This is a genomic window from Neolewinella lacunae, assembly GCF_014349155.1.
GTDB classification, from domain to species: Bacteria; Bacteroidota; Bacteroidia; order Chitinophagales; family Saprospiraceae; genus Neolewinella; species Neolewinella lacunae.
This window is the reverse complement of sequence record NZ_JACSIT010000098.1, coordinates 1-57671: the sequence shown is the minus strand read 5'-3', so window position 1 is coordinate 57671 and position 57671 is coordinate 1. Positions and strand designations below refer to the sequence as shown.

Here is a 57671-nt window from a genome sequence, read left to right as displayed (position 1 = left end):
CCGGGTCAATGTCCACATTATGAATACGACGGACACCCTCTACCCCTACTCCGGGGAAGCAGGGGCCAAGTACGCCCGCGACGTGATTGAACAATGCAATACCATGCTCCGCCGCCGCCCGCCCATCTGGCTTTCGCCCGATAGCACTGAGCTGCCCGCCCTGCCCCGGCAGCTACAATTCCACCTGACCAAAAAGCCCGGCACGGAAGAACACGCCATTTACGAGCATTACGACGACGACTTATACTGGTACCTGCACACCGGAAAAAATGCCAACCGGTCAAGTACGGAAGTCATCAAAACCTACGGCATCAATCTGGATAGTGAGCTCAATTTCTTTGCCATGGGGCCACCGCGGGATAGTTTTCTGAGCAAAAGCTTCCGCATCAGTGGTACGGCGGGCATTTACCTCGGCGACGCCATCAAAGTCTCCGGCTGGCTGGCCCGCCAGCGCCCCCCCTGGGAAATATCCCCCTTGCTCAACCACGAAGTCGGCCACGCCCTCGGGCTCCAGCACGCCTGGCTGCGCAGTGACGGCTGCGACGATACGCCCCCCCACGCCAACAAGGCCTGGTCTTTGCCCGATAGCGAACGCGGTCCCGGGAAATCCAGCAATAACCTGATGGACTACAGCAACCGCCAGGAGTCCCTCACCCCTTGCCAAATCGGGCGCATGCACGCCCGCTTGAGCGACATCCACAGCCGGGCCCGCAAGTGGCTCTTCCCCACCTGGTGCACCTACCGGGCCGACCGCCCCCTGGAACTTAAAACCGACCTCAACCTGGAAGGAGCCCGGGACCTCGACGCCGACATCTTCATCCGCCGCGGCGCCACCCTGCGCATCAACAACCGCCTGCACCTGCCCCAGGGGGCCGCCATCCACGTAGACCCCGGTGGCCGCCTCCTTCTGGGCCCCGGTGCCATTATCCACAACGCCTGCGAGGAAACCTGGGGCGGCATCCGCGTCGGTGTCAGCGCCACCGGAGCCCGCGGAGAAATTGTCGCAGATCCCGCCGCCGTACTGCTCAACGAAGCTCCATGAAGCCCCACATCCTCATCACCGGGGTAAGCAGAGGCATCGGCCGCGCCTGCGCTGAACACTTCGCCGCAGCGGGCTGGGACGTAAGCGGCGTGGCCCGCAACGCCACCGCCTTGGCCAGCATGCAAGCCCAGTGGCAACGGGACTATCCTGACTCCCACTTCTGCCCCATCGCCGCCGACCTGGCTACCCCCGCTGGCCGCGCGGCCGTTCCCCCGTTGCCCTACGACGTCATCCTCCTCAACGCGGCCACCTACACTCCGGGGAAATTGCTGGATACCACCACCGATCACTTTGCGGAACTGCTCGAACTCAACGTCCTGGCCAACCACCACCTGGCCCGCCTTCTCCTGCCCCCGCTCATCGACCGGGGCACGGGGCACCTGGTGGTCATTGGCTCACTGGGGACGGACACCTGGCCCGGCAACATGACCGCCTACCTGGCCACCAAGTACGCCCTGCGCGGGCTCTTCCTCGGCTGGCAAAAGGACCTGGCCCAGAGCGGCATCCTGGCCACCCTGGTTGCCCCCGGTGCCACCCTGACTTCCAGCTGGGAGGGCGAAACGCCCCCCGAAAACATCCTCCCCGCCACCGCGGTGGCACAATTGGTATGGGACGTAGTGGCCCGGCGCACAGCGGGAAGAATTGTGATTGCCTAGTGTGCCAGGTGGCCCGGAGAAAATTGAGGTCAGCGGATGAGATTCACCACCCCGGTCCGCAGCCGCTCCGCTCCGTTGGCCGTGCGGTAGCGCAATTGGTATAAGTAGGCACCGCTGGGGAGGGGCTGTCCGCTCCGGTCGCCGGACCACCCGGCAGTGGGATCCTGGCTCTCGAACAATAGCCCCCCCCAACGATCAAAGACGAGCAACGCATAGCCCTCACTTTCCGGGAGGCTGGAGAAAAAAGGTTGGAAAACGCGGTTGGCGGCCTCACGGGCGGATGGGCTGAAGGCATTGGGCAGGTACACCTCGGTGGGTGGAGCGACGCAAACGACGTTGGAACGAAAGGCCTGCGTGGCGACAGGGACTGCGCTGGCGGGAAGAAAACGGGCAATGATGAGGTAACAGGCCATGCCCTGACCGGGGTCGAGAGCATCGGCGTAGCTCGTCCCCTCAACGTCCATCGCTATCGGTTCGAACACAGCACCTGCGGCCGCGCCCGCATCCGCAACGATGGCCCGGTGAATGTCGTAGGATAAGCTCCCCGGCAAGTTGTTGACGAGGGGCGACCAATTCAGCAAATTATTGCCGGGGGCAAGCGCGCGGCCGGAGAGGAAGACGGGTTGTACGGCGTTGGTGGTCACTTCGCGGCCACAGGCATCGGCCAGGCGCAGGCGCAGTGTTTCGCCCTCCGCCAGGGGTGCAGGAAGGGTGGGCAGGGTCAGTACCCCGCCGCTACCGAAGATCGTTCCGGTGAGGGGAATTTCCGTGGTCCGGTTCCCACTTTGCCCGAGGAGCGCCGAAAACGCGTCCAGGGCCGTGGGGCTGGCGGGCTCGGCGTAGCGCAGGAGTACGCTGCCGTCGGCCTCAAAAGATGCGCCGTATAGCGGAAAATCGCGGATGGGCTGGGTGATGTTAACCGTTTGCCGGAAAACCGTTGAGCGCGCGCGACCCAGGCCGTTGGCCAAAACGGCCTCCACGTAAAAAGCCAGATCTTCGCCATCGTTGGCGTTGCGGTAGTTGATGCTCGTCGCATCCGGTGGGAAGGTGCCCGCCGAGACCGCCGCCGCACCATCTACGGAAACGAAAAGCTCTAAAGCCGTGGCGGGCAGGTAATTGGCGCGCGCGGCCTGGTCGATCTGTAGCGTAATGTCGGATCCGCAGCCCGTTCCGCCCGCCCCCGTCAGGTCCATGGGCCGTACGATCGTGCCCTGGGGGCTGTCGTTGCCGCACGGATCAATCGCCACCAGCCGGAACTGCCGCGTTGCCGGGGCCGGGTCGCTGGCCAGAAAGGGCAGGCGGAATTCGGTGGCACCGCTGACGGTGGCCACAAAATCGATGCTGTTGGGCGTTACCTCCAGCACGTTGTACCCACTCACTTCGGGCGAGCGGGAAGGGAGCCAACTGAGCACTATTTCATTGCCTTCCACCCCGGCGAACTGCACCACGGGCGTCAGGGGAATCAGGTTATCGAGGGTATCGCTGTTGATGACGGCCTGGCCGGGGCAATCGTAGCGGTAGCGCAGAAAATAGAAGCGCATTTGGCCAGCGGGGTTGGGGTCGGCGTATTCGGTAGTGGAGGGGTCCGTCAGGGCCGCCAGGAGGGTGTAAGGCCCGTTGCGGTCGGTAGCCGTCAGGATCTCCGTTGCCTGGAAGGGGCCGCAACCGCTGGCCACGTTGTTCCAGCGCAGCACCTCCGTGCCGGCGTCGGAACGGGTGCAGAGGAAATCCGGGGCAGCCACCTGGGCGGCCAGACTGGTGAAGACCAAAAAGCCAATTAGAAAGAGCAGCGGACGCAAACGAAATGGTTTCAGAAAATGTGCACGGGAAGAAAAACCGGGGCAAATGGCAATACGCCTTGCCAGTTTTCAGAACGCAAGACCTGGCCCTTCGTTGTCCAAAAGGAGCTTTGCCAGCGCTTATTTTTTCCGTTTCGCTTGTCGCAAGTAGCTATTTGGGCGCGGCCGCAGGTGCTCCCCCCCGGCCCCCCAAAGGGGGGAGTCAGGATAAAAGAGCGGGGTTTTGCTGGCCCAAAACCAGCAGGGCCCGGCGGAACTGATCCGTCGGGCCCCGGCTGTTGTGTTAAACTGCTGCCGCGCTTAAGCGTAGACGCTTTCCTTGCCGAGCTTTTTCACCACGAGGTAGTAGAACACGGCGCGGTGCTTGGTGCGCTCGGTGTACATTTCGCAGACGGCTTTCACGGCAGCATCTCCTTCGCCGGCGGCAACCCCAAGCTTCTTGACGCAGAAGTTGGCGCACACCCGCTCCAACTCCGAGGGCTGGCTGCAGGCGACCTTGTTGCCGTCGTTGTTGTAAATAGATGGTCCGAGACCTTTGGTGACTTTACGCAACAGTTCCATGTCGGCCTTAGCGTCAATGGCTTTGAGGGCGGCTTGGTAGGTAGCCAGCTTCTCATCAAACTTACTCATAGGTATGTGGGTTTATGCCCGCCACCACCGGCGGCTAAGGCGTGATTTAGTGAAGATTCCGTAGCAATAATGCGAAAAATTTGCCACTTCGTATGTTAAGCCGACATAAATACCGAAATAAGGTGACGGAAACGCGAAAGGACAGGCCGAAACGACCTTTGGGGTTTATGCCGCTCCGTGACCGCGCGCCGACGCGGCGGGTGGAATTCTTTACGCCAGTACCTACACAGAGCGGCGCGGTGATTATCTTGGCGGCTGATATAATGACCCTGCTAATCCGCTTTTACCGTCCCCTTCGTGCACGCTGGCCGTTTCCGGTTGCTGGCCGCCTGGCCACCGTAGCGCTTCCCCTGGTGATGGCTTTGGCCATTTTCCCGGCTTTGAGCGCCCAGAACAGCCCCAGCCCCGCCTTCCCCACCGATCGTCACCGCGAACTGATGGAAGACATCAGCTTTAAACCCATCGAGGTGGACGAAGCCGCTGAGCCCGCAGAAGACCCTTTCGAGTGGACGGACTTCAACTGGAAAATCGACCTTTCCGACAATGCCACGCTTTTCATCGCCCTCCTTTTGCTCCTGGCCCTGGGTCTGTTGATCTTCCGGATGCTGGGCGACATTGAGCTGCGCAAACGCACCCAGGACGCGGCACCAGATGAGCGCATTGACATCAACAGCATTGAGGAAGAACAGCTCGTGGCCGCTGGCGTATCCCTTTCCCTGCTCGAACGGGCCGAAAACGCCGGGCAGTTTGACCTGGCCGTGCGCCTGCACTACATCCAGTTGCTCAAGGAGCTTCAGGACGGCAAACTGATCAAATACCGCCGCGACTTCAGCAACCGCGACTACCAAAACCAGCTGCGCCGCTCCGATTTCCTGGCCGACTTCCGCGCCGTTACGGCCGATTACGAGCGCTTCTGGTACGGAAAATACCCCATTGATCGCCTCAGCTACCGCCTCGTGCAGCGTAAGTTTTCCGTGCTGAACCAACGTATCCAGACGGCCACCACAAAACCTGCCGACTATGCTTAAGCGCGCACTCTGGTACGGTATCGTGGCCCTGGGCCTCCTGAGCTTCTACGGCTGCCCCTCCGATTGGTCGGAGACTTACCGCATCAAGAAGAAAAACCCCTACGACCTTTACGTGCTGCACCAGCTACTGAGTGCACGCCCCGAAGGCCTGATAACGATCGAGGACAGCCTTTCGATCCTCAACAACGTCAGCGCCCCCAAAAGCAATTATGTCTTTGTGGGCAATTACGCCTACTACAACGAACGGGCCATTACGGAACTCCTCGCCTTCGTAGAAAAAGGCAATACGGCCTTCATCGCCACCCACGAACTGCCGGAGGACCTGGCCGCCCACCTTTTTGGCAACGATTGTTATTACGGGGTGTACGATTACCAGGCCGACCACGACAACTTCCTCTATCTCGATACCGCCCGGCTCCGGGTCAGCGCCGGCACCCAGGAGTACGAACTGATCCAGGTCTGGAACAACCGCCCCAGCCCGCGGGCCACCTATTACATTCAGGAAGAATACCTCTGCGACCCGGAGATCGACAACGAAGCGCTCGGGACCCTCAATGCCGGGTACACCAATTACGTACGCCTGAGTTGGGGAGAAGGCAACTTCTACTTTCTTTCCACCCCCATCTTCCTGACCAACTACTTCCTGGTAGACTCCGCCCGCTACGGGTACGGTGCGGACGCCCTGGCCGTCCTGGGCGATGGCCCGGTCTACTGGGATGAGTTCAGCCGCGTCCCTCCCAGCGTAGCCCGGCAGCGTGATCAGCAAACCCAGCGCAACCGCAACTACAGCGGAGGCCGCAACCTGCTGCAAGGGAACGAAGCCCTGCGCTACATCCAGGAACAAGCCCCCCTGGCCCTGGCCTGGTATACGCTGGTGGCCGCCGCCATCCTCTTTGTGCTCTTCCGGGGCAAACGCCGCCAGCGCATCATCCCCATCATCCGCCGTCGCGAAAATTCCAGCAAGCGCTTCATCGACACCATCAGCCGCCTGGTCTACCAAAAAGGTAACCACAGTGCCCTGGCCCGCCAGGAACTGGCCAGCCTCCGCTTTTACCTCCAAGACCGCTTCGGAGTGCGCTGGAAAGAAGACGAACCGCCGCCCCTGAACCTGAGCGAACTCATCGGCGCGCCACCCGAAGTGGCCAAACTGGCCCTGACCGAGATCCGGATGGCCCAAAAACAAAAATTCCTTGGGGAACACCAGCTGGTAAGGTTCTACCGTGCCATCGAACCATTGTACAAACTCTAAGCCCTACCTTGGGCACCCCGCCAACCCACGCTACCATGCTTGACGAAGAAAAAAACCAGGAAAATAAGGGCCCGGAAAGCCAGCCCGAACGCGACAGCTACGAGACGCCCCTCAGTGCATCCCTCGGCGAACTCATCACCGATGCGCCCAGCCCGGACGACGAAAGCACCAGCACCTTGCCACCCAAAGACCGGATCGACCTGGAGGAACTGCGCGCCGCCGCCGTGGCCGTGCGCACTGAAATCGGCAAACTCATCGTCGGGCAACGGGAATTTATCGACCTCCTCATCGCTTCCCTGCTGGCCGGCGGCCACGTCCTGGTCGAGGGCGTTCCCGGTATCGCCAAAACCCTGACCGCCAAGCTGCTCGCCAAAACGGTTCAGGCCGACTACGCCCGCATCCAGTTTACCCCCGATTTGATGCCCAGCGACGTCACTGGCACCACGGTCTTCAACATGGCCAAGTCAAGCTTTGAATTTACCAAAGGGCCCATCTTCAGCAACATCGTCCTGATCGATGAAATCAACCGCGCCCCCGCCAAAACCCAGGCCGCGCTGTTTGAAGTGATGGCCGAGCAGCAGATCACCGTGGACGGGCACACCTACACAATGGAAGACCCCTTCTTCGTCATCGCCACCCAGAACCCCATCGAACAGGAAGGCACCTACCGCCTCCCCGAAGCCCAACTTGACCGCTTCCTCGTCCGGATCATCATCGACTACCCCAACCACGAAGAAGAAAAGGAAATACTGTACCGTTTCCGCGGAGATTTCCGCCAGGTCCAGCAAGCGGAAGTCCACCCCGTTTTCTCCCGGGAGCAAATCGCCCACTACGGCCGCCTGATTGAAAAGGTAATCATCCGGGATGAATTGCTGGATTACATCGCTTCCATCGTGCACCGCACCCGTACCCATCCCGATCTCTACCTCGGTGCCAGTCCCCGCGCCTCGCTGGCCATCCTCCGCCTGGCCAAGGCAGTAGCCGCCCTCGCTGGCCGCGACTTCGTAACTCCGGACGACATCCAGCAGGTCGCCTACCCTGTCTTAAACCACCGCATCATCCTCACCCCGGAACGGGAAATGGAGGGCTTCGGTGCCAAAGACGTCATCCAGGAAATCCTGCGCGGCATCGAGGTGCCCCGCTAGCCGGTACTGCGCTGACCAACCGTTCCCGCAGCAGTATTTCCCGCACGTTTCATTCGGCAAACAGACTGTACTGTTGCCCGCCCTTCAGCAAGCGGAAGCTTTTGCGGTGGTGTTCCGTCGCACCGTAGGCCAGGATCGCGGCCCGGTGCTTTTCCGTGGGGTAGCCCGCATTGCCGTCCCAACCGTACTGTGGGTAGCGGTCGTTGAGCGCCCGCATGTAAGCATCCCGGTGGGTCTTGGCCAGGATACCCGCCGCCGCAATGCTCTGGAATTTGCCGTCGCCTTTGATCACGCACTGGTGCTCCACCCCCGGGTATGGGATGAAAAATTTGCCATCAATGAGTAAGAAGTCCGGGCGAACCGCCAGCGCATCGAGCGCCCGGTGCATGGCCAGGTAGCTGGATTTAAAAATATTGTGCCGGTCAATTTCCGCTACGCTAAAGCTGGCAACGCTCCAGGCCAGAGCCTCCGTTTCAATGCTTTGCCGCAGTGCGTCCCGCTCCTCGGCGTTGAGTTTCTTGCTGTCGTTGAGTTCGGAATTGCTGTAGCCCGGGGGTAAGATGACGGCGGCGGCAAATACCGGCCCGGCCAGGCAACCCCGGCCGGCTTCATCACAGCCCGCTTCTACGCGGTGGGGTTCCAAAAACGGCAACAACATAATACAAGGAGTAAGGGAGTAAGGGTGGAAAGAAGGAAAGGAGTGATGGCTGCGTCCAGTTTTGGGCGGCCGGGCTATTCCGGTAACGGGAGGCCAGTTGGTTGGCCGTCTACGCTCACCAGGTTTTTTTCTTCCCAGTACGCGGCCAGGGTGCCATCGGCCTCCTTCTTATTGGCCCAGTCGGAGAGCAAACGCCGGTCCTCTTGAAAATCGAAGTAGGGCACGGCCATGCCGCAGCTGGTCTGTACCAGTTCAATTTTCAGGTCAAAGATCTGCCGGGCACCGGGTTGCTGCGGCAGCTGTGCGCTGAGGTCCTCCCAGTCCGCATCCAGGCGGTGTACCGTCCTGGCCGTTCCGTAGGCCCTGAGGATAAGTGGCGGCCCCGCAAAAGCGCACCACATTAGGGTCATTCGCCCGTTTTCCAGAACGTGGGCGGCCGTCTCGTTGCCACTCCCCGTCACGTTGAGCCAGCAGATGCGGTCGGGGGCCAGCACCCGCAAACTGTCCATCCCTTTCGGAGAACAATTGACCCGGCCAGCGGCGGGCGCGGTAGCCACAAAGAAAATTTGCTGGGCCTGGATGAAGTCCGTAAGCCGCTGATCCAACCGGGGAAATTGCTTTGCCATTGGCCGAAGGTAGGCATTTTTCACCTTCCTCCTGCCCCCGCCAAGGGTATGAAAAAAGCCATACCGAAAAGTGGGCGTCCTGGTTCGTTTTAACACTTTCTCCGCAATCTTTATTTGGAGCCGCCCGTTCCCCCTGTGGGTTCTATTTTAAGGCTACGTTTTAACTCACGAAAAAAATTGGGAAGCCATAAAACTTCCTTTTGTCACCGGGTCTGCCATAACCCGAAACCCATATAGAGTAGTTTGAATCTTTTTGCGACAAACCGGACCAGTTCGGGTTTGTCGCTTTTTATTGGGGATTGGTCCAATTGCCCTACCTTAGCGGTATGGACTTAACTCAATTACTACAGCAACAACTCTCTCAGCAACTCACCGGCGGATTCATCGATCAGATTTCCAACCAGCTCGGTGGCGTGGATAAGAGGCAAACCGCAACGGCGACTTCCGCCATTCTCAGTACCCTCATGGGTGCCTTAGCCCGCAATGCTTCCACTCCGGACGGAGCCGCAGCGCTTTCCAATGCCCTGGAAAAAGACCATGACGGCAGCCTGCTGGATAACCTCGGCGGCCTCCTTGGCGGTGCCAGCGGCGGCGGACAAGCCGGCGGCCTGGGTGGTCTGCTGGGCAGCGTCCTCTCCAGCGCAGCCAGCGGCAACCGCGGTGGAGCCGGCGGCGGCCTGGGTGGCATGCTCGGCGGCCTCCTCGGCGGTGCCATGGGCGGCGGGCAGGGCCAGCAACCCGAGATCCCACCCCAGTTCCGGCGCACCCTCAACGGCGGCGGTATCCTCGATCACATTCTCGGCGAGCAGAAAGAACAAACCATGCAGGAGGTCAGCAAGACCAGCGGCCTTAGCTTGGATAAAATCGGTCCGCTCATGACCATCCTGGCACCCATCGTAATGGGTATGCTGGGCAAAACCAAGCGCGAAGCCGGCCTCGACGCCAGCGGGCTCGGTGGTCTGCTCACCGATTTCATGCTCAAGCCTGGCGCTACCAACCCCTCCACCGGGACCAGCAGCGGCGGCGGCTTCCTCGGCAACGTCGCTGGCCAACTCCTCGACCAGAACGGCGACGGCAGTGCGGTTGACGACATCATCGGTATGGGCACCAAAATGCTCGGCGGCTTCTTCAAGCGCTAGACCAACCCTCTCAGCGGGAAACGACAAAGCCCCACGACGCAAGCAGCATCGTGGGGCTTTGCTCGTAAAAGACTTTACCCGGCACCTGCGACCGCGCCCCTACCCACGGCAGAAACACGGGGCGCACAGCGCCGAAGAATTACTTTTCTTCGCGGGTGATGAAGGCCTCCTCGCGCTTGCGCTGGGCTTCCCGCTCGCGGAGTTCGCGGAGTTCGCGGGCGTCACGCTCCCGCTGCTCCTCTTCGCGCATACCGTCCTGCAGCTCCTTTTCAATGGTGCCTTTGGCAGTATTGAACTCCCGGATGCCCTTGCCGATGCCTTTCATGAGCTCGGGAATTTTTTTACCGCCAAACAGCAGCAAAATGGCGAAAAATACCACGAGCATCTCTGGCCCGAGGAAGTTGAATAGCAGCAAACCCTTGATCATGTTGGATATTTTTTGTCGATAGCACCACAAGCGGGCATCGGGATGATTGGTACACGAAACGCTAACAAAAATACGGCGAATCCGTGGAATGGATGGATGGGACGGGGCAGAATATTTACGCGAAGCGGAGGCAACAAAATTGGGGCGCGGCCGCAGGTGCCAGGGCCTGCTCGCCAGCGAAGTGCCGGGAAAGCCTTCGCCGGAGTGGACGCCTTATTTCTTCAGTCCGATCTCCCGCAGGCGCTCGTCCAGGTACCCCCCGGCGGTAATCGGGGGGTAGTGCACGGGGTGCTCCGCCGTCACGCACTGCTCGAGTACCTCCAGGCTCATTTCCGGGCGGGGGTGCAGGAAGAAGGGGATACTCAGGCGGGGCAGGTGCCACTCCTCGCGGGGGGGATTGACGACGCGGTGGGTCGTAGACTTCAGGTAGTTGTTGGTCAGGCGCTGGAGCATATCCCCCACGTTGATCACAATTTCGTCGTTTTCAGGGACGATCTCCAGCCACTCTCCGTGCTGATTCTGGAGCTGCAAGCCACCCGCACTGGCCCCCACCAACAAGGTGATGAGATTGATGTCTTCGTGCTGCTCCGCCCGGATGGCACTGGCGGGCTCGCTCGTGATGGGCGGGTAGTGAATGGCTCGCAGGATGCTGATGCCATCTTTGGTATAGTGGGCAAAGTAGTCTTCGGGCAAATTCAGGTGAATGGCGATGGCCCGCAGCAACAAGTTGCCTTTGGTCTCAAAAGCCCGGTAGAGCTCGCGGCCCAGGGTCATAAATTCAGGCACTTCCGCCACTTCCGGATTGCGCTCCCCGGCGCTCATGGCTGCCGTTTCCTGGCCAATCTGGAAAAACTCCTTCAAGTCGGCCACCTGGCTTTGCTTGGCCTTTTCTTTCCCGAAGGAGGTATAGCCCCGCTGCCCGGCGGCACCGGCAACTTCGTACTTCCGCTTGGTGTCCGTATCCAGCGCGAAGAAGCGCTTGGCCGCCACGTAAAAGTCGTCGATGAGCACCTTAGGGATGCCGTGGCCGGTAACCCCTACGAAGCCGATGCCGTGGAAAGCATCACCCAGTTGCTGGATGAAGGCCGTGCGCGTTGCGGCGTCACCGTGCTCAAAATCGGAGAGATTGACGAGGGGAATAGTACGGGAAGCGGTTGTCATGTCGAACTGATTTTAATGCGGGCAAGATACGCCACACCCGGCGGCTTGCGGTTGGGGGAAGAAAGCCAACCCTGGTTATGGTTCAACCCTATAACGGCGGATCAGCGGCCAAGGTTGTCTTGGGGACGCCCGGGCTAACGGGGTTTGTAGCGGGCGGCAGCCAGGATTTTTTGCCCGTCTTCCTCCGCCAGCAGTTCTTCCATCGTTACGTCGGGATTGGCCCGGACGAAATCTTCCACAATCCGCCTCCCCAGGTAGTTGACCGCCTGGCCGGGGGAGTCGGTGGGCATTCCCGGCGTAGTCGGGGCGGGCTGGGTGAGTTTGCGGATCAGGTCGGCCTCCGTGGCGTAGAGCAGGTTTTCTTTCTGGAGGTGGGCGTAGATGGAGACTTCATTCTCCCGAAGCCACTCCATCTGCGCCGCCGTCACTTCGTGGAGGATACTGTCGGGCGTGGCCGGCAAGACCTTATCCAGTAAGTACAGTTTTTTGCCTTCGTAAATCAGGTAGTCGATCAGGCTGCCGCCACGGGGCTGGGGGAAGTAGTCTTCAATCACTACGCGCATCACCTTCTCGGGCAGGTGGGCTGGGGTGTAGGTGCGGGCGAGGTAGCGCGAAAAGATGGCCTCCCGGGCGTCAATGCGTTGGTAGTTGTAGTCGGGCCCGAGGAAAAAGTCGAGCCCTACGCCCAGGTTACCATCGCCGTACAGGAAAGCGGCCAGCTCAAATTGGGCCAGGTAAAAAACCAGGGTATCGGGCTGGGGAGCGGTGGGCAGGTAATAACGGTAGTAGCGCAAAGCCTGCAAAATGGCCTCCCGCTGGGCCTCAATCTCCGCCGGCGGAAACTGTGCGGTGCTCGCCGAGTCGATTTCCGTGATGAGGGGAAAGGTAAGAAAGGCCTTCATGATCTCCAGTTGCTCGGCGGGGCTAAAATCACCACGCCGCAAGGGGATGATGTGGGTAAAGTAAACGTTGGCGAATTCTCCGAAGCGATCTCCTAAGGCAGCAATACCACCGGCCAGGTCGTTCGTATCCAAAGCCATCAGCGCGCGGTCGAAGCGCAGTACTTCCAGGCTCGCAGGCACGTCGCTCACGTCGGGCGGCGGAACTTCGTCGGGCTGGCAGGCGCTCAGGCTAAGCAAAAGAAAAAGACTCCAAAGAATTAATTTTGCGTTCAAATTCATAGTTTTCAAAACACCGGACCGGCCGGTTCGTTTGAGTAAAGGCCCGGGAAGTAATCCCTCACTGTGGCAATCGCGTCTTCGTAGCAGCGAGTAACCCGCTAAGTTCAGCGGGTGTTTCGTCCGGGCCGGGCGCACAAATCAACGACGTCTTTACGAAAACGTCCTAACTTACCATCTACATCAACCAACGCACCCCATGTCTAAAAATTTCAACCCTATGCGCAGCCTGCTCCTCGCCAGTGCATTCTTCTTTTGTGGAATCCTTTCGGCTCAGTTCGCGGGCGACCTCAAATTCGGCATCCAGGTCAGCCCTACCTTCAGCGGTATGAACGCCAGCGATAACCTGATCAACCGCGACGGCACCAACCTGGGCCTCAAGCTCGGCGTATTGGGAGAGTACTACCTTAGTGAAACCTACAGCGTCCATACCGGACTGGGCTTCCACTTCAACACTGGCGGCACGCTGTTCTACGAAGACCGTTTCGAGCGGGTCAACATCTGGCAAGAATCGCTGGACGGTACGCTGGCCAACGTCCCTGACTCTATCGCGGGAGGACTGAGCTACAAGTACGATCTTCAGTTTCTGGAAATTCCGCTGGGCTTGACGCTCCGCACCCGGGAGTTTGGCTACATCCGTTATTTCGTGCGGCCAGCCGTCCATTTAGGTATCCTGACCCAGGCGCGGGGAAGCATCAAAAATGCAGGCTTCATTAATGATTCAGAAACGTTTGACCTCAGCAAAGACGTCAACTCTTTTAACCTCAGCTGGAGCCTCGGCGCGGGCATTGAATACAGCGTTTCCGATAATACGGCCCTGATTGCGGGCCTGGCCTACCAAGCCGGCTTTGCGGACCTTACAACGGACAAAGGAACCACCGTCGTCCCCTCCGGCCGTAACCCACGGGAGGACGACAGCAAGGGCCGGGTTAACGTTTTGGTCATCACCCTCGGCATCATGTTCTAGCGGGCAGTTTTGCCTCAAAAGCCCCGGAAACCCACCGTAAGCAGGGCAGTGAGGCGGCTTCGGTCCGTATCCACGATGTTGCCGTCAAAGGCAAACGTGCGGTAAGGGGCGTAGAAGCTGTTGTAGGCCTCGTAGCGGACCGCCGCATCAACGAAGAATTTGCCGCTGGCAAAACCCACGCCGCCGGAGTAGTTCAGGTGCGCCCCGTCTTCGTCGTTGCGCAGGTCCACCATCGGCAGTTGGCGGTAGCCCACTCCCGCCCGGAATTGGAAAGGTTTGACGTTGACTTCCCCGCCTACGCGAATGCCCAGGCTACCGCCCAGCGTAGCGTCAATGTCGTCGTTGGTGGGCTCATCCGCCGTAGCAAAGTCATCGAAGCTGAAAGAATTGCCCGCGAAGTTGGAATAATCTGCATCGACACTGATGAAGCCACTGCGACCGATGATGTAGCCCAGCCCACCCATGAAGCGCCAGGGCGTCTGGAGGTTGATGGCAGATTGGCTCAGTGGGCTCAGGCCCGTGCCCCCCTGGGCCACACCATTATCAGTGTAATTGTACTCCAGCGTGGTGAAGTACACCTCATCGATGGTCCAGAAAGTCGGGCTGTGGACCGCTGCACTGATGCGCACCTCCGGCGCGGGCAGGTAGACGAGGCCGAACTTGAAATTCACCCCCGTACCGGTCATCTCCAGCGTCTCGTCAAAGCCAGCATTGTCGAAGAAAGTGATTTCATCCCGGATGTCGCGCTCGTCGTAAGTCTTCGTTTCGGTGAAATTGACGAAGGGAATGCCGAGGGTGATACCCCAGAGCAGGCTTTCTCGGTAATTGCCCCCGGCACCGATGGCAAACTCATCAAGTCCGCCCCGACGCTCCACCCTGCCCTCGCGGTCAATCTGCCCGCCGGCACTCGATTCCAGGTCAAAATCAGAGAAAAAGCCCAGTTCATCTTCCTGAATGGCGTTGGGAATATCAAAGATGAGGTCGGCCCGGAAGGGATCAGAGAAGCCATCGTTGAGGTCTTCCACAATGGCGTCTACCACACTTCCTCCGCTTCGTCCCCGGTAAACGATGGTTTCGTTGAAGTCGGCCAGACGCGTGAGGCCAATGCCGAAATTAAAGGTGGAAAAATTGATGGAGCGTGTATCGCCCGCCCAGATGATGCCTGCGCTGGGTACCATCACGCGCGCCTGGCTCTCCCGCAGCGGAGCATTGCCCGCCCCGTTCAGTTGGCTCTCAACGCCCGTAAGCGAAAAGCCCGGAGTAATCTGGAAGCTGCTGTTGCGGTTCCAGCCAATCCCCGCCGGGTTGGTGTGCAGAGAAGTGTAATCCACCCCGATCGCACTCATGCTCCCGCCGGTGGCGGCAAAGCGGGCAGTACCCAGTGGGAAGGTATTCCCGAAACGAATGGCATCTTCCACCCGGGCGGGCAGTACGCGCGGGACGATTTGGGCGGAGAGTTCCACCGCGCCCAGCAAACAGATGAAGAGGAGGGAGAGAGAATATTTATGCATGGCGATGAATGGGGGGACTAGGATGGGAGGAAAGACATCGGCTAAAATACGGCTGAACGGGTCGCTAGGTTCAACCATCCGCTGCGGAACGCCGCCGCTTAAGAATACTTTAACCGCTAAAAAACGGCAGGGGTGGAAGCTGCGCTTCCACCCCTGCCCAGGGTTTCTTGGAAATAGACCATTGGTCAGCTTCCATATTTCAGTAGTGCTTATTCGCCACCGCGTCCGCCGGAACGGCTGGGCGTACCACTGGAGCGGCTCGGGCTGCTGGAACGGCTCGGCGTAGCACTCCGGCTGGGAGTGTAGCTACGGCTCGGCGTTGCGGAGCGGCTGGGCGTGTAGCCCCGGCTGGGCGTTACGGAGCGACTGGGAGTAGCGGAACGGTTAGGCGTGTAGCTCCGGCTGGGGGTAGCAGAACGGCTGGGGGTGTAGCCCCGGCTGGGCGTCACCGAACGGTTGGGCGTAGCCGCAGGGTTGGGGGTGTAGCCCCGGCTGGGCGTAGCGGAACGGCTGGGCGTTGCAGACCGGGTCTGGTTGGCAGAAGGACGAACCGTGGTGCGGTTTTGGTCAATGCGGGTTCCGGTAGAACGCGTTGAGGTGGGGCGATTGCTGGCAGTGGGGGTTACTGCACGGCCAGTGGTGCTGCGGTTAAGTGCACTTTTCTCTACGGTAGATGTATTGATCTGGCGGGCCTGCGTGCGGCTGATGCGATCGGCGATGGAAGTTGTCTCGGCGCGGGGGCGCGTCGTCGTATTCCGGTTGTTGTTTACCACTACGTTGGTGGTGTTGTAGACCACGCCACCGCCAAAGGTGGGAGGACAGTAGTAGGCACTACCAACACCGAAGGCACCAACGGGGCCACCAAATGCACCGAAGTTGTTGCCCCAGCCACGGTTCCAGGAGTTGCCCCAGCCGTTGTTCCAGGAGTTACCCCAGCCACGGTTCCAGGAGTTACCCCATGAGTTGAAGCCGATGGGGCGTCCCCAGGCATCGAAAGCACCGAAGCCAGCGTAGGGATTACCAAAGCCGACGTTGATCAGGCGCGTACCGAATGCCGTCCGCACGGGGCGGTAGAAGCTGCCGGTGTTGTAGATCAGTACGGTGGTTGGCCCCTGGCGGTAGAAGGGGTCGTAGTAACCCGCATCAATGTAGTAAGGGTCGAAGTAGTTAAAGTTACCAACGGGGCGGCGGAAACGGCGGATGCGGCTGCTGTAGTAGTAGTCGTAGGTATCATCAGCGTAGGTATAGCTTTCGTCATCGTAAGATTGGTCGCTATAGTCCTCGTCGCTGTAATAGGTACCGGAGTACTCATTGCTCTGAAAGTCGTCCGGGTTGTAATAGACATCGTCGTACTGCGCCGAAGCGGGGACGGCTACGAAGAGTAAGGCCAGGAGGCCGAGTAGGGAGGTGAAATAATTTTGCTTGCGCATGATGATGGTAGATTTATCGTAATCCGTGAGTCTGCCACTTATTACAAGGTCGAAAGTAGTACTTTTGTGCCTTCCTTTTGGTTAAGAAGGCCTTAAAGCCGTCGTATTTTGACGTTAAAGCGCCGGTACGACTAAAAAAAGCCTGCTCCAGGGGGAAGAAAAGCTTCTTTTTTGCGCTGACGCAGGTTCAATGATAAGACTTTAAAAGCAAAGTTGGGTAAGCTCCCCTGCTATTTTTGTCTTTTCCCGGCACCTGCGACCGCGCCCTTATAAAACGTTGAAACACAAGCAAAAGTTTAGTATGGCCAGTGCCGTTACCCCCCGCAACGAAGATTATAGCCAGTGGTATCTGGACATTGTAAAGAACGCCAACCTGGCCAGCAACTCCGCCGTGCGGGGCTGTATGGTCATCAAGCCCTACGGATTCGGGATCTGGGAGCGGATGCAGCGGCAACTTGACGACATGTTTAAGGAAACGGGCCACCAAAACGCCTATTTCCCGCTCTTCATCCCCAAATCTTTCCTCAGCAAGGAGGCTGCCCACGTGGAAGGCTTCGCCAAGGAATGTGCCGTGGTGACGCACTACCGCCTCATGAATGCCCCCGACGGCAGCGGGGTGATTGTGGACCCCGAGGCGAAGCTGGAGGAGGAACTCATTGTGCGACCCACCTCCGAAACCATCATCTGGAACACCTACCGCGATTGGGTGACGAGCTACCGCGACCTTCCCCTGCTCATCAACCAGTGGGCCAACGTAGTGCGCTGGGAGATGCGCACCCGCCTGTTCCTCCGCACTGCCGAATTCCTCTGGCAGGAGGGCCACACCGCTCACGCCACCGCAGAGGAGGCCCAGGCGGAGACTTTGCAGATGCAGGAAGTGTACGCCACGTTTGCGGAAGAGTACATGGCCATGCCCGTCATCCGGGGATACAAAACAGAAAACGAGCGCTTCGCCGGGGCCGACAATACCTACACGATCGAAGCCCTGATGCAGGATGGCAAGGCACTCCAGGCGGGCACCAGCCACAACCTGGGCCAGAACTTTGCGAAGGCCTTTGACGTAAAATTTGCCAACAAGGACAACCAGGAAGAATACGTCTACGCCACCAGCTGGGGCGTTTCCACGCGCTTGATCGGGGGCCTGATCATGACGCACTCCGACGACGAAGGTCTCGTTTTGCCCCCCCGGCTGGCTCCCATTCAGGTGGTCATCATCCCCATCCCCAAGCCCAACGAGGCACTGGATGCCAAAGCCGCTGAACTGCTGGCCGCCTTCAAGGCCCGCGGGGTACGCGTCAGCTACGACAGCGACGACACCAAGCGCCCGGGTTTCAAGTTTGCCGAAAACGAACTCAAAGGCATCCCCGTCCGCCTCGGCCTGGGGAGCCGCGACCTCGAAAACGGCACCATTGAAGTGGCCCGCCGCGACAACAAGACCAAGGAAAGCCAACCCCTGGAAGGCATTGTGGACCACGTGGTAAGCCTGCTCGACGATATCCAGAATAATCTCTTCCAGCGGGCGCTGGACTTCCGGACGGCCCACACCCACCACGTCGATACCTTCGAGGAGTTCGAGGCCATTCTGAACCGCGACATTCCCGGCTTCATCTACGCCCACTGGGACGGTACCACGGAAACGGAGCTCAAGATCAAGGAAATGACCAAGGCTACCATCCGTTGCATCCCCAACGATGCCCCCGAGGAGGCCGGCAAGTGCATCCTGACGGGTAAGCCCAGCCACCGGCGCGTCATTTTCGCCAAGGCATACTAAGAGCACCGTGCAAAAACACCTGGTAGAAATTAAGGCCCGCACCCACCGCAGCGCTGAACAGCGAAAGTTGCTGCTGGCCGGGGGTGCCGAATTCCGGGGAACTGACCACCAGGTTGACCATTACTTCCACGTACCCGCTGGCCGGCTGAAGCTCCGCCACGGCACCATCGAACAGAGCCTCATCTTTTACCAGCGGGCCAACCAGGCCGGGCCGAAAGACAGTGCGGTATCTCTGACGGTGCTGCCCGGCGAGGCGGTGGCCCAAAGCCTGGCCGCTACCCTGGGCCGGGCGCTCGGCACCTGGGTTTGCGTGGATAAGCGCCGCGAAATTTTCTTCATCGGCAACGTGAAATTTCACCTCGACGAAGTTTTAGGCCTGGGGCATTTCCTGGAGATTGAAGCCATCGGGGAAAGCGCCGCCGAGCGGGAGACCCTCCTGGCCCAGTGCGAAGCCTACATGGCCTACCTCGGCGTAGCGCAGGAGGAACTGGTGGAACGTAGTTACAGCGACTTGTTGGCGGAGCGGGGGGAGTAGCGTGCTGGTGGGGCTGGAGTACGGATGCGGGGCATCCTCCTGCGGGAGGTCCCCGAAGTACGGATGTGGGGCATCTTCCTGCGGGAGGTCCCCGGATTGCGGATGCGGGGCATCTTCCTGCGGGAGGTCCCCGGATTGCGGATGCGGGGCATCCTACATCCGGGGTTATTCAGGTTCGACCCCTACCGGGGTCAGGGGGATTGTTGGGCGCTTAAGTTTCGTTATTCGGCCAGGAAGTCGTTGACCCAGACCTGGGTGGCTTCGGGTTGTTCGGCGTGGACCCAGTGGCCGGCATTTTCGACCGTCGCCAGTTGGGCGGCCGGGAAGCGTTCGAGGATGTCTGCCCGGTCTTCTTCGCGTACGTAGCCGCTTCGCCCGCCGCGCAGGAACAGGGTAGGACCGGAAAAGGTGACGCCGGGGCTGCCGACGCTGCCAACCAGCTTATCGTACTCCCGGAAAATGGCTGGCAGGTTCATCCGCCACTGGAAGCCGCCGCCGGGCTTGCGGGCCAGGTTTTTGAGCAAGAAAAGCTGGACCCCGGGGTCGGGGAGGTGCCTGGCGAGTTGTTCGGCGGCTTCGGAACGGTCGGACAGCGCAGCGGGATCGAGGGTTTGGAGGGCGGCGAAGATATCGTCGTGCCCCCGGCGGTAAGCCCGGGGGGCAATATCGACCACCACCAACTTTTTAACCAGGCCGGGATAAGTCAGGGCCGTATGCATGGCCACCTTCCCGCCCATGCTGTGGCCCAGCAGGTAGCATTCATGGATGTCCAGCGTTTCGAGGAGGTGAGCGACGGCCTCGGCCATCGTGTCGTAATCCATTGCTTCGGTGTGCGGGCTGCGGCCGTGGTTGGGCAGATCAACCAGGATGACGCGATAGTGTTGTGCCCACTCGCGGCCCAGAGTCTGCCAATTGTCGAGCATCCCGAAAAGGCCGTGGAGAATAACGAGGGGCGTGCCTTCGCCCATTTCTTTGTAGTGTAGCATGGTTGGGGATTTTGGGAGGGCTTAGCCCTGGCTGAAGCGGATGCCTCCGCAGAGGATGCCGGCGGCAACGGCAGCGTTGAGGCTTTCGGCCGCACGACCGGGTGCGCGGGGGATGGTTACCCATCTTTGCACCTGCGTCCGCGCCTCTTCACTCAAGCCCGGTCCTTCGGCCCCGATGACGAGGAGGCCGGCGGCGGGGGCGCGCAGGGTGTAAATGTTTTCGCCGGCGAGGTCGGCACCGAAAGTCGTTAAGGCAGGAAACTGAGCGAGGAGGTGCGTCAGCGTCCCCTCGCGGTAGTCGATGCGCAGAAAAGAACCCATGCTGGCCTGGATGCTTTTGCTGTTGTAGAGATCGGCCGTCCCTGGCCCGCCGACGACGTGGTGGAAGCCAAACCAATCGGCAATACGCAGCAGCGCGCCGAGGTTGGCGGGAGATTGCACACCATCGAGGAACAAGGACCAGGAGCTATCCATTTGGGATGGGAAGCCGGTGGCGGGATCGGGGAGATCCACGACGGCCAGCACCTGGTTGGGGGTGGTCAATTGAGAAATTCTGGCCAATTCTTTCGGGGTCACCAGCGTTAAGGGGACGGTGGGCGGCTGTGGTAATGCGGCGGCCCACGCTTCTTCGGCGTACAGATGATCCACGCGGTAGCGTTCCTGGGCGAGTAGTTCTTCCACGATGCGGCCGCCTTCGGCGACGAATTTGTGGTAGTTTTGTCGCACCTTTTTCAGACGCAGGCTGCTTATGAACTTGATGGTACCGGAGCTGATGGGCATACTGGCGCGTGCTTTGCGCCTGATCGGGCCGGTATTCCTGGTGGGAGCCCTGGCGGCGTCGTGCAATACTAGCAAATATCTGCCGACTAACCAGGAATTGCTCAGCAGCCAGCGCGTTAAGCTGGAAGATCCCGAGCGCGTGACCAACCGTTCTGACGTAGCCTACGAGCTTTCTACCCTCGCCATGCAGCAACCGAACGGTAATTTTTTCGGTATCTGGCCGCGGGAATATTTCTACCTGGACAACAACAAGGCCAAGGATACTACCCGCATTGACCGCTTCCTGCGCAACACCATCGGGCAACCGCCGGTGGTCTACAGCGATAGCCTCAGCCGGCGGTCGGCCCGGGAGATGACCGAGTTTCTCCAGTACCGGGGCTACTTCCGGGCGCGGGTATACCACGAGGCCGACCGGGGTAAGCGGCGTAAGGTCAACCTTATTTACCACGTTATTGCCGGTCCCCGTTTCCTCATCGATTCGCTGGTGTACACTTGTCCGGACCCGCAGATTGACAGCATCCTCCAGGCCACCCGGTCTGATGCGGCCCTTATTCAGGGGGAGCCACTGGACCTGAACAAGTTTGACGAAGAAAAAACCCGCATCAGCCAGGAGTTGCGCAACGCGGGCTACGCTTTTTTCAGCGGTTCCTATTTCGATAAGCTGGAGGTGGATACCAGCCGGCGGGCGGGCTACGCCGACGTCTACCTGAGCATTTTGCCGCCGCAGCGCGACGATGCCTACCACCGCTACCGGGTGGGGTCCATCACGGTGCTTACCGATTACAGCGCTTTGGAGAGCGACTACTCCCAGTTCCGCAGCGATACGCTCATTGAAGGGGTGCGTTTCCTTTCCAACCAGGAAGATTTTCAGATGCGGCCCGATGTGTTGCGCCGCAACATTTTCCTGCAGCCAGGGGAATACCACAGCCGCGAAGCTCTGGAGAAGACCAACCTGGCGCTCAACGGGCTGGGCAACTACCGCTTCGTACGGATCAACCAACGGGCGGACTCGCTCCAGCCCTATACGCTCAATTACCAGATCCAATTGTCGCCCAGCGACCGCATGTCTCTGGGGGTTGACCTTGACCTGAATTACACCAACCGCAACAATTCATTGGGGGCGGTGGTAGCGGGCAACCTCCTGGGCCTTGGCGTGACCCCCAGTTTTCGCAACCGCAACCTGCTGGGGGGGGCTGAGTTACTGGTTACGACGCTGCGGGCTGGCGTAGAGGTCAATCCCCGGGCCGGAAGCAACAACAGTGCTTTTTTCAATACCGTCGACCTGGGCGCAGAAATGAGTTTGAACCTTCCCCGTTTCAAAGATTTTGGGGTGTATGGTTTGCTGAACAAAATCCCGGCTCCCTGGCGCGGCAATTTGCTCAATACCCGTTTTCTGGATTTGCTCAAAGAAAAGGCAAGCACCCGCTACAGCGTCGGCTACGAATACCTGCTGATTCAGGATTTCTACGCCTACACCATTTTCAACGCCCGCTTGGGCTACGATTTCCGGCGCTCTACCACCAGCAGTTACCGCATCAACCACCTGGCCATTGATTTGCTGGAGCCGCAGACGGAACCAGCATTCGAGGCCATCCTACGCCAAAACCAGTTTTTGCAGCGGAGTTTCGGCGAGCAGTTCTTTTTCTCCCTGCTCTTCCGCAACATTGAGTACAACCGTACGGGCCGCCCCGACCTGCGCGGACGCTCTTTTTCGTTCATTGGTTCGGCGGAAGTAGCGGGTGCGGAGGTGCAGGCACTCAACCAACTGGTCAATATAATAAGTGGTAGCAACGATATCTGGACCCCCCGCACGGGCGCTACTTACGCCAAATACCTGCTGGGCCTTACGGAGGTGCGCTACTACAAGCAATACACCCCGCAATCCAGTTTCGCCACCCGTTTTGTCATTGGGGCAGGCCGGCCATTTGGCGGGGCGGAGGCGGTGCCCTACGTCAAGCAGTTTTTTGTGGGCGGGGCCAACTCCATGCGGGCCTGGGCACCGCGGGGGCTCGGTCCGGGGGGCTACGTTGATCCCCTCAGTCTGGATACGGACAACAACCTGCGCCTTTTCCAGACCGGCGACCTCCGCCTCGAATGGAACGTGGAGTACCGTTTTCCGCTGTTTTCCTTCGTGCGGGGGGCCTTGTTTGCCGACGTGGGCAACGTGTGGACCTTCGACGAAGACAAGGAGCGCCCTGGTGCCTGGTTCCGCTTTTCGCCTACGGAAACGGAGAGTGGCTACATCAACGAAGCCTTCTACCGGCAACTGGCCGTGGCGATGGGCACGGGCTTGCGCGTTGACTTGAGCTACTTCATCTTCCGCCTCGATGCCGCCCTGCCGATGCGCTACAACTACCCCAACGACGGATTTGGTGTGGCCCTGCCGCAGGACGAAAGCCCCTTCAGCGAGGGCGATTATTGGCGCAGTTTTAGTCCGTTCCGGTTGCGGGACATCACTTTCCAACTTGGCCTCGGTTATCCTTTTTAGGATATGGGCGCGGTCGCAGGTGCATTCCTCGTCGCCCCGGAGGAAGAGCAAGGGAAGTCGGCCAGACTCTGCCCCTTTCCCCAAAACGGCATTGCCAGAAAACCGAAGATTTACCTCTAGAAAAGAAGCCATCCGATGCTGCAAGAATTAGGACAACAAGTTGCTGCGGCGGGCTGGGCCGATTGGCTGGCGCTGCTGACGTCCGTCGCCTACGTTGTCCTGGCGGCGCGGGGTAGTAACTGGTGCTGGGGCTTTGCGGCGATCAGCACGGCGGTGTGGGCCTACCAGTCTTTTGTGGTTTACCGGCTCGTGTCCGATGGTTTGTTGCAGGTATTCTACTTTGTCATGGCGGGAGTGGGCCTGTGGCGCTGGCAGCGGGGGCCGGCGGGCGAAGGGTTGGCGGTATCGTCGATGTCGTGGCGGGAGCACGGTTGGGTGATCGGGGGCAGTTCAGTGGCGGGCGTTCTGCTGGGCTACCTTTTCAGTAGTACGCTGGTGGCGGCGGCCACCTACCCCGATGCACTGACGACCGCGTTCAGCGTCAGTACCACCTTTTTGCTGATCAACCGCCGGCTGGAGAACTGGCTCTACTGGGTGCTTATCGACCTGGCCTACGTGGCCATATACCTCAGCACGGGGGCCATCCTCTTTGCGGCCATGATGGTGATAAACGTGGGCGTTGCGATCATGGGCTACTGGCGTTGGCGGCAGGAGTTATAGGTGGGACCGGTTCTGGATTCGGGAGGCGGTGCCTTTCTCCTGTCGGGTTCCGGACGCGGCACATCCTCTATCCGGACACTTCAAAGTTCAATTCCTCCGGGGGCAAGGGTTTTTGACTCGGGATGGGAGACCGAACCTGGTGAGGGGATGCGGGGTTGCAGTCTCTATGACCAATGCTACCCCTTCCCGCTTGCCCGGTGCAGTACTCCGGCTGGCGCTGATTGTGCTGACCATCACCATCCTTTACTTCGGGAGGGCACTTTTGCTTCCCTTGGCGGTAGCGGGCGTGCTGGCCACCCTGCTAAGCCCCATTGATGATAAGCTGCGGAGTTGGGGCTGGCCTTCCAAACTGGCCATTGCCGGGGCGGTCTCGGTCTTGCTCCTGTTCTTTGCTATCCTGTTTGCGGCGATTGGGCAGCAGGCACGGGGCTTTGCAGAGAACTGGCCCCAAACCAAGGAAAGGGTCAACGAGCAACTCGATGAACTCAAGGAAAAATACAAGATAGAGCAATTTTTACCCGGAAACTCCGGGGAAAGTGCCTCCGGCGAAGGGGAGTCGGCGCCAAGCGGATCCGGTGGAGAAGCCTCAACGCAGGCGCAGTCGGGCTCCTCTCCGGTGGGTTCTTCCAGTATCCTGAGCTTTATTGGCACCACCTTCGGGGTGCTGGGCGACTTTTTTCTCATGCTCATTTACGTGATCCTGATCCTTGCCCAGAAGGAACGGATCCGCAAGTTCGTAATCCGCCGTACCCCCGATAAATCACGGAAAGCGACGGAAAAAACCCTGGCGGAAAGCGGCGCCGTGGTACAGAAATACCTCCACGGAACGCTCATCCTGATTGGGACGCTGGCGGTGCTTTATTCCGTGGGTTTCCTCATCATTGGGCTGGACTACGCCATTTTGATTGCCCTGCTGGTGGCTACGCTTAGCCTGATTCCCTATCTCGGGAACATCATCGGGGGGCTTTTTGCTCTGGCGCTGGCCTTCGCAACCGGCGGAGACGGGGCCGTGCTGGGGGTACTGATCACGATGACCGTGGCCCAGTTGCTGGAAAATTACGTACTGACGCCCCTCGTGGTAGGCGATGAGGTGAACATCAATCCCTTAACGACCATTGTGTGCGTGGTGGGTATGAGCATCGTGTGGGGGCCCGTGGGAGCCATCATTGCCATTCCCATCTTTGCTATTCTGCGTGTAGTATTCCAGCGAATCCCCGGCCTGGAAGACTACGCTTACCTGATGGGGCAGGAAGATTAGGGCATCCCGTACCCGTTGCGACCGGATAAACTCTTGCGCACGGAGCGATAGGAAAACTCCCTCGCCTGAAAAATCCGTTGGCTGCTTTACAGGCCGGGCCTTACCTTGCGGACTGATCAATAACTCCCCCCCATTATGGATACGCTCTACACTATTCTCAAGCACGCACACTCTGGCCTGCGGTGGGTCGTTTTGTTTCTTCTGCTGGCGGCCATCGCCAATGCTTTTAGTAAGCGCCGCGGAGGAAGCGTTTACCCCGGAAAAGAGAAGCTGGCGCTTTATGCGCTCATGTCCGTCCATATCCAGTTGATCCTGGGCCTGGTGCTGTACCTGTGGCTCAGCCCGCTGGTTAGTTTTGAGGGGGAAATCATGTCCAATGCCGTCACCCGCTTCTACACCGTCGAGCACCTCGTGGGCATGCTGGCCGCCATCGCGCTGGTTACCGTGGGCTATTCCAAGGCCAAGCGGCAGAAAGAACTCAACCGGGGTTGGAAAACCATCGGGGTGTACTACCTGCTCGGCTTGCTGTTGATCCTGCTGTCCATTCCCTGGCCTTTCCGCGCTGGGCTGGTGGGGGGCTGGTTTTAATCTTGCCTCGGCCGCTGACTTAAAGCCAGGTTCAGCCCTTGCACTAATCGCAACTAATTGGCCTGTAGTGCTGTAGTGCTGTAGTTCTGTAGTTCTGTAGTGGACAATACCGCACTGCAGAACTAAGAAACCACTGTGATCTAAGCATCTGGAAATCAGCAAATAGCTACGTTTCATACCCCCAATCTGACGGTAGTTGAAGCCCCGTGGCTTTGCCCTGGCCTTACCCATCAGCCGGTGGTCGGGTGTGGAGCTGGCGCGTGCTGACTTCCCCTGCTCTTCCCCGGGGAGACGCGGTTGGCACCTGCGGCCGCGCCCTTTGGATACTACTGGTGGGGCCGATCGATGATTTGCTGATTTTCGCGCTTGCCGGCTACGTCGGCCAGACCGCTCATTTCCAGAAAAATGGTGAGGGCCAGGATGGCGAGTATGAGGTAAATAAGCCAGCGCAGCGTAGAGGTTTTCTTAGGCGGAACGGGCGTCGGGGCGGGTGCAGACATGCGGAATCCTTTATTTGTCTTAACCGCCAATGTTGGGCGAGGTTGACGTGCTACGTCTAAAAAAGGCAGAAAAAACGTACGCAAATTAGTTCAATTAATCAAAAATTTGCCTAAATGTAATTATTTAGTTGCTAGTACGAACATCGGTAACTATCTTTGTTACACCAGCTGGCACCACGAGCACGCGCGCCCTGGCGTAAACACCTAAGACATCCTTAATTTCCGTTTTTTGCAACCTTATTTACCGAAGCCGGAGCCCTGGTGCTCCGGCTTTTTTGTGCCTGCCCTCCCGCTCAAACGGTAGTGAAGGCCGTGCGGGCTCCGTAGCCGTAGTGGCGAACGCCCTCGGTTTCGTTGCGCTCCTCGTGGACGTCGGCGAGGAAAAAGCCGCCCTCGTCGTTGGTCGCTACGTTGCGGGTGAGGCTGCCGCGGTGGAGCTGCTCGTAGGTGGCGTAATCGATGGCCGTGCGGTAATCCAGGCGGTGGGCGAGCCCGAAACCTTCTGCCACTTCCCGCCAGGTGGGCTGGATGGTGGCTCCGAAGACTTTGGATTTGGAGCCGCTGCCGTAGGCAAAAAAGCAGATGGATTTGCCGGCCGCATCAGTCGGGTCTTCCAGGGCGGCCTCGAGGGTACTCATCAGGCTGAGGAAGATGCTTCCCGCGTAGAGGTTCCCGACCCGGGCGCTGGCCCATTCGCCGGGGGCGATGTAGCGGTCGACGAAAGCCTGGTAATCGGGGGATTTGGTCACCGAGCGCAAGAATTCTGCGCACTGGGTGATGTAGGCTTCGCGGTCATTGTAATCATCGGCGCAGGGCACCTCCAGTTCGTTGCGGAGGATGAATGCCACCCAGTCTCCGTTGGCTTTAAGTTCTTCCATGAAAATTTCGGAGAACATGCGCCGGGCCTGGAAAGCGTAAGGCAGGTGAAAAACCAGGTACTGGTAGTCGTTAAGCAATTCCCCTTCGCGCTGCCCGGTGCGTTTCCGGTAATCGACGAGGGCTTCGCGGATGCGGGCCTGGTAGGCCTGGTTGCTGTAAGGCCCGTCGAATACCGGCGTGACCTTGTGGAGGAGGAGGTGTTGTTCGTTGCAGTCGAGGATGCCCAGTACATCCAGGCCTTCGCTCAGTTTGGCTTCGAGGGCGTCGAGGTCAACGGCTTCGGAAGAGGTATCGGGCAGGAGGTTGAGGACTTCCTGGAGGATTTCCCGCTTGGTAACGCGGCGGTGGGGCTTGAAAAAGTCGTAAGCGGGCCGGGTGGCGACGCCGAAGTCGGGGTCAACCTGCAGCAGGCGGGGGTTTTGCTTGACGAGGGCGGCGACGGCCCCGGCGCCTTGGGTGTATTCACCGGAGCTGTTCATTTCGTACTTCGCTTCGTCGCTGGCCACTACGATGCCGATGCGGCCGGGCTTGGCAGCGGCCCATTCCAGGCAGTTTTGCAGCGCGTCAATGCCACCGATGCAGGCGAAGGTGAGGTCTACCACATCGCAGTGTAAAAAGCAGTTGGGGCCATAGACTTCGCAGAAGTGCTCCTGAAGCATATCGAGCACGTAGGTCGCGGTGGGTTTGGCCCCGTCGAGCGCGCTTTCGGTGCCGAGGTAGATGCGGCCGATGTCGTTGGGGTCCAGGTCATTTTTGTGGATCAGGTCGAGCACGGCATTGGCGGCCATGGTGGCGGCGTCTTCGCAGGTATCGGTGACGGCCATTTCCTGCAGGCCGAGGCCTTTATTGAGTTTGGCGTACTCCAGCCCCCGGGCCCTGGCCAGGTCTTCGATGGGGAGATAGATCTGGGGGATGTAGACGGAGAGGTCGTCGATGCCGACGGTAGATTGGATCATCATAAGGCTGCTGCTTCGGCCTTGGAAACAGCGGGCGAAGCAATCGGTTCAGGTGGAGGGTGAGCTTTAGGACGGTTAGCCCGCCCGGATTACCGGCTATCTACGAAGGCAAATGATCGGTACTGACTACCACCGGGTGCTCGCTGCAACGGCGGAGGTACTCCACGACGATGGCGGGGACGAGTTCGCCGACCAGACTGTGTCCACAGCCCCGGGTGGAGGCCAGGGTAGATCCTTTCCAGTTGGCGTGCATGCGCTGGGCTCCGAAGAACGGGGCAACGTCGTCTTCTTCGTCGTGCAAAATCAGGCCTGGCACGCGAATATTTTTGACGTATTCGATGAAGCTGACGTCGGCAAAACGCCGGTCGAGCTTGCGCTGGAAGCGGTACTCGATGCCGTACTTCACCCTTTCGTTGGCCCCGACGATTTCGCAGAACTTATCGATGAAGTTTTCCAGTTCGCCGGGGACGGCCATGCTGACGATCTGCTTGGGCGAGTAGGTAAACTCGGGGGTGCAATTGTAATAAATGGCCGCCATGCCGCCGCCGGAGTGCCCCACCCAGTAATCGGGGGCAAAGCCGAGGTGTTGGCAGTAGGCATCCAGCACCTGGCAGTAAAAAAAGACGTTGAACTGCTTGCCACCGCTGCGTCCGTGAGCGGGAGCATCGAAGGCGTAGATGTTGAAGCCGGCGTCCTGGAGGGGTTTGAAGAGGGCAAACCAGCGCGCGGTGGAGCTTTCCCAGCCGTGCAGGAGCAGGACCGAGGGGCCGGGGCCGGGCCAGTGGTAGGTGCAGATGTCGGTATCATGCAATTTAACGATGGACTGCTGGGCGCTCTGGAGAAAGACTTCGTTGGCGGGGTCTTCGTTGAGGCGGCGGGGGTTGGTCAGCAGGTAGTAACCGATGCGGCCAGCACCGCGGCGGGTCATGCGGGCAGTACCGTTCAGCAGGCGGCGCAGGCCGCTCAACATCAGCTTTTCTTTGGTAGTGGCCATACATATTCGCTCAGGACGGTACAAACTTACGGGAAAACGGGAACTTCGCGTTCGGCAAGTGAGTTCTTCGCCTGCCCCATTTCACGTGCTATGCCTAATTTCGTCCACCGCATCATTGATCTGTACCGGAAATCCTTTAGTGGCCTGCCCCGCAAAGTGTGGCTGCTGGCCCTGGTTATGCTGGTCAACCGCAGTGGCGCGATGGTCGTCGCATTCCTATCGGTTTACCTCATTAGTGCTCAGGGTTACGAGCCGGTGAAGGCGGGCTACGTCATGGCCGCCTTCGGGACGGGCGGCATAGTAGGCAATTACGTCGGGGGGCTGTTAAACGACCGCTTCGGTTCCTGGCACATTATGTTGTACAGCATGATTGGGGCGGGTTTGCTCAACGTGGCCCTGGGGCAGGTGAGTGGCTTTTGGCCCCTTTGTGTGCTGGCTTTTTTGATTTCCCTTTTTGCGGATGCCTTCCGGCCAGCCAACCGGGCGGCCATTGCAATTTACACCCCGCCGGAAAAAATTACCCAGGCCTTCGGTTTGCTGCGCATGGCGGTTAATCTGGGCATCTCCATCGGCCCGGCCGTCGGGGGCTTCTTCATCTTCCGCTACGGGTTTACGCTGATGTTCTGGATGGACGGACTGACTTTTCTGCTGGCCGCCGTGGTCTTCCGCTTCGCCCTGCCGCCGGATGAGACGGCACGGCCGCTGCTGGCAAAAGAAGCAGCCGATAAGCAGCAACCGCATTCGCTCGATGGTCACCTGATTACGCCCCCCCTCCGGACGCGGCCAGCCCACCGCCAACCCTGGTTGTTGCTTTTCGCGCTGGCCAATACCCTGATCATCCTCTGCTTTTTTCAGCTCTTCAACACCATGCCGGTTTTTATGAAAGAGTCGGGATTTGACGAGCAGCAAATCGGCATCTTACTGACGATCAACGGCCTGTTGATCGTGGCCGTAGAGATGCCGATGCTGTACGTGATGGACCGGCGCTACCGGCCGATCACGGTAATGATCATTGGCGCCGCCCTCATCGGGGGCGGTTACCTGCTGCTGCCGGTGGGGGTGACGTACTACTACTTTCTGGTGGTGGTGATGTTGGTTACGATCACCTTCGGCGAGATCCTCTACATGCCTTTTACCAACACCTACGTGGCGCGGCACGCCCCACCCGCCCGGCGGGGCGAATACCTGGGGTTGCTTTCGGCCAGCTTTTCAGCGGGTTTTGTAGTGGGTCCTCTCCTCGGCTTCAGCATCGCAGAGCACTACGGTTACGGGGCAGCGATTTACGTATGCTCTGGCCTGGCGGGGGTCGGGGCGCTGTTGCTGACCACCGTCAACCGGCTGCGGGAACAAAATTCGGCGGTCGCCGGGCCTTCGCTTGCGGAGCTTGATCTCCAGGCGTGACGGTGCTGGGTGGGGCGAGGAGTGGCACCAACATTCGAACATGTTCGAAAGTACATTTTTCAGCCGCCGCCCTTCTAAAACCAAGGCCCCGTTTTGCCCAACTAAGTCAGCACATCCACCACCGTTTTCAACGTGACAAACAGGGGTTCGCGGGCTTCTTTGGTCAGGGTATCTTCTTCGGATTCGTAGACGAGGAGGTCTTCGATGAAGGCCAGGAGGTCTTCTTCCTTGGTCCGTTCAAAAAACGGCGTGATGCGGTCGTGGAAAGTACCCGCCCCTTCCCCCAGTACGGCGTAGTTCGCTTCCTCGCAGCGGCTGATGGCCTCTTCTGTGGCGGGTGCCACTGCTCCTTTTTCGGCCACGACCGACTGGTAGATGACGATGGCACCAAACAGCAGAATCTCCTGTTCGTCTTCGGTGAAGGCGTCGTTTTCTTCGTCCGTCAGGTAAGCAATCAGGTCGGGCTGGGCTTCGGCAAAGGCCCCAAATTCCCGGGCAAAATCTTCCTGGTGGCTTTCCAGGTGGGCCAAGACGGTTTCGATGGTCGTTTCGCTGATCACGGAGCAGAATGGGTTAGATGAAAAAAAGCGGCACAGCGCATTTGGGCGCGGCCGCAGGTGCAAAGGAAACAATAAAAGAGCAGTGTGGAGCAGGCCTACCCTGCTTCTGCTGGTTTAAGGTGCTTAAGCATGGAAAAATCCCGGCGCCAACCGCAACATTCGGGGCAGACTCGCGATGTACCGGTGAAGGAAAAAAGCGAACGAAACTGCAGGCCAGCGGCCGGGAAGCATGAAGGTAAACCACCCTTGCCCGCTCCCGCTTTCCGGCTCCACCAGTTTGGGGAAACTTTAGGACATTATCTTAACGCCTTCTTAGCAACGCCCCCAACCGTGCCCGAAGACTCCACTACCGGCCTGAACGAAAGCCTCGGCTACCGCCCCGCGCCCCGCCCGGAGACGGCGGCGGAGCTCTTTGCCCAGTTGCGGGGCCCCCAGCACCGGCGCGCGCTCGGCCGGGCCATCACCCTGTTGGAAAGCACGCAGGAGGAGGACCGTTTCCAGGCCGACGCCCTGATCGATCTGGCGCGTAGTGCAGCCGAGCATTCCCGCAGTTTTCGTTTGGGAGTGAGTGGCACGCCGGGGGTGGGGAAATCCACCTTCATCGAATCCTTTGGCCTCCGGGTCCTGGAAAAAGGCCATCGTTTGGCGGTGCTGGCCGTCGACCCTTCGAGCAGCCTGAGCGGAGGGAGCATCCTGGGGGATAAGACGCGGATGGAGGCCCTGAGCCGCCACCCCGCCGCCTTTATTCGCCCCAGCCCCAACGCGGGCCACCTGGGCGGAGTCGGGGCCGCCAGCCGGGCCACCGTCTTGCTCTGCGAAGCGGCGGGCTACGACTACATCATCGTCGAAACCGTCGGCGTGGGCCAGGCCGAATGGCGCGTCCACGGCATCACCGACGCCTTCCTGCTGCTGGCCCAACCGGCGGCAGGCGACGAATTGCAGGGCATCAAACGCGGCATCCTGGAGCTGGCCGACCACATCGCCGTCAACAAGGCCGATGCCTTACCCGCCGCCGCCCGGGAAAGCGCCCGCCAACTCCGCCAGGGCCTTCACCTGGCCCCGCCCCGCGCCGATGGCTGGACGGTCGAAGTTTCCACCATCAGCGCCCACACCGGTCAGGGACTGGAAGACCTCCTGGAGCGCCTCGACCACTACGCCTACCGCATGCGCCAGGCCGGCATCTTCCAAAAGCGGCGCGATCAACAAACCGTCGCCTGGCTGCGGGAAAGCTGCGAACAGCGCCTCAATGCCCAACTGCTGGCCTTCCTGCGTGCCAAATACCAATCTTCCGACGGGCTGCAAAGGATAATCGACGAACATTCCAGCCTTTCTTCCGCCGTAAACGTTATTTTGGCGGAGTTCATCAAAACAACAAACCTTTCTTGACTATGAAATCATTCGGAACCCTCGGCATTGTCGTCGCCATCCTTGCCGTTCTTCTCATCGCCGGATGCGGCAGTTACAACGGCTTTGTCGATGCAGAAGAAAACATGGAGCAAAGCTGGGCCAACGTAGAAACCCAGTACCAGCGCCGTGCCGACCTCATCCCCAACCTCGTTAACACCGTCAAAGGCGCGGCCGACTTCGAGCGCGGCACCCTGGAGGCCGTCACCAACGCCCGGGCCAAGGCCACCAGCATCAACATCGACGCCAGCAACCTTACGCCCGAAGCCATGCAGCAGTTTCAGGAAGCACAATCCCAACTGAGCACCGGACTCGGTCGCCTGCTGGCTACCGCCGAAAATTACCCTGAGCTGAAGTCTAACGCCCAGTTCCAGGAGCTGCAGGCCCAGCTGGAAGGCACGGAAAACCGCATTGCAGTGGCCCGCGACCGCTTCAACGAGGAGGCCACGAAATTTAATAAGAAGGTCCGCCGCTTCCCCGGCACCGTCTTTGCCACCATCTTCGGATTCCAGGAAAAGCCCCAGTTTGAGGCCCAGGCCGGCGCTTCCAATGCCCCCGAAGTAAACTTCAACTAAGCCATGGTAAAGTTCTTCAGCGCGGAGGAAGAGGCGCTCATCGTGGCGGCCATCCGCCGCGCTGAACGGGCTACCTCCGGTGAAATTCGGGTCCACATTGAAGTCGGGGCCAAAGCGCCCGCCCTGGCCGTTGCCGAGCGGGTGTTTACCGAGCTGAAAATGCACGAGACCAAAGACCGCAACGCCGTGTTGATCCTCCTGGAGGTAGACCGGCGGGAGTTTGCCATCATTGGCGACGAGGGCATCGATAAGGTCGTCCCGGAAAATTTCTGGGCAGCGGAACGCGACCTGATGCAGGAGCACTTCAAACGCGGAGCCTTCGCCCAGGGCATTGAGGCCGTCATTGACCAGATCGGAGAAAAGCTCCGGGAATACTTCCCTTACGCCAGCGACGACGTCAATGAACTGCCCGATACCATCAGCTACGGAAAATAGCGGGGTCCGGCGGCCATGTGCGCGGCCAACCCAAAAACCGCCGGGTGCGTATGCCCTACGTGCCCGGTCCAAAAGCATCTGACCATCATTACCTTGTCCCTTCCATCCCGGTTGCGTACCCTACGCTTTGCCCTGCTGGCTGGCCTTCTGCTGGCGGCCCTCGGCCTCGTTGGCCAGGCAGCAATTCCTTCGAAGACCAATGACCTGGTCAATGACTACGCCGATATGCTCAGCAGTGGCGAAGAGCAGCAGCTGCGGCAAAAACTGGAGCAGTACGCGCGGGAGACCTCTACCCAGATTGCCGTGGTCACCGAAGCTTCCCTGAACGGGGAAACCGCTTTCGACCGCAGCCTGGCCATCGCCCACGGCTGGGGCATTGGGGGGTCGGAGCAAAACGACAACGGCGTCCTGTTTTACGTGGCGCGCGACGACCGCCGCATCCAGATCCAGACGGGCTACGGTGCCGAAGGTTTTTTGCCCGACGCCATCGCCAAGCGCATCATCGACCAGATCATCACCCCCGCATTCCGGCAGGGACAAGTCTACACCGGCCTGGACAAAGCCACCAGCGTGGTGATGGACCTGGGCCAGGGAGAATACAGCGCCGATGACCTCCCCCAGGGCGGCAAGGGCGGCATACCGCCCATCTTCATTTTTGCCCTCATCCTGCTCGTCTTCATCCTCCTGAACCGCTACGGCAATAAGCACGATGACGACGATGACGACGACGACGGAGGCTACTGGCGCAACGGCCCTTACGACATGGACGACCCCCACCGCAAACTACGGCGGCGGCGGCGTGGCGGCGGCTTCATCATCTTCCCCGGTGGCGGTGGCGGATTTGGCGGCGGCGGCGGATTCGGTGGCGGCGGCGGATTTGGCGGATTCGGCGGCGGCGGATTCGGAGGCGGTGGCGCTGGGGGGGGCTGGTAGGTGAATGAGTGATTGAGTGAATGCGCGAATGATTGAATGAGCTACCGCACGGGACACGCTACCGCACGGGACACGCTACCGCACGGGACACGCTACCGCACGGGACACGCTACCGCACGGGACACGCTACCGCACGGGATAGGCATTTACAAATATGCTATTCTTCCAAAAATCCCTATTCTTGAAGATGTAAAATTGTAAAATACTTGATTGTCAGTTTTTTACACCAAAATTTGCCAATAGAGAAACCAGCGAAAAATTACCTCATATCACCCAACCAGTCCTGCTTCCACCGGCTTTTATTCACTCATTCGCTCCCCTACCGCTCGTAGCCGAATTGCTTCAGGGCGGAGTCATCATCGCGCCAGTCTTCGCGGATTTTGACGTGGAGTTCCAGGAAGACCTTGCGTTGGAGAAAATCTTCCATGCGTTCGCGGGCTTTGCTGCCAAGTTCTTTGATGGCGGCACCACCTTTGCCGATGATGATCGGTTTTTGGGTTTTGCGGGACACGTAAATGATGGCGCTGATGCGGGCCAGTTCTGCGCCGTCTTTGGTTTCCGTTTCTTCAAAACTTTCGATTTCGATTTCTACGGAGTAGGGAATCTCCTGGTGGTACTGCTCCAGGATCTGCTCGCGGATGATTTCGGAGACGAAGAAGCGCTCGTTGCGGTCCGTCAGCTGGTCATCGGGGTAATACTGGGGGCCTTCGGGGAGTTCGGCGACGATGGCGGCTAGCAAATCGGGGACGCCGGTGCCTTCGAGGGCGGAGATCTGGAAGACTTTTTCGGGCTTGATCCAGCGCCGCAGCTGGGCTTCCGTTTCCTGGAGGCGTTCGGTGCTGACGGCGTCGATCTTGTTGAAGACCAGGTAGAGGGGGAACTTGAAGTGCCGCAATTTCCCGATCAGCATATCGTCTTCGTTGTACTCCTCCTGGGCGTCTACGAGGTAGAGCATTACGTCGGCATCCTCAAAGCTGGTGTTGATGTAGCGGTTCATCATTTCCTGCATCCGGTAGTGGGGTTCCTGGATGGCGCCGGGGGTATCGGAGAAGACGATCTGGAAGTCTTCGCCCGTCAGGATGCCAAAGATGCGGTGGCGCGTCGTTTGGGGTTTGGCCGTGATGATGCTCATGCGTTCGCCGACCAGGGCGTTCATGAGGGTGGACTTGCCCGCGTTGGGCCGGCCGATGATGTTGACGAAACCGCTTCTGTACATCGTGCAAAGGTAGAGATTATCCCTGGCGCAGGCGGGGCGAAAGTGTATTTTTGCGCGCTCGCAGGTGCCGGGGAAGGCTAGGCGGAGCAAGGAATGTCCTGGCTTGCCCCGCTCCTCATCCTGACTCCCCCCCTCGGGGGGCCGGGGGGGAGCACCTGCGGCCGCGCCCCCCTGACCCCACCCTACCTTAAAAATCCCCTCTTTTTGAAAGCATACATTCTTACCGTCGGCGACGAGATTCTCATTGGCCAGGTGACCGATACCAACGCCACTTTCATGGCCGCAGCCCTCAACGAAGCGGGCTACGAGGTGGTAGAGCACCTCTCCGTGGCCGACAGCCGCGAGGGCATCATGAACGGCCTGGCCCGGGCCCTGGAATCCGCCGACGTAGTGCTGATGACCGGCGGGTTGGGGCCGACGAAAGACGACATCACCAAAAAGGTGCTGGCCGATTATTTTGAGACCGACCTGGTGTTCCACGCCGAAACCTGGGACCGCCTCCAGGCTTTTTACCGGCAATTTGGCCGCGAAGCCGCTCCGCACCACCGCGAGCAATGCGAGCTGCCGGCCAGCGCGACGATCTTGACCAACCTGCGCGGCACCGCCCCCGGCATGTGGCTGGAGCGCGACGGCAAAGTGGTGATCTCCATGCCCGGCGTACCCTACGAAATGCGCAAACTGGTGCGGGATGAAGCCCTGCCCCGCCTGGCCGAGTACAACCAGGACGACGTTTTGCAACGTTCGCTGACCATCCTGACCGCCGGCGCGGGCGAAAGCGTCATCGCCGAACAAATTGCCCCGGTGGAAGACAGCATGCCCGAGCACATGTCATTGGCCTACTTGCCGGACCTGGGGACGGTCCGCCTGCGCATCACCACCCGCGGCACCGACGAGGCGCGCTTGCAAGCGGAGCTGACCGACGTGCGCGAGCAAATCGAGGCCATCATCGGCGAGCTCATTTACGGGTACGGGCCGAAGAACCTGGCCCAGTGCGTCGGCGAGCGCCTGCTGGCCGCCGGAAAGACCGTCGTGACCGCCGAAAGCTGTACCGGGGGGATGATTTCCAGCATGATCACCGCCAACGCGGGCAGCAGCGCCTACTTCCTGGGGGGCGTAGTGTCTTACTCCAACCCCCTGAAACAAAGTCTCCTGGGCGTGAAGGCCGCAACGCTGAAGAAGCACGGCGCGGTGAGCGAGGCCACCGTCCGGGAAATGGCCGAAGGGGCCCGCAAGAAACTGGGTGCCGACTACGCCATGGCCGCATCGGGCATCGCCGGGCCGGACGGAGGCACCCCGGAAAAACCCGTTGGGACGATCTGGATCGCCGTGGCGGGCCCCGAGGGCACCCAAACCCAGCTGCTGCAAGCGGGCAAAGACCGCAAGCGGAACATCATCTACACGGCACACCAGGCATTGAACTTGTTGCGGAGAGTGGTAAAGGCGTAAAGGAATAAAGGGGGAAAGGAATAAAGGAGCTGCCGCAGGGGATAGGGCGTGGGGATAGCCCAAGTAGTAGTGGGCCGAGGTGCAAGCGTTGCCGTTAAAGTCAGGGCCTGACTGGACACGTGATGGGGGCGCGCGCCTCTCCGTCGAGTACTTACGTGAATAGAAACGCTTACGCGTATTGCGACGCTACGCGCCGCAGCCTTGCTACGCCCCGGAGGGGCTCGACCTAGAGGCGTTTCAGGGCGGCCTTGACGCGCTGGTATTTTTCGCGTTTGCGGACGATGACGGGCTCGGCGGCGCGTTCGGCGCAATCCATGATGGGGCAGCGTTCGCAGGTGGTGTTGACGGTGCGGATGGGGATGGCGGGGTCGTCCGTCCAGGTGATGGTTTGGCGGAGCTTGGGGTTGAGCAGGAAGCCGAGGGTGACGGAGACGTTCATTTCCGGCTGAGGGTAGCCGGTGCGGGCCATGGTGAGGCAGAGGTATTCGTCTTCGGTGCCGAAGTACTGGCTCCGCTGAACGTCGATGCGGATGCCTTCGCTGCCCCGGTGGGTCATTTCCTGGAGCACGCTGATGCTCACCCAGCGGCGGCAGTAGTGTTCGAACAGTCCGTTTTCGTGGGGATGGTGCCGGCGGTGGAGGTGAAGTTCCTTATCGATGGCGAAGCCGGCGGTGGTGGGGTTGTGCAGGACGCGGAGGAAAAACATTTCGCGGAGGCCGAAGAACTGGGGGATCACGTTCGTCAGGCGGTGGTAAAACATCTCCGGCGTCGCGTTGTAGCGCTGCATGAGGGCCAGAAAAGCTTCGCCATCCCAGCGGGGCAGGGCAAAAAATTCGCGCACACTTTCCACGAAAGGCTGGAGGGGGATGTGCAGGGCTACGCTGAAGTAGGTGGCTTTGCTGTGGTTGAGCACCTCTTCGAAGATCCGGCTGCGGAGGAGGCTGCTGGTATTGGCGCGTTCGACGAGTTTGAGGTGGTTGAAGCCGAGTTCCTTGCCGAACTGAAAGCTGCGCTGGACGGGGGAAAGCTGGCCGTTGAGGAGCAGGCGTTTTTTTTCCGGTTGGAAGTAGGCGCGGAGCATGGCCAGATCGGGGTGGTCGTCAAGGCCGTTGGGGACGATCTCGTAGCCGTAGCGTTCTTCGAGCAGGCTGGCCAGAGTGCGCGGCGGGATGGGGCGCAGGGTGGGCAGGCGGTGTTGGCGGGCGAAGGCTTCGACGGCCTCTTCGAGTTCGGGGAAATAATTGTCGTGCAGCTCCAGGTAGGAGCGCAGGGCGGCGAAGTAAAAATTTTCCTCGCGCAGGGCGTAGGAGCGGGAAAGCTCCAGCAGGGTGCTGATGAAGGCCCCGACGCGGGTGGGGGCCTGGGCGATGATTTCGGCAACCTTGCCCAGCTCAATACCGAAGAGCTCCAGGGGCAGTTCGTTGAGGAAATTGGACTGCAGGAGCTGGGTGACGGGGGCGAGGTTGCGGCCCAGTTCGTCGTTGGTGAGCTCTTCCACGCTCGTGCCGAGGGCTTCGGCGAGGCTGCTGACCTTGTCCGTCTTGGGAAACTTCTTTCCCTTTTCGATCTCGTTGAGGTAAGACAGGGACATGCCGGAGGCCTTGGAGAGATCGGCAAAAGACAAGCCCTGCTCCTGGCGGAGTTGTTTCACCTTGAGGCCAAAAATGATTCGTTCGTTTGCGGTCTTCGCCATCATCGGGGGGCAAAATAGGCAAAGTCTAGCGAATTTTCGCGGCGCGTGGGTGTGGTTCCGGACCTGCGGTCCGGCTGGGGAGGTTTAGCCCATGGAGTTACATGGAGTAGGGCATGGAGTTGCTTGGAGTTTTTGTTGGATCCGGACCTGCGGTCCGGCTGGGGAGGTTTAGCCCATGGAGTTACATGGAGTAGGGCATGGAGTTGCTTGGAGTTTGGGGTGCCCCAGGTATTGTCGCGGCTTCAGCCCGACCACCGGGGACCGTGGTCCCTTTTGCCCATGGAGTTGCATGGAGTAGGGCATGGAGTCACACGGAGTTTACAGCCCGCCTAAGGTATTGTCGCGGCTTTAGCCCGACCACCGGGGACCGTGGTCCCTTTTGCCCATGGAGTTACATGGAGTAGGGCATGGAGTTGCTTGGAGTTTGGGGCGCCCCAGGTATTGTCGCGGATTTAGCCCGACCCTCCCCTTTTGCCCATGGAGTCACATAGAGTCACACGGAGTTTACAGCCCGCAATCGTCTTTTTTTGCCCCTGCAATGGATTGCAGTTACCAGCGCATGAACAACGAAGGTTCGCAGTGCTTACTTTAGCCCTTACACTATCTGGATGATTATGCAACTACGCCAATTTTTCGCTTTGGGTGCCCTTGCCGTGGGCCTTACTTACTGTGCTCCTTCAACTCCCCCGGCACCTGCGGCCGCGCCCGAAGAACCCACCCTCAAAAGTGCTTTTGCCGGGCATTTTACCGTCGGTGCTGCCTTGGGCGCGCCCCAGTTTACCGGCCAGGACACGGCGGCGGCGCAGCTCGTAGCGCGGGAATACAACACCATCACCCCCGAAAATGTCCTGAAGTGGGGGGAGGTGAACCCCGAGCGCGGGGTGTACAACTGGGAGGCACCCGATGCCTACGTGCAATTCGGCGAAGACCATAATATGTTCATCGTCGGGCACACCCTGGTGTGGCACAGCCAGCTGGCGGAATACGTCAAAGAAATCAAGGATCCGGAGCTGCTGCGCGCTGCCCTGAAGGAACACATCGACGCGGTTGCCGGCCGCTACCAGGGCCGCATCGACGGCTGGGACGTGGTGAACGAGGCCCTGAACGAAGACGGCACTTTGCGCAAATCCGTATTCTCTGATGTGCTGGGGGAAGATTTCCTGACCGATGCCTTCAAAATGGCGGAGGAAGCCGCCGGCCCCGAAACCGAGCTGTACTACAACGATTACAATATGTGGAACGCCGACAAACGCAACGGTGCCATCCGCATCATCAACAAAATCCGGGAGAACGGCGGCCGCGTTGACGGCGTGGGGATGCAGGGCCACTACAGCCTTTCCGGTCCGTCCATCGACACCATCGAACAGTCCATCCGGGCTTTTGCCGATGCCGGCCTGAAAGTGATGATCACCGAGTTGGACGTTACGGTGTTGCCCAATCCCTGGGACCTCGTAGGGGCGGAAGTCAGCCAGAACTTCGAAGGCAGTCCGTTTATGAATCCCTACCCGGAGGGCTTGCCTGATTCGGTACAAACGGCGCTGGCCGTGCGTTACGAAGACTTGTTCCGGCTCTTCCTGAAGCATTCGGATGACATCACCCGCGTCACGTTGTGGGGCGTCAACGACGGGCACAGCTGGCTGAACGGCTGGCCGATCCGGGGCCGGACCAACTACCCCCTCCTCTTCGACCGGCAGAACGGCAAAAAACTGGCCTACGAACGGGTGATGGCCTTGAAAAAATAAAGGTGTGTTTACCCTACTTTCACCCCTTATTCACCGTCTTTTCATCTTTTCGTATTCATGTCGATTGCAAACCACCAACTGAGCGTAACGGAGAAAGTAGGCTATGCCCTGGGCGACCTCGCCGCCAACCTGGTATTCCAGACCCTGGTTACTTTCATCGCCTTCTTTTATACCGATGTGTACGGCATTCCCGCCGGCTGGGCCTCGCTGATCATTTTCTGGGCGGGCATCCTGGGCGGTGCGCTCTTCACGCCGGTGATGGGGGCCATTGCCGACCGGACGCGGACGCGCTGGGGCAAATTCCGGCCCTGGATTCTCTGGACTGCCATCCCCTTCGGCGCCATCGTGATGGCCACTTTTGCTACGCCGGATTTTGGTCCGACGGGCAAACTCTGGTACGCCGGCGTCACCTACCTTTTGCTGGTGATGATTTACTCGGCCAACAACCTGCCGTATTCCGCGCTCAGCGGCGTGCTCACCGGCAGTATGGCCGAGCGCAACAGCCTTTCCAGCTACCGCTTCGTGGCGGTGATGGTGGCCCAGTTCATCATCCAGGTGCTGGTGTACCCCATCGTGCTTTGGGCGGGTGCGGGCGACAAGGCCGTGGGTTTTGAGAAGGTGATGATGGTCCTGGCCGTGGTGGGCGTCGTCTGCTTGCTGATCACCTTCCTGACCACCAAAGAGCGGGTGATCCCCAAACCCGAGCAGGAATCTTCGGTGGCGGCCGACCTCAAAGACCTCTTCCGCAACCGGCCCTGGGTGATTATGCTGGCGCTGACGACGCTGGTTTTCGTCGCCCTGGCGCTCAAAGGCGGGTCTTACATCTACTACTTCGAGCAGTTTATGGACAAGGCCGCCATGGCCGCTTTCCTGGAAAACGTGGGCTTTACGCGGTTTTTCTCGGCCGAAGACCCCGCTTCTTCTACCTTCAGTTTGTACAACGCGACCAGCATCATTTGCCAGATCATCGGCATTTTCTTTTCAAAGGCGCTGGCGGACAAGTACGGCAAACGCAACGTTTTCGGCGGCTTTCTTTTCCTCTCTACCCTCTTTTTGCTGGCGCACCTGCTGATGCCGGCCACGGCGGTGGCGGGGGTCTTTGTTTTGCAGATTGGCCACGGCCTCGCGTACGGCGTTACGGTGCCGATCCTCTGGGCCATGATTGCCGACGTGGCCGATTATTCCGAGTGGAAAAACAACCGTCGGGCCACGGCCATCATCTTCTCCGCGATGATCTTTGGCCTCAAGGTAGGCCTCAGCATCGGCGGCGCGCTGGTCGCCGGCCTGCTTTCGTACTACGGCTACGCCAAGGACCTCGCGGTACAGGCACCGGAGACCCTCACGGGCATCCGTTTGCTCATTTCCGTCTTTGCTTCGCTGCCTTTCCTGATCGGTTGCGGCCTGCTGTTCTTCTACGAAATTGACAAGCGGATGGAAACCCAAATTGAAACCGACCTGCTGAACAGCCGGGCGGAGAACCTTGCGTAAATTTTCACCAGGGCGCGGCCGCAGGTGCCGGGGAAAGTTGAAAGGCCGGGGAAGTTCCTGGCTCAGTTACCTCCCCCGGCACCTGCGCCCGCGCAAAAAATAAGTACATGGCCAACCCACCAAATTACCAGGAACTCGCTAAAAAAGCCATCTCCCAGCCCCTCGTCACCCACATCTACACCGCTGACCCCTCGGCGCACGTCTTCAACGGCAAGCTCTACATCTACCCCAGCCACGACGTTGACGCCGGCATCCCCTTCAACGACAACGGCGACCACTTCGGCATGGAGGATTACCACGTGCTGAGCGTCGACGAGCAAACGCTGGAGGCGACCGATCACGGCGTTGCGCTGCACGTGGCCGACGTCCCCTGGGCCACCCGGCAAATGTGGGCACCGGACTGCGCGGAGAAAAACGGCAAATTCTACTTCTACTTTCCGGCGCGCGACCAGGAGCAACGCTTCCGCATTGGCGTTGCGGTGGGTGATGACCCGGCGGGCCCGTTCGTCCCCCAGCCCAACTACATCCAGGGCAGTTACAGCATTGACCCGGCGGTGTTTGTAGATGACGACGGCGAAGCCTATATGTACTTCGGCGGCATCTGGGGCGGGCAGCTCCAGAAATACCGCAACAACGAATGGGCGGATGGCAACGAGTTGCCCGGCAAGGACGAAGCCGCGCTATGCCCGCGCGTCGCCCGCCTGACGGACGATATGCTGGCGTTCGCCGAAGCGCCCCGGGCCGTGCTTATTCTCGATGCGGAAGGCCAGGAACTCACCGAAGGCGACAACGACCGCCGTTTCTTCGAAGCCAGCTGGCTGCACAAGTACAACGGCAAGTATTACTTCAGCTATTCCACGGGAGACACGCACTACATCTGCTACGCCATCGGGGACAACCCCTACGGCCCCTTCACTTACGCTGGCCGCATCCTCGAGCCCGTCATCGGCTGGACGACGCACCACTCCATCGCCCAGTGGCAGGGCAAATGGTGGTTGTTTTACCACGACTCCATTCTTTCGGAGGGGGTTACGCACTTGCGCTCGGTGAAGATGGCGGAGATCAGGTATGATGCGGAGGGGCGGATTTTGGGGTTGGTGCCTTATGGGGAATGAGTTTACAATTTACAATTTAACATTTACAATTTGACATTTGCTGGGTGGGGTTGACGTTTGCTGGGATGATTGGGCGGGGCTGTTTTCGACTGGATCAGGACCTCCGGTCCGGCTATCCCTTTTGCCCATGGAGTTGCATGGAGTGTAGCATGGAGTTGCATAGAGTTTGGGGCGCCTAAGGTATTGTCGCGGCTTTAGCCCGACCCTCAACACCCCAGAACCAAAAAAACTCCCCCAAAGCGATTTATACCCCTGAGGAACTTTCGCCTTCAAAGATTACCACTTCGAGAAATTCCCCTCATTTCAGACGGCAAAAGATGCCTCGGAGGAGAAATCGCTTAGGAGGGAGGCTTGCTAAGAAATCAACCGCCTTCCCAGAAAACTAGCTCACTAGGGTTGATCCAACCTCCCGGCGGATGCCAAATTTTAAATGTTGAATGTTGAATCGTAAATTTTAAATCCCCCCGGCTCCTCGTAGGTGTCGATGGGCCAGCGGGTTGGAGTAAGGACTGGAGTTTTCCGCCAGCCCCCAACAAACTCCAAGCAACTCCATGAAAAACTCCGTGTCACTCCATGGGCTAAAAAAATACCAAAGCCAGCCCCCCTCATTTCAATTTTATCTCGCCCACGATCAACAAGCGAAAACCCGTCTCCTGCCGGAATTGCTCCATGGTACTCTGGTGCCCGAATTTAAACTGGGGATGCTTGGAGTTGGCCAGTACCGCCAATTTCTTTCTGAAGTCGGCCGCATTACGCCCCTCCATCAACAGAACGGTGGTTTGCCTTAACTGGTCGACGCCAAGCGAGATCCAATCCGAACCCCGGTGCTTAAGTTCTACCAGTATCACGTGTCCCTTATAAGTCAGCATCCCGTCGCAAGACCGCTTAAGGTTGCCGTCCTGATCCACAATCTCGATACAATGATCAATCGCGGTAAATACGCAAGGGAACGCGGCGGGGTTCAGCACCACGCAATTCCAAACCACCTGGCCACTTTCGTCAATGTACGCAGCCCCGCCGTCCTGCGGGTCGTGCAGGCCGAACCGTTCTGCCTGGCTTTCCGACTGGCACTTTGCAACGTTGAAATTAATCATCGATTTCTTCTTCGAGCTCCAGCAATTGATCAAAAAGATCATTTGTCTCCGCCAACAGCTGGTTCAAATGATTTTCGTCCGACGGAATACCATTGTAGTCTTTCAATCGCAGGATACTACCATCAGCATTCATTTCGTATACATACACACCTTCTCTATTTAAAATAGATGCCTCCGGAACGATGTTATGCACTGCCCTCCACCACTCCTCCGCACGTTTCTCATCGTCGACTTTTATTTTATCCACTACATTCTTAGCTTTTATAGCTAAGCTAGTATAATTTAATATATATGGACTATGTGTTGTAAGCAAAAGTTTATTCCCTTCCGTCATGTTATTGAATTTAAACAATTCGAACAACAACGACATCTGAGACTTCGGATATAAATTTTGCTCAGGCTCTTCTACAATATTTATAAATACTAAGTTTCGGTATACCGAATTGAGTTGCTCCAAAAGTAATTCCCGGAGATCTTCTGTGAGGTCTTTCCTATTCAGCAACTTATCTAATTGGTCCTTGATCTGTTTTTCCTGTTCAAGGCTAACTCTCTTTACACCTTTGCTCTCGTCTTTGTCTACATTCTCCGCCAAATTTTTAGACACCATGTACAAAGGCAAAAGCGATTGAATTCCACTAGAAGCGTTTTTCAGCCTAACCTTATAATCATCCCCTTTAATATAAGATATTTTATTCTGCCGCTGATATTCAAATTCTACTTTGGCTACCGGAATTGGAATAATCCCTTTTAAATTACGTTTTGCGGTTTCAAACTCTTCAAGAAAGGTGTAAAGCGGCAAAGGCAGATTTTTCAACCTGCCCGGATCCTCTACCACGCTCAAGAAATTCCTTTCTGCTGGCACGTACATTATCTTGGGAGATCGAAAATCTTTTAACGGTTGCTCTTCAATTATCACGTTTCCATCCCGATAAAACAAATTCACATGTTCACCATAATAAAGGATGATGGTATTATCTTTAAAGTAAGTATCTATTCCCTGATACGCACAGTACTTCTTACGAAATCGGTTGTAGGTAGTAACCTCTTTAACGGAAAGCTCCTTTTTGTACAAAGACTTTTCAATCCACGAAATGGTAGAAATTAACTTCGCAACGCTGCTTTTACCCGTGGCTTGATTGCCGATTAGGATAGTGACCTTTTCAAAATACAGGAACTCGTCATCTCCAACAACCCCCCCGTTGATTGGCCCAAAGTTCTCGACTTTAATCTTCGCCATCTTGCTGTACTTTACTGGAACAAAGCTAAGGAAAGGGACTTACTCCACCTATTTTAGTTGTAAACAACTCGTTTCCAGCCCTTTAAACCCCTTTCAGGCCTCGCTAACAGACTTATCGATGCCTCACCCGCCCCTTCAACACCTCTCTTCTACTCCCCCACATAGCCCATTGTCTAGCACACTGAGGAAGGAGCTCTGTGTCTTCAATCTGCTTTTGCTTTAGTGGGCTGTTGGAGGTCCAGACCTTCCCCATCGCAGCAGTTCCCAAACGGATCCGGACCTCCGGCCCGGCAAACCAACCGGACCAGAGGTCCGGATCCAAAAAAAGCTCCAAGCAACTCCCCGCCCCCACTCCAAGCAACTCCATGGGCTGAAGGAATACCCGGACCAGAGGCCCGGCCCCCTCTCATACCCCTCACCCCAAAAACCACCCCTTAAACTCCCCCCAACTCCGCGGCACCCGCGCCCCATCCTTACTCAACTCTTTTTCCCATTTCAGGGACATCCCCGGCACGAAAGCCAGCAAATCCAACGCTATTTTGATTTTCGCTTTCGCCGGCCGCTCGTACCAGGCTTCGCCGGGCTGCTGGGGGACGGGGAGTTGCTCCACCGTTTCCTCCAACTTGCGCATAAACTGCCGCTCTTCCTGCCGACTGACGAACAAGTCCTCCCGCGTATTTTCCACTTCCTGGCCGATGTGCAGCAGGATTTGGCCCAGGGCCGTTACCTTTTGGTTGGTGTCCTTGCCGGTGGCTTCGATGCGGTCCAGTTGTGCGGTGAGGCCGGGGAGGGCGGCTTCAATGGTTTTACGCTGCTGCTGTTCACTGGGTTGTTCGCCGAGTTTGCTGGCCAGGGACAACAAGCGGGAGGCAATTTGCGCCGATACTCGTCGCTCTTCCTCGCCACTGAGCACGCCCATGATTTGGTTGTCTTGCAGTCTCCGATAATCACTGGAGAGCAGCGCCGCCGCGTCCGAAGGATACTGCCGATCTAGCAGTTCCAGGGCTTCCTTTATTTGGTTGCTTGACACCAGTTGGCGTATCCGTTCAGCAAAATTCATCGGTGATTGTTTTTCAAGTCGTTGAAATCCTTCCAGTAAAAGCGCAATGGCAGTTTGGCGGTTGTTGCCGCAAAAGGCAATCGGGTCGCCTTCATTTCGTAATTCCAGCAGTTTATTCCACCCGAAATAGTGTTGGCCAAGCATACCCGCCCGGCAGCGTTCGCAGGGGCAAGGGATTTCCTTCTCAAAACTGATCCGGGGAAAAGAGCGCCGGTGTATCGTCTCCAATTCCTGCACCACCAAAGACAGCAGCGCGTAGTGCCGCGGTGCCGACCCCTCCACGATAATCTCAATGATCCGCTCCCCGTCTTTATCGGCCAGCGGACGGGAAACCCGCGCCCGGCAGCCTTCCCGGACCAAATAAACACCCTCCTGCCAGTAATGGTCCGCTTCCAGGTGGGGGTGCAGCCGCACGATCAACTGCCCGAGCAAACCCTTCGGCAAATAATCGTAGTGAAAACGCACGCCCAGGTCGGGCCGGACGGACGGCGCTGCGGGCTCGTGCGCAGAAAACAGCGTCGGCGTAAGGTACTCCCCTGCCTCTGTTTTCCAACAGAGTTCAAAAGCATCCATTTGCAGCAATTGCAGCATCAGCTCGTGGTTGCTGGGGTCCGTAACGCCGTTCTTTTGCCAAACGCTGACGATCTCCTCCCGCGTAAAACGCCCCTTGCGATTGATGATATCCTGGCTCTCCGTAATGCCGTAAACGGCGGTGGTGACCCAGTCGATATCGAGCAAAACGTTATCGAACAGCAGCCCGCCGTGTTCGTAGTGCAAGATTTCGCCGAGGCGGGCCAGGTAGCGGGTGAGCAGCAGTTTACTCTCTTCTTCGACAATGCCTTTGGGCGCACAAAGCTTGCCGAATTCTTTCCAGGAAATGCGCCGCTCTTCCCGCATTTCACCCAGCTCCCGCCGGATGTCTGGCCAGCCTTTGATGATTTTTTCCCCTACGCCGGGGAGTTCGATGAGCGCGGTTTGGATGTCGCGGCGAAGGTCGTCAAAAGCCCCACTTTGCGTAGCGAGGTTCACCGCTTGAAAACTGATCTCCAGCGTTTCCGCGTAGCGCTCCTGGTAGGGCCCGAGGTTAAAGCCTTGGTGGCTTTTATCGCTATTGAATACGTTGTGTACCACCAGCACCCGCGCCTTCTGCCCCGCGTTACGCCCCATCAGTTCGATAATGCGAAACCAGTAATTGAGCTGGCTGGCCTCGCTTTCCACATTGTTGCCGCGCTTATTTACCACCAGCAAAAAGACCGTCCCCGGCGTAAAAAAATACTGGTGGGTCAGGTGCTGAATGTCTTGCCCGCCGAAATCCCAGACGCTGGCGCTGTACGCTTCCTCCTTGCCGGGCACGGGAAATGTCCAGTCGCGCCAGATATTGATGCCGTGGGTTTGGGGCTCGTCCGGGTTCGGTACGAAAGTGGGGTCTTTGAGTTTGTGCAGCAGCGTAGTTTTGCCCACCTTCCCTTCCCCGACGATCATCAGACGGCCTTCGTAGGCTTTTTGGACACCGAGGCGCTCTTGATCGGCCAAGTACTTTAGGACCGCTTTGGTACCCTGCTGGGCGATTTCTCGGGGTGGGTTGATGAGGGAGTTTTCATCAAGATATATTCCGTCATCTGTAGAGTACCGACCAAACGAAATGGGCAGTCCTTTGTTCAATAAGGCCGCCAGCGGCTCAAGATCTTTAATTTGGTTGCGATTAAGTCCAAGTTTTTCCAAACCCACCATCCCAGCCAGCGGATCAAGATCAGTAATTTGGTTGTTGTGAAGCCAAAGGGATTCCAAACCCACCAGCCCAGCCAGCGGATCAAGATCAGTAATTTGGTTGCGAGAAAGATCAAGCACTCGCAAACCCACCAGCCCAGCCAGCGGAACAAGATCAGTAATTTGGTTCCTGAAAAGAATAAGCTTTTCTAAACCTACCAGCTCAGCCAGCAGCCCAAGATCAGAAATTTGATTGATGTGAAGATAAAGGGATTGCAAACCCACCAGTTCAGCCACTTCATGCGGAATCTTTAGTAGCTTCAACCCGCTCAAATCAAGCGCCCACTCCCCCTTCTCCCGGCAAGCCTCAATCCGCCGCAAAGCCTCTAGATACCCCGCCTCCGGCGTCTGCTCATCCTCCGTCAGTTCATCCCACTCTTTCATAGCACAACCTTTTCATACTCCCCCTACCCCATACCAAATTCCCCATCCACTAGTAACACCTCCGCATTCGTCAATCCATACAGCCGGTACACCAACACGTCGATCTCCGCCTCCAACATCGAAGTGTCGGCCACAGGATCGGACTGCTTTTGGGTTAGGATTTGGGTCACTAGCATTTCTCTTTTTGAATTGTTTGGATTTGGCAGGTAATGTCCGAAATATACTTCAATTTAAAGAACATTACCAGTAGTTATCAACTCAGAAACTGGCACCACTACCAGGCAGTAGCCTTAAAATGATCAAAACCTCACCCCACACCCAAAAACCAGACAGCCTGCAAAGGCAACATGTCCTTCTGCTGATCCGTCATCTTAGGATAAAACTCTTGCCAGAGACTGATGAATCTCGGGAAGTCAATCAGCTCCAAGTGTTTGAATGATTCGCGGGCGTAGCGCTCTGACTCCGAGGTGAAGCGGCCACTGGTAATGAATAAGCCTACGTCGCCCTCCTTATTTAATAGCCCGACTAACTGCCGCAGAACGTCCACACTAACCGCAGCATCCGGACGGTGCTTGACCTGGATTTTCATGCGCGGTGGTTTGGTGCCCAGCGGATCCCCGTAGGCGATCAGGTCAATGCCGCCATCTTTGCCCTTTGGTGCTACGTGCGGGATGAAATAGCCCATAGCAATGAGTAAAGTGCCGCAAATATCCTGGAAATCGTACGGTGTCATTTTAGTGACGTAGTCCTTGATGCCAGCGATTGCTTCTCTTTCGTATTCTTCCAGCCTTTGCGCTGGCGTGAGTCCGGGATCTTCTGAAAGTTCAGTTTCGACGGGTTCTTCCGGCGCAGCGTCATTTTGTTCTTTTTTCCATTCACGGTATTTTTGAATGGCGGTATCCAGCATATTTAACATGCCCGCTTTGTAAGCTTCTTCTCCTTCGGAAGTTAACGTCCAGATACCCTTGTTTTTACGCAAGTAGCCAGCTTTACTTAGGTCGATCGTGTAAAAGTTTAGGATAGACTGCCAGCGAATATAACCGGTCTTTTCGTACCGACTCCGTTCATGATCGTTGAAATCAACCGTTTCTCCCACGTACTCAATCACTTCATTCGCTAGTGCTTCGCCGTCGTTTTCGATCAAATAATTCACTGCCGCATCAAGCCCCCTAACCGCAGTTTGCTTTGTAGGAGAGGTTTTGTTCTTTGCCATATTACATCTTGTTGAATTCTTCTTTAGGTAGTTCAAAAATAGGGTTCACCCCCAACACCTCCGCATAACCCAAGCCAGTACACCAACCCGTCGATCTCCAGTAGCGTCCGCTCCGCCTACCTTAAGGCTCCCGAGTCCTAGTAGGCGATTTTGCGAACCTTACCCCCCAAAAAACCACCCCTTAAACTCCCCCCAACTCCGCGGCACCCGCGCCCCATCCGTACTCAACTCTTTTTCCCATTTCAGGGACATCCCCGGCACGAACGCCAGCAAATCCAACGCTATTTTGATTTTCGCTTTCGCCGGCCGCGCGTACCAGGCTTCGCCGGGCTGCTGGGGGGCGGGGAGTTGCTCCACCGTTTCCTCCAGCTTACGCATAAACTGCCGCTCTTCCTGCCGACTGACGAACAAGTCCCCCCGCGTACTTTCCACCTCCTGGCCGATGTGCAGCAGGATTTGGCCCAGGGCCGTTACCTTTTGGTTGGTGTCCTTGCCAGTGGCTTCGATGCGGTCCAGCTGGGCGGACTGCTTGAGCAGGACGGCTTCAGTGGTGGTAGGCTGTTGCCGCTCACGGGACTGTTGCGGGAGGTTACTGACATATGCCAATAGGCGACTGGCTATCTGCGCCGATACCCGCCGTTCTTCCTTACCGCTGAGCAGGCCCCCGATTTTGTTATCGAGCAGAGCGCGGTAATCCCGGGAGATCAGCGCCACAGCGTCCGAAGGATACTGCTCGTTCAGCAGTTCCAAGGCTTCGTCAATTCGGTCGTCCGACACCAGCTGGCGCACCCGTTCGGCAAAACTCATGGGTGATTGTTTTTCGAGTTGTTTAAATCCTTCCAGCAGGACGGCAATCGGTGTTGCATCCCCATACTGACAATACGCTTCTGCTTTACCATCTTGCAGCAGTTGCTGCAGTAAAGTATGGGGAAAGTAGTGCTGTTCTCGGTTGGGCTGCCGACAGGTTGAGCAGGGACAGGGAATGGAACGCGTGAACTGAATCCGGGAAAAAGAACGGTCAATAACCGTATCCAACTCTTGGCGAATGCGCCGCAAAAAAGCGTAGTTCTGGGGTGCGGCCCCTTCCACCGTAATCTCTAAATAATTACTGGCCACGGGCTGGCGGACCAAAGCGCGGCAGTTGGTTTCCGGATCTTTCAGATAGATCCCGGAGCGCCAGTAGGCTTCTCCTTCGGCCAGTGCGTGGAGGCGCACGATCAATTGCCCGATCAAGCCCTCCGGCAGGTAATCAGCGGAAAAACGCAGGCCCAGATCGGAGCGGACCTCCCGGGCGGCTGCCGCCTTTGCCGAAAACAGGGAAGGGGTCAAAAAATCGCCGCCCTGCGTTATCCAACACAACTCAAACGCGTCCACTTGTAGCAGCTCCAACATCAGGTTATGGTCGGTGCTGCGCGTTACCCCGTTGGCTTTCCACACCGCAATGATCTCTGCGCGGCTGAAGCGGCCCTGGTTGTCAATAAATGCCTGGTTCTGGGTAACCCCATATACGGCGGTGGTGATCCAGTCAATGTCCAACAGCACATTGTTGGACAACAAATTGCGGCCTTCGTAATGGATGAGTTCCCCCAGTCGGCCCAGGTAGCGGCTCAACAACAGTTGACCTTCCTCGCTCTCAATCCCGTGCTCCTCGCAGAGATCTGCGTAGGTGTCATAAGTGATTCTTCTTTTGTGGCGCCAAGCCCCCAACGCCGCCCGAACGTCGGGCCAGCCTTTGATGATGTCGCGGCCTACCTCCGGAAGCTGCAGCAAGGCGCTTTGTATTTTCTGGCGCAGGTCGGCCAGCGCACCCACGTCTTCGTTGAGGTTGACGGTGTGAAAATCAATCGCCAAACTATCCGCGTAGCGTTGCTGCAATTCTGCGAGGTCGATGCCCGTGGCCGTCCCGTCGCCACTGAACCGGTTGTGAACCACCAGCACCCGAGCCTTCTGGCCTGGATTACAGCCCAGCGCCGTAATGATGCGGAACCAATAATCCAGGTTGGCGTACTCGTCCTGGGTATTCGAGCCGCGCTTATTGACCACCACTACGTACACCGTTCCGGGGGTAAGAAAATACTGGTGGGTCAGGTGTTGTACGTCCTGGCCCCCGAAATCCCAAACGCTGGCCCGGTACTCGGCGTTGGTCTGGGGGACAGAAAATCGCCAGTCGCGCCAAATGTTGATCCCGTGGGTTTGGGGTTCGTCGGGCCGCAGTTGGCAGTCCGGATCTTTAAGCTTGTAGAGTAAACTGGTTTTACCCACTTTACCCCTACCGAGCAGCATCAGGCGGCCTTCGTAGGCTTTTTGGGTGCCGAGGCGGTCTTGTTCGGCCCAGTATTTTAGGACGGCTTTGGTGCCTTGCTGGGCGATTTCCAAAGATGGGTTGGTGAGAGGGTTGTTGTAAATATAGATTCCATCCATTGGGCCATGCTCCTTAAAAATTAGCGGCAGCCCTTTTTCTAATAAACTGGACAGTGGCCCAAGATCAGAAATTTGGTTGGAGGAAAGATTAAGCTCTCGCAACCCCAACAGCTCAGCCAAGGGGCCAAGATCAGAAATTTGGTTGCCGGAAAGGTAAAGCTCTTGCAACCTCACGAGCCCAGCCAATGGCCCCAGATCAGAAATTTGGTTGCGTTCAAGACTAAGACTTTTCAAAGCCACCAGCCCTTCCAGAGGGCCAAGATCAGAAATTTGGGTGCGTTCAAGACTAAGACTTTTCAAAGCCACCAGCCCATCCAGGCCCCCTAAATCAGAAATTCGATTACCGCCAAGCTCAAGCCATTGCAAATTCACCAACTCAGCCAGCGGCCGAGGATCAGAAATTCGGTTGTCACCAAGCTCAAGCCTTTGCAAACCCATCAACTCAGCCAGTGGACCAAGATCAGTAATTTCGTTATTGTAAAGAATAATCCTGTACAAACTCGTCAGTCCAGCCAGTGGACCAATATCAGAAATTTGATTGCCGTTAAGATCAAGCAATTTCAAACCCACCAGCCTGGCCAGTGGCCCAAGATCAGAAATTCGGTTATCACCAAGATAAAGTTCTTTCAAACCCACCAACCCAGCCAGCGGTCCAAGATCAGAAATTTGGTTGTCATTAAGATATAGCTCTTTCAAACCGACCAGCCTCCCCACCTCATGTGGAATCTCCAGTAGTTTCAACTTGCTCAAATCAGGCCCCCTCCACCTGATCTCCCGCCATTCCTCTATCCGCCGCAAAGCCTCCCGATACCCCGCCTCGGGCGTCTTTTCCTCCTCCGTTAGTTCCTTCCACTCTTTCATACCACAACATTTTCATACTCCCCCTCCCCCATACCAAATTCCCCATCCACCACCAAGACCTCCGCATACGTCAGCCCATACAGCCGGTACACCAACACGTCGATCTCCGCCTCCAACAACGAGGTGTCCGCCTGCGGGTCCAACTGCTTTTGGGTTAGGATTTGGGTGACGAGATTTGTGATAGACTCCTCGTATCCGTTCAAAGATATTGGCATTGGAAAGCTTTCAATCTTGTATTTTTTCCACCTATTAGTCCCCATCCCCGTAGTTGTCGATATTAAACTAAAGTAAAATTCCGACAGTCTTGAATTTAAAATCGCCATTTTCAATTTTAATTGCTCCCCCACCATAAAGAAAGTGGTTGCCTCAGCAAACACATTTTTTTCAGTATATGCAAATTTTGGCTTATCTGATATTTCACCCCAAATCAGTTTTGGCTGGAGAAATAGATCAAAGTATGCTTCTGAAGGGTTATTATCCAGTTCTGCCCAGTGATGTTGTCCATTCACAACTTGCCCCCTTTTAGACAATCGTTCTTGATGACTTAATAAATACTCAAATATTTCAGGATACTTTTTTTCGACCTCCATGTGCTGTTTGTACCCTACCTTGACAAGGTATAAATCAGGTAATTCTATACTGTACTTTTTAACATCTCTTCCACGAACTAATTGAGGCAAAATTTCAACAGCTAAGGGATTCGAATTTACGAACGACTCGTAGAGTGGCTTTTCAATTATAAAAGCCTCATTATACCCAGTCTTCACTCCAAAGCTAATTCTGATACCCGAGTCTGCAAGACTTATAGAGTTTGCTTCTATTTTAGTTTTTACATCATGCTTACGCTCATTTATCACAGCCCATTCTTCGTTTGGCTTAGCTTCAATTTTATATCTTTTTTTGAGTGCAATTGCTGCAAAGTTAGAAATTTCAAAAGACTGCTTATCAATCGAGCTTACGTAAAATTTTGAATCCGTACTATTCTTTCGAGAGTAGAAGAGAAGATTCACCTCGACAGTTGCCTCTTCAAAGATCTGTAGATCTTCAAAATTCACTATGCCATCAATTTGGCCATTCTCTAGCAAGAATGACTTAAGGTACACTCCATATTTAGTTTGAAGCCATGAATTTGATGTTATGAGTCCAAATGAACCCCCTATTGACAAAAGCCTAGTGCTTTTTTCGCAGAATAAGCAATACACATCGCCACGCCTTGTATAAGTAGTGTAATTATGACTAAAGTAATCCGCTTGGCTTGAAAGGTCTTTCAAAGGCACATACGGCGGGTTCCCCACCACCACATCAAACCCCAAAAACTCCCCTTCCGCGCCCAGCACGGCGGGAAATTCGAAGCGCCACTCGAAGGCATTTTGGTAGATGGCATTGTTGCGCACGCCGGCCAGTTCGGTTTCCAGGGTAGTCACTTTGCTGCGCAGGGCGGGCAGCTCGGCGGCTATTTTTTTGGCGTCGACGGCGCCGAAGAGGTCGCCCACCTCCAGCAGGCCCTCCAGTTGGGTGAGTTTGCCGCGCACTTTGGCCAGGTCTTTCACGCGGGGGTCGGCGCGGGCAATGTGGGTCTGGAAGTTGTGTTTCACCTTATCGATCAGCTCCAGCAGTCGGTCTTTGTCGTCCTTGCCGGTGGCGCGGTGGTAGTCGCGCACGGCCTGGCGGTAGTCGTCCAGCGTCAGCCCATCGGCGGCGCTGAGGGCCTTGGAGAGGTCGTCGTGGAGGGCGAAGCGGGAGATCAGGGAGTTGCCCTGTTTGATGTTGATGTCGATGTTGGGGAGGGTTTCGAGCTGCGTTTGATTGGCGATTGGCGATTCTTGAGTCTTGATTCTTGATTCAGCTGCCGCACGGCTTTGCTCGCTCCGCTCGTCGGGGCGGCGGTAGTAGGCATTTTTCAGCAGCTCGATCCAGAGGCGGAGCCGGCAGATTTTGACGGAGTTGGGGTTGAGGTCAACGCCGAAAAGGCAGTTCTCGATCAGGGTGCGTTTTTCCTGGAAGAGGGTTTCCTGGATCAGCTGGATGCGCTCGTCGTAGGCGCTGCCCCCCGACTTTCCCGGGGTGGCGGGCCGGACGGTGTAGGCAAAGGCTTCGCCGTTGAGGAGGTCGGTCACCACGAGTTCGTCGTTGGCGACCTCTGCTCTTATCCGAATTTCCACTGCACCTGCGTCCGCGCCCAAAATGCCCAGCTCCGATTTGGTGGCGATCAGCTCGTTGAGGGCCGAGACGAGGAAGTGGCCCGAGCCCACGGCGGGGTCGCACACCGTGATGCTGTTCACCAGGGCATTGGCGGCGCGGCGGGCCTCCGTGTGGTAGATTTTGCCGAGGTAATTTTTCAGGTCCGCGAAGCTATCGGAAGCAAAATCGGCGAAGGGGCCGGTGTCGTCGCGGAATTTCTGCACCACGGCGCGGCGGATCGTCTCGCGGCACATGTATTCGGTGATGAAGCCGGGCGTGTAAAAACTGCCGTCGCGGTAGCCGTTGATCTTCTCAAAAATGAGGCCCAGCACGCTGGCGTTGATCAGCCGTTTGTTTTCTTCCTGGATGGCGGCCTTGCCCTCGCTGCTGAAATCGTAGGCATCCAGAAATTCAAACAGGTAGCGCAGGGGCGGCAGCGCTCCCGGGGCCGTCTAAAAAGTCAGCCCCAAAGCTGTGGGGTGCGCCACGGTGGCTGTGCTGGTTGCGTTCTGACACATTTAAGAAAAAATATGTGTTCCTTTTTTGGGCCTCCCCACATGCTGGGTGGGCCTTCAGGGAGTTAAAAATGCCGTCTAGACGGATTTTTGGGCCGTTTTAGGTCATTTGGGCCCTTTGTACGACCGGAGTAAGCAGACTACGCCCTTGCTCAATCGATAATTTATGTAATCGACGAAGATTTGTGGCTATCGAAAGGAGGCCCATCTCAATGTTAACCCCCGTAAGTCCCTTTAGTGTAAACCGACGTCTTCCCAGATTGGCCTTCAAGTTGCCAAAGAAGCCCTCGACTTCTGCGTTACGGCGCAGGCACTTTGCTCTACCCTCTTTCGTGCTCAGACGAGCTCGGGCTTGCTGGCGATAGCTTTGACCTTTGTGGCTAATGGTTACCACTCGGTTGCCGTCTTGTTTATGACACATCCCGCGCAAGGGGCAGCCTATGCAATTGACGGCTTTGTACTTACTTGTTTCACGGATATACCCACTTGCTGTTTTCTCCTCTCCCTCTCCACAATACGTCATATGCTGACCCATGGGGCATATCAGCACATTTTGCTCTTCGTTATAGTATAACTGGCTTGGCGCAAATGGCGCTTTAAGTACTCCTTGCTCTTCCTTGTAATAGCCCGGGTATTTGAGGTAGGCTTCTATCTCCTTGCCCTCACAATAGCGATAGGCCTCTTCGTTGCCATACCCCGCATCGGCTGTAATGGCCTTGGGCAAGTTCAATCCGATTTGGCTTAAGATCGATTCGGTGTCTTCAAGATGAGGAATGAGGCAGGCCGCATCAGAAGGCGTCTGGTGCATTGTCCAGTTTACAACAAAGTGGTTTTCCGTTCCCACTTGAGCATTGTAGCCGGGTTTTAGCTCCCCGTTGCCCAAGTGGTCGTCTTTGGGCCTCATGAACGTAGCACCATGATCCGTTTTAGAGTAAGACGACCGATCTCCCAGTAATTCTTGCTGGCGCTCATATTCCTGGAGTTTGGGCAAGGACTTGCTCTCCAGGTTTTTCAGTTTTGTCTTTGCCTTTTTGACCTCTTTGGCTTCCTCCTTGGTGCTGGGGGACTGACTTTCTAAGGCTTTGTTGAGTCGATCAATCGTTTCTTGGACTGCTGCACTGTCGCTGAGTTTGTCCCCTTGATCATCCCCATCGGCAGCTTGCTCATCCTCTTTATCCGCTTTTTCACATAAAGCGTCAATCTGAGAAACGATCATCCCTATCTGGTCTAGCACCGACTTCTTGTAACGCTCAACGTTTGACTTCCAAACGAAGGTGTACCGGCCAGCTACTGACTCCAGTATAGTGCCATCTAAAAAGTAATCATCCAGCTTGACATAGCCTTGTTCATGTAAAGTCAACAAAACGTGGGCAAACACTTCCTTTACCCGGCCACCCATGCGGTGCTTGCGAAAGTTATTGATCGTATTGTGATCGGGAGTGGACATCCCACTTAGCCACATGTAGCACACGTTCTCATAGCAAGCCTTCTCAATCGAACGAGATGAGTACACCCGATCAGAATAGGCATAAACCAACACCTTAAGCAGCATCCGAGGAGAGTACGCGCTACTGCCACCTCCTAAATAGGTGCTTAGGATCGAATCAATGTTCATCCCATCTATAATCTGGCTGATCAGCCGCGCCTTATGATGAGGCGGTACCATGTCGGCAAGATGTGGAGGGAATAGCAAGCCTTGGTTCTGGAGGTCAGGCTTGAAAACTGCTCTTTTTGTGCTCATCGGCTACGGGGATGGGAACAGCCTCAAAATACTACTTTTTCGTATTTTGTACCAGAATGCCCCCCTAGTAGACTTTTTAGACGGCCCC

The 57671-nt window shown here is 57.5% G+C and carries 47 protein-coding genes and 3 pseudogenes (1 of these 50 running past the window's edge); 22 read left to right on the top strand and 28 right to left on the bottom strand.

What is annotated here, in order from left to right:
* Both H9S92_RS09510 and H9S92_RS09505 read left to right on the top strand, forming a co-directional pair.
* A protein-coding gene (locus H9S92_RS09510) for a zinc metalloprotease (protein WP_187466477.1) crosses the window boundary here: on the top strand, positions 1-1042 show its 3' portion. It extends 242 nt beyond the left edge of the window; only the last 1042 of its 1284 coding nucleotides appear in the window; its start codon lies beyond the left edge, outside the window; the stop codon is at positions 1040-1042.
* Complete coding sequence (locus H9S92_RS09505) at positions 1039-1698, top strand: SDR family NAD(P)-dependent oxidoreductase (RefSeq protein WP_187466476.1); 660 nt, start codon at positions 1039-1041, stop codon at positions 1696-1698. Before H9S92_RS09510 ends, H9S92_RS09505 begins: the two co-directional genes overlap by 4 nt.
* 29 nt (positions 1699-1727) lie before the next feature.
* On the opposite strand, the gene H9S92_RS09500 is transcribed toward H9S92_RS09505, so the two are convergent.
* On the bottom strand, positions 1728-3497 hold the full coding sequence (locus H9S92_RS09500; RefSeq protein ID WP_187466475.1) for a T9SS type B sorting domain-containing protein: 1770 nt from the start codon (positions 3495-3497) through the stop codon (positions 1728-1730).
* Between the two features lie 300 nt (positions 3498-3797).
* Entirely contained in the window at positions 3798-4127 is a 330-nt protein-coding gene (locus H9S92_RS09495) for a DUF2853 family protein (RefSeq protein WP_187466474.1), read from the bottom strand.
* 263 nt (positions 4128-4390) lie between these two features.
* Between H9S92_RS09495 and H9S92_RS09490 the strand changes: the two genes are divergently transcribed.
* From H9S92_RS09490 to H9S92_RS09480, 3 genes are read left to right on the top strand one after another with little or no spacing between them, the layout of a single operon-like run.
* Complete coding sequence (locus H9S92_RS09490) at positions 4391-5155, top strand: hypothetical protein (protein ID WP_187466473.1); 765 nt, start codon at positions 4391-4393, stop codon at positions 5153-5155.
* Complete coding sequence (locus H9S92_RS09485; protein ID WP_187466472.1) at positions 5148-6404, top strand: DUF4350 domain-containing protein; 1257 nt, start codon at positions 5148-5150, stop codon at positions 6402-6404. The genes H9S92_RS09490 and H9S92_RS09485 overlap by 8 nt, the downstream gene beginning before the upstream one ends.
* 35 nt (positions 6405-6439) lie before the next feature.
* Entirely contained in the window at positions 6440-7549 is a 1110-nt protein-coding gene (locus H9S92_RS09480; protein WP_187466471.1) for an AAA family ATPase, read from the top strand.
* Between the two features lie 49 nt (positions 7550-7598).
* Here the strand turns inward: H9S92_RS09480 and H9S92_RS09475 are convergent, their stop codons facing one another.
* Both H9S92_RS09475 and H9S92_RS09470 read right to left on the bottom strand, forming a co-directional pair.
* On the bottom strand, positions 7599-8207 hold the full coding sequence (locus H9S92_RS09475) for a ribonuclease HII (protein WP_187466470.1): 609 nt from the start codon (positions 8205-8207) through the stop codon (positions 7599-7601).
* Positions 8208-8281: 74 nt separating this feature from the next.
* Entirely contained in the window at positions 8282-8833 is a 552-nt protein-coding gene (locus H9S92_RS09470; protein ID WP_187466469.1) for a pyridoxamine 5'-phosphate oxidase family protein, read from the bottom strand.
* Positions 8834-9159: 326 nt separating this feature from the next.
* Here H9S92_RS09470 and H9S92_RS09465 point away from each other — a divergent pair, with 326 nt between their 5' ends.
* A complete protein-coding gene (locus H9S92_RS09465) occupies positions 9160-9972 on the top strand; it encodes a DUF937 domain-containing protein (protein ID WP_187466468.1) in 813 nt (270 codons plus the stop codon).
* Between the two features lie 139 nt (positions 9973-10111).
* On the opposite strand, the gene H9S92_RS09460 is transcribed toward H9S92_RS09465, so the two are convergent.
* From H9S92_RS09460 to H9S92_RS09450, 3 genes are all read right to left on the bottom strand, one after another.
* Positions 10112-10399 carry a Sec-independent protein translocase subunit TatA/TatB gene (locus tag H9S92_RS09460; RefSeq protein WP_222936044.1) on the bottom strand — a complete coding sequence of 96 codons (288 nt, stop codon included), beginning with the start codon at positions 10397-10399 and terminating at the stop codon, positions 10112-10114.
* Positions 10400-10612: 213 nt separating this feature from the next.
* Complete coding sequence (locus tag H9S92_RS09455; RefSeq protein ID WP_187466467.1) at positions 10613-11560, bottom strand: isopenicillin N synthase family dioxygenase; 948 nt, start codon at positions 11558-11560, stop codon at positions 10613-10615.
* A 134-nt stretch (positions 11561-11694) separates the two neighbouring features.
* Positions 11695-12735, bottom strand: a complete 1041-nt coding sequence (locus H9S92_RS09450) for a gliding motility protein GldB-related protein (protein ID WP_187466466.1) — start codon at positions 12733-12735, stop codon at positions 11695-11697.
* 202 nt (positions 12736-12937) lie between these two features.
* Here H9S92_RS09450 and H9S92_RS09445 point away from each other — a divergent pair, with 202 nt between their 5' ends.
* Complete coding sequence (locus H9S92_RS09445; RefSeq protein ID WP_187466465.1) at positions 12938-13705, top strand: porin family protein; 768 nt, start codon at positions 12938-12940, stop codon at positions 13703-13705.
* A 14-nt stretch (positions 13706-13719) separates the two neighbouring features.
* Here H9S92_RS09445 and H9S92_RS09440 read toward each other — a convergent pair whose 3' ends face one another.
* Complete coding sequence (locus H9S92_RS09440) at positions 13720-15216, bottom strand: hypothetical protein (protein ID WP_187466464.1); 1497 nt, start codon at positions 15214-15216, stop codon at positions 13720-13722.
* A 209-nt stretch (positions 15217-15425) separates the two neighbouring features.
* A complete protein-coding gene (locus H9S92_RS09435; RefSeq protein ID WP_187466463.1) occupies positions 15426-16646 on the bottom strand; it encodes a hypothetical protein in 1221 nt (406 codons plus the stop codon).
* A 301-nt stretch (positions 16647-16947) separates the two neighbouring features.
* On the opposite strand from H9S92_RS09435, the gene proS reads away from it, so the two are divergent.
* Entirely contained in the window at positions 16948-18417 is a 1470-nt protein-coding gene (gene proS, locus H9S92_RS09430) for a proline--tRNA ligase (RefSeq protein ID WP_187466462.1), read from the top strand.
* Between the two features lie 7 nt (positions 18418-18424).
* On the top strand, positions 18425-18952 hold the full coding sequence (locus H9S92_RS09425; protein WP_187466461.1) for a class IV adenylate cyclase: 528 nt from the start codon (positions 18425-18427) through the stop codon (positions 18950-18952).
* Positions 18953-19173: 221 nt separating this feature from the next.
* On the opposite strand, the gene H9S92_RS09420 is transcribed toward H9S92_RS09425, so the two are convergent.
* Positions 19174-19938 (bottom strand): alpha/beta fold hydrolase, encoded by a 765-nt coding sequence (locus tag H9S92_RS09420; RefSeq protein WP_187466460.1) that lies wholly within the window; start codon positions 19936-19938, stop codon positions 19174-19176.
* 21 nt (positions 19939-19959) lie between these two features.
* On the bottom strand, positions 19960-20718 hold the full coding sequence (locus H9S92_RS09415) for a TrmH family RNA methyltransferase (protein WP_187466459.1): 759 nt from the start codon (positions 20716-20718) through the stop codon (positions 19960-19962).
* Here H9S92_RS09415 and tamL point away from each other — a divergent pair.
* The 4 genes from tamL to H9S92_RS09395 all read left to right on the top strand — a co-directional run bounded on the left by tamL (position 20687) and on the right by H9S92_RS09395 (position 25772).
* The gene (gene tamL / locus H9S92_RS09410) at positions 20687-23206 is read left to right on the top strand and encodes a translocation and assembly module lipoprotein TamL (RefSeq protein ID WP_187466458.1); all 2520 of its coding nucleotides are present in this window, start codon (positions 20687-20689) and stop codon (positions 23204-23206) included. The genes H9S92_RS09415 and tamL overlap by 32 nt on opposite strands.
* Positions 23207-23341: 135 nt before the next feature.
* On the top strand, positions 23342-23926 hold the full coding sequence (pnuC, locus tag H9S92_RS09405) for a nicotinamide riboside transporter PnuC (RefSeq protein WP_187466457.1): 585 nt from the start codon (positions 23342-23344) through the stop codon (positions 23924-23926).
* A gap of 166 nt (positions 23927-24092) precedes the next feature.
* Positions 24093-25184: an AI-2E family transporter gene (locus H9S92_RS09400; protein WP_187466456.1), complete on the top strand. Its 1092-nt coding sequence runs from the start codon at positions 24093-24095 to the stop codon at positions 25182-25184.
* Positions 25185-25319: 135 nt separating this feature from the next.
* On the top strand, positions 25320-25772 hold the full coding sequence (locus H9S92_RS09395; protein ID WP_187466455.1) for a cytochrome B: 453 nt from the start codon (positions 25320-25322) through the stop codon (positions 25770-25772).
* A 326-nt stretch (positions 25773-26098) separates the two neighbouring features.
* Here the strand turns inward: H9S92_RS09395 and H9S92_RS09390 are convergent, their stop codons facing one another.
* The 3 genes from H9S92_RS09390 to H9S92_RS09380 form a co-directional block, all read right to left on the bottom strand.
* Positions 26099-26272 (bottom strand): hypothetical protein, encoded by a 174-nt coding sequence (locus H9S92_RS09390; protein WP_187466454.1) that lies wholly within the window; start codon positions 26270-26272, stop codon positions 26099-26101.
* Positions 26273-26565: 293 nt separating this feature from the next.
* The gene (locus tag H9S92_RS09385) at positions 26566-28110 is read right to left on the bottom strand and encodes a hydroxymethylglutaryl-CoA synthase family protein (RefSeq protein WP_187466453.1); all 1545 of its coding nucleotides are present in this window, start codon (positions 28108-28110) and stop codon (positions 26566-26568) included.
* Between the two features lie 97 nt (positions 28111-28207).
* Positions 28208-29101 carry an alpha/beta fold hydrolase gene (locus H9S92_RS09380; protein ID WP_187466452.1) on the bottom strand — a complete coding sequence of 298 codons (894 nt, stop codon included), beginning with the start codon at positions 29099-29101 and terminating at the stop codon, positions 28208-28210.
* Positions 29102-29191: 90 nt separating this feature from the next.
* On the opposite strand from H9S92_RS09380, the gene H9S92_RS09375 reads away from it, so the two are divergent.
* Positions 29192-30502, top strand: a complete 1311-nt coding sequence (locus tag H9S92_RS09375; RefSeq protein WP_187466451.1) for an MDR family MFS transporter — start codon at positions 29192-29194, stop codon at positions 30500-30502.
* A gap of 101 nt (positions 30503-30603) precedes the next feature.
* Here the strand turns inward: H9S92_RS09375 and H9S92_RS09370 are convergent, their stop codons facing one another.
* Entirely contained in the window at positions 30604-31062 is a 459-nt protein-coding gene (locus H9S92_RS09370) for a hypothetical protein (protein ID WP_187466450.1), read from the bottom strand.
* A 330-nt stretch (positions 31063-31392) separates the two neighbouring features.
* Here H9S92_RS09370 and meaB point away from each other — a divergent pair, with 330 nt between their 5' ends.
* The 4 genes from meaB (at position 31393) to H9S92_RS09350 (ending at position 34409) form a co-directional block, all read left to right on the top strand.
* Positions 31393-32448, top strand: a complete 1056-nt coding sequence (meaB, locus tag H9S92_RS09365; RefSeq protein ID WP_290282353.1) for a methylmalonyl Co-A mutase-associated GTPase MeaB — start codon at positions 31393-31395, stop codon at positions 32446-32448.
* 2 nt (positions 32449-32450) lie between these two features.
* The gene (locus tag H9S92_RS09360) at positions 32451-33041 is read left to right on the top strand and encodes a LemA family protein (RefSeq protein ID WP_187466448.1); all 591 of its coding nucleotides are present in this window, start codon (positions 32451-32453) and stop codon (positions 33039-33041) included.
* Positions 33042-33044: 3 nt separating this feature from the next.
* A complete protein-coding gene (locus tag H9S92_RS09355) occupies positions 33045-33476 on the top strand; it encodes a TPM domain-containing protein (RefSeq protein WP_187466447.1) in 432 nt (143 codons plus the stop codon).
* Positions 33477-33569: 93 nt separating this feature from the next.
* The gene (locus tag H9S92_RS09350) at positions 33570-34409 is read left to right on the top strand and encodes a TPM domain-containing protein (RefSeq protein ID WP_222936043.1); all 840 of its coding nucleotides are present in this window, start codon (positions 33570-33572) and stop codon (positions 34407-34409) included.
* A gap of 319 nt (positions 34410-34728) precedes the next feature.
* On the opposite strand, the gene era is transcribed toward H9S92_RS09350, so the two are convergent.
* Positions 34729-35625 (bottom strand): GTPase Era, encoded by an 897-nt coding sequence (gene era, locus H9S92_RS09345; RefSeq protein ID WP_187466446.1) that lies wholly within the window; start codon positions 35623-35625, stop codon positions 34729-34731.
* A 204-nt stretch (positions 35626-35829) separates the two neighbouring features.
* On the opposite strand from era, the gene H9S92_RS09340 reads away from it, so the two are divergent.
* On the top strand, positions 35830-37071 hold the full coding sequence (locus H9S92_RS09340) for a competence/damage-inducible protein A (protein ID WP_222936042.1): 1242 nt from the start codon (positions 35830-35832) through the stop codon (positions 37069-37071).
* A gap of 226 nt (positions 37072-37297) precedes the next feature.
* Here H9S92_RS09340 and H9S92_RS09335 read toward each other — a convergent pair whose 3' ends face one another.
* The gene (locus H9S92_RS09335; protein ID WP_187466444.1) at positions 37298-38767 is read right to left on the bottom strand and encodes a helix-turn-helix domain-containing protein; all 1470 of its coding nucleotides are present in this window, start codon (positions 38765-38767) and stop codon (positions 37298-37300) included.
* Positions 38768-39378: 611 nt separating this feature from the next.
* On the opposite strand from H9S92_RS09335, the gene H9S92_RS09330 reads away from it, so the two are divergent.
* The 3 genes from H9S92_RS09330 to H9S92_RS09320 all read left to right on the top strand — a co-directional run bounded on the left by H9S92_RS09330 (position 39379) and on the right by H9S92_RS09320 (position 43109).
* Positions 39379-40506 (top strand): endo-1,4-beta-xylanase, encoded by a 1128-nt coding sequence (locus H9S92_RS09330; RefSeq protein ID WP_222936041.1) that lies wholly within the window; start codon positions 39379-39381, stop codon positions 40504-40506.
* 57 nt (positions 40507-40563) lie between these two features.
* Positions 40564-41994 carry an MFS transporter gene (locus tag H9S92_RS09325; RefSeq protein WP_187466442.1) on the top strand — a complete coding sequence of 477 codons (1431 nt, stop codon included), beginning with the start codon at positions 40564-40566 and terminating at the stop codon, positions 41992-41994.
* 107 nt (positions 41995-42101) lie between these two features.
* A complete protein-coding gene (locus H9S92_RS09320) occupies positions 42102-43109 on the top strand; it encodes a glycoside hydrolase family 43 protein (RefSeq protein ID WP_187466441.1) in 1008 nt (335 codons plus the stop codon).
* Positions 43110-43714: 605 nt separating this feature from the next.
* Here H9S92_RS09320 and H9S92_RS09315 read toward each other — a convergent pair.
* The 11 genes and pseudogenes from H9S92_RS09315 to H9S92_RS09280 form a co-directional block, all read right to left on the bottom strand.
* Positions 43715-44203 carry a hypothetical protein gene (locus tag H9S92_RS09315; RefSeq protein ID WP_187466440.1) on the bottom strand — a complete coding sequence of 163 codons (489 nt, stop codon included), beginning with the start codon at positions 44201-44203 and terminating at the stop codon, positions 43715-43717.
* A complete protein-coding gene (locus H9S92_RS09310; protein ID WP_187466439.1) occupies positions 44196-45440 on the bottom strand; it encodes an AAA family ATPase in 1245 nt (414 codons plus the stop codon). Before H9S92_RS09310 ends, H9S92_RS09315 begins: the two co-directional genes overlap by 8 nt.
* Before the next feature lie 415 nt (positions 45441-45855).
* On the bottom strand, positions 45856-48033 hold the full coding sequence (locus H9S92_RS09305; protein ID WP_246463771.1) for a COR domain-containing protein: 2178 nt from the start codon (positions 48031-48033) through the stop codon (positions 45856-45858).
* A 192-nt stretch (positions 48034-48225) separates the two neighbouring features.
* Positions 48226-48651 (bottom strand): annotated as a pseudogene (locus tag H9S92_RS22825) (leucine-rich repeat domain-containing protein); the annotation flags it as partial.
* 23 nt (positions 48652-48674) lie between these two features.
* On the bottom strand, positions 48675-48821 hold the full coding sequence (locus H9S92_RS09300) for a hypothetical protein (RefSeq protein ID WP_187466437.1): 147 nt from the start codon (positions 48819-48821) through the stop codon (positions 48675-48677).
* Between the two features lie 137 nt (positions 48822-48958).
* Positions 48959-49864 carry a restriction endonuclease gene (locus H9S92_RS09295; RefSeq protein ID WP_187466436.1) on the bottom strand — a complete coding sequence of 302 codons (906 nt, stop codon included), beginning with the start codon at positions 49862-49864 and terminating at the stop codon, positions 48959-48961.
* A 159-nt stretch (positions 49865-50023) separates the two neighbouring features.
* On the bottom strand, positions 50024-52285 hold the full coding sequence (locus tag H9S92_RS09290) for a COR domain-containing protein (RefSeq protein ID WP_246463768.1): 2262 nt from the start codon (positions 52283-52285) through the stop codon (positions 50024-50026).
* A gap of 60 nt (positions 52286-52345) precedes the next feature.
* A pseudogene (locus tag H9S92_RS22820) lies at positions 52346-53146 on the bottom strand (leucine-rich repeat domain-containing protein); the annotation flags it as partial.
* Positions 53143-55659: an Eco57I restriction-modification methylase domain-containing protein gene (locus H9S92_RS09285; protein ID WP_187466434.1), complete on the bottom strand. Its 2517-nt coding sequence runs from the start codon at positions 55657-55659 to the stop codon at positions 53143-53145. The pseudogene H9S92_RS22820 and the gene H9S92_RS09285, both read right to left, overlap by 4 nt.
* A gap of 21 nt (positions 55660-55680) precedes the next feature.
* Positions 55681-55764, bottom strand: a pseudogene (locus H9S92_RS22905) (type IIG restriction enzyme/methyltransferase); the annotation flags it as partial.
* Between the two features lie 178 nt (positions 55765-55942).
* Entirely contained in the window at positions 55943-57583 is a 1641-nt protein-coding gene (locus H9S92_RS09280; RefSeq protein ID WP_187464761.1) for an IS1182 family transposase, read from the bottom strand.
* Between the last annotated feature and the right edge of the window lie 88 nt (positions 57584-57671).

Coding starts and splice junctions, on each gene's coding strand:
- H9S92_RS09505 (WP_187466476.1), top strand. CDS start 1,039: ATGAAGCCCCACATCCTCATCACCGGGGTAAGCAGAGGCATCGGCCGC.
- H9S92_RS09495 (WP_187466474.1), bottom strand. CDS start 4,127: ATGAGTAAGTTTGATGAGAAGCTGGCTACCTACCAAGCCGCCCTCAAA.
- H9S92_RS09490 (WP_187466473.1), top strand. CDS start 4,391: ATGACCCTGCTAATCCGCTTTTACCGTCCCCTTCGTGCACGCTGGCCG.
- H9S92_RS09485 (WP_187466472.1), top strand. CDS start 5,148: ATGCTTAAGCGCGCACTCTGGTACGGTATCGTGGCCCTGGGCCTCCTG.
- H9S92_RS09480 (WP_187466471.1), top strand. CDS start 6,440: ATGCTTGACGAAGAAAAAAACCAGGAAAATAAGGGCCCGGAAAGCCAG.
- H9S92_RS09475 (WP_187466470.1), bottom strand. CDS start 8,207: ATGTTGTTGCCGTTTTTGGAACCCCACCGCGTAGAAGCGGGCTGTGAT.
- H9S92_RS09470 (WP_187466469.1), bottom strand. CDS start 8,833: ATGGCAAAGCAATTTCCCCGGTTGGATCAGCGGCTTACGGACTTCATC.
- H9S92_RS09465 (WP_187466468.1), top strand. CDS start 9,160: ATGGACTTAACTCAATTACTACAGCAACAACTCTCTCAGCAACTCACC.
- H9S92_RS09460 (WP_222936044.1), bottom strand. CDS start 10,399: ATGATCAAGGGTTTGCTGCTATTCAACTTCCTCGGGCCAGAGATGCTC.
- H9S92_RS09455 (WP_187466467.1), bottom strand. CDS start 11,560: ATGACAACCGCTTCCCGTACTATTCCCCTCGTCAATCTCTCCGATTTT.
- H9S92_RS09445 (WP_187466465.1), top strand. CDS start 12,938: ATGTCTAAAAATTTCAACCCTATGCGCAGCCTGCTCCTCGCCAGTGCA.
- H9S92_RS09440 (WP_187466464.1), bottom strand. CDS start 15,216: ATGCATAAATATTCTCTCTCCCTCCTCTTCATCTGTTTGCTGGGCGCG.
- H9S92_RS09435 (WP_187466463.1), bottom strand. CDS start 16,646: ATGCGCAAGCAAAATTATTTCACCTCCCTACTCGGCCTCCTGGCCTTA.
- proS (WP_187466462.1), top strand. CDS start 16,948: ATGGCCAGTGCCGTTACCCCCCGCAACGAAGATTATAGCCAGTGGTAT.
- H9S92_RS09420 (WP_187466460.1), bottom strand. CDS start 19,938: ATGCTACACTACAAAGAAATGGGCGAAGGCACGCCCCTCGTTATTCTC.
- tamL (WP_187466458.1), top strand. CDS start 20,687: ATGAACTTGATGGTACCGGAGCTGATGGGCATACTGGCGCGTGCTTTG.
- H9S92_RS09415 (WP_187466459.1), bottom strand. CDS start 20,718: ATGCCCATCAGCTCCGGTACCATCAAGTTCATAAGCAGCCTGCGTCTG.
- pnuC (WP_187466457.1), top strand. CDS start 23,342: ATGCTGCAAGAATTAGGACAACAAGTTGCTGCGGCGGGCTGGGCCGAT.
- H9S92_RS09400 (WP_187466456.1), top strand. CDS start 24,093: ATGACCAATGCTACCCCTTCCCGCTTGCCCGGTGCAGTACTCCGGCTG.
- H9S92_RS09395 (WP_187466455.1), top strand. CDS start 25,320: ATGGATACGCTCTACACTATTCTCAAGCACGCACACTCTGGCCTGCGG.
- H9S92_RS09390 (WP_187466454.1), bottom strand. CDS start 26,272: ATGTCTGCACCCGCCCCGACGCCCGTTCCGCCTAAGAAAACCTCTACG.
- H9S92_RS09385 (WP_187466453.1), bottom strand. CDS start 28,110: ATGATGATCCAATCTACCGTCGGCATCGACGACCTCTCCGTCTACATC.
- H9S92_RS09380 (WP_187466452.1), bottom strand. CDS start 29,101: ATGGCCACTACCAAAGAAAAGCTGATGTTGAGCGGCCTGCGCCGCCTG.
- H9S92_RS09375 (WP_187466451.1), top strand. CDS start 29,192: ATGCCTAATTTCGTCCACCGCATCATTGATCTGTACCGGAAATCCTTT.
- H9S92_RS09360 (WP_187466448.1), top strand. CDS start 32,451: ATGAAATCATTCGGAACCCTCGGCATTGTCGTCGCCATCCTTGCCGTT.
- H9S92_RS09355 (WP_187466447.1), top strand. CDS start 33,045: ATGGTAAAGTTCTTCAGCGCGGAGGAAGAGGCGCTCATCGTGGCGGCC.
- era (WP_187466446.1), bottom strand. CDS start 35,625: ATGTACAGAAGCGGTTTCGTCAACATCATCGGCCGGCCCAACGCGGGC.
- H9S92_RS09335 (WP_187466444.1), bottom strand. CDS start 38,767: ATGATGGCGAAGACCGCAAACGAACGAATCATTTTTGGCCTCAAGGTG.
- H9S92_RS09330 (WP_222936041.1), top strand. CDS start 39,379: ATGCAACTACGCCAATTTTTCGCTTTGGGTGCCCTTGCCGTGGGCCTT.
- H9S92_RS09325 (WP_187466442.1), top strand. CDS start 40,564: ATGTCGATTGCAAACCACCAACTGAGCGTAACGGAGAAAGTAGGCTAT.
- H9S92_RS09320 (WP_187466441.1), top strand. CDS start 42,102: ATGGCCAACCCACCAAATTACCAGGAACTCGCTAAAAAAGCCATCTCC.
- H9S92_RS09315 (WP_187466440.1), bottom strand. CDS start 44,203: ATGATTAATTTCAACGTTGCAAAGTGCCAGTCGGAAAGCCAGGCAGAA.
- H9S92_RS09310 (WP_187466439.1), bottom strand. CDS start 45,440: ATGGCGAAGATTAAAGTCGAGAACTTTGGGCCAATCAACGGGGGGGTT.
- H9S92_RS09295 (WP_187466436.1), bottom strand. CDS start 49,864: ATGGCAAAGAACAAAACCTCTCCTACAAAGCAAACTGCGGTTAGGGGG.
- H9S92_RS09290 (WP_246463768.1), bottom strand. CDS start 52,285: ATGGATGGAATCTATATTTACAACAACCCTCTCACCAACCCATCTTTG.
- H9S92_RS09280 (WP_187464761.1), bottom strand. CDS start 57,583: ATGAGCACAAAAAGAGCAGTTTTCAAGCCTGACCTCCAGAACCAAGGC.